Source organism: Nocardia vermiculata NBRC 100427, from assembly GCF_001613265.1.
In the GTDB taxonomy this organism is placed as follows: Bacteria; Actinomycetota; Actinomycetes; order Mycobacteriales; family Mycobacteriaceae; genus Nocardia; species Nocardia vermiculata.
The window spans coordinates 1-55,761 of record NZ_BDCA01000038.1 but is presented as its reverse complement, the minus strand read 5'-3'; the positions used below and the strand labels follow the sequence as shown (position 1 = coordinate 55,761).

Annotated in this window: 57 protein-coding genes; 32 read left to right on the top strand and 25 right to left on the bottom strand. The window is 67.0% G+C overall.

The window, feature by feature from the left end:
• Positions 1-173: 173 nt before the first annotated feature.
• The 3 genes from NV2_RS27670 to NV2_RS32495 are packed head-to-tail and all read left to right on the top strand — an operon-like array spanning position 174 to position 1,981.
• Complete coding sequence (locus NV2_RS27670) at positions 174-911, top strand: rhomboid-like protein (protein ID WP_067880851.1); 738 nt, start codon at positions 174-176, stop codon at positions 909-911.
• Positions 912-957: 46 nt separating this feature from the next.
• Positions 958-1,671 (top strand): endonuclease NucS, encoded by a 714-nt coding sequence (gene nucS / locus NV2_RS27665; RefSeq protein WP_067880816.1) that lies wholly within the window; start codon positions 958-960, stop codon positions 1,669-1,671.
• A 7-nt stretch (positions 1,672-1,678) separates the two neighbouring features.
• The gene (locus NV2_RS32495; protein WP_067880813.1) at positions 1,679-1,981 is read left to right on the top strand and encodes an Rv1322 family protein; all 303 of its coding nucleotides are present in this window, start codon (positions 1,679-1,681) and stop codon (positions 1,979-1,981) included.
• Between the two features lie 8 nt (positions 1,982-1,989).
• Here NV2_RS32495 and NV2_RS27655 read toward each other — a convergent pair whose 3' ends face one another.
• Positions 1,990-2,790: a helix-turn-helix domain-containing protein gene (locus NV2_RS27655; protein ID WP_067880810.1), complete on the bottom strand. Its 801-nt coding sequence runs from the start codon at positions 2,788-2,790 to the stop codon at positions 1,990-1,992.
• Positions 2,791-2,921: 131 nt separating this feature from the next.
• Here NV2_RS27655 and NV2_RS27650 point away from each other — a divergent pair, with 131 nt between their 5' ends.
• Positions 2,922-3,347 carry a hypothetical protein gene (locus NV2_RS27650; protein WP_067880807.1) on the top strand — a complete coding sequence of 142 codons (426 nt, stop codon included), beginning with the start codon at positions 2,922-2,924 and terminating at the stop codon, positions 3,345-3,347.
• A gap of 108 nt (positions 3,348-3,455) precedes the next feature.
• On the opposite strand, the gene NV2_RS27645 is transcribed toward NV2_RS27650, so the two are convergent.
• Positions 3,456-4,448, bottom strand: a complete 993-nt coding sequence (locus NV2_RS27645) for a hypothetical protein (protein WP_067880804.1) — start codon at positions 4,446-4,448, stop codon at positions 3,456-3,458.
• 86 nt (positions 4,449-4,534) lie between these two features.
• Entirely contained in the window at positions 4,535-5,005 is a 471-nt protein-coding gene (gene mce / locus NV2_RS27640; protein ID WP_067880801.1) for a methylmalonyl-CoA epimerase, read from the bottom strand.
• Between the two features lie 111 nt (positions 5,006-5,116).
• Between mce and NV2_RS27635 the strand changes: the two genes are divergently transcribed.
• The 4 genes from NV2_RS27635 to NV2_RS27620 all read left to right on the top strand — a co-directional run bounded on the left by NV2_RS27635 (position 5,117) and on the right by NV2_RS27620 (position 8,054).
• The gene (locus NV2_RS27635) at positions 5,117-6,298 is read left to right on the top strand and encodes an acetyl-CoA C-acetyltransferase (RefSeq protein ID WP_067880798.1); all 1,182 of its coding nucleotides are present in this window, start codon (positions 5,117-5,119) and stop codon (positions 6,296-6,298) included.
• A gap of 69 nt (positions 6,299-6,367) precedes the next feature.
• Positions 6,368-6,721 (top strand): DUF3817 domain-containing protein, encoded by a 354-nt coding sequence (locus NV2_RS27630; RefSeq protein WP_067880796.1) that lies wholly within the window; start codon positions 6,368-6,370, stop codon positions 6,719-6,721.
• A gap of 61 nt (positions 6,722-6,782) precedes the next feature.
• Positions 6,783-7,631 (top strand): tetratricopeptide repeat protein, encoded by an 849-nt coding sequence (locus tag NV2_RS27625; protein ID WP_067880793.1) that lies wholly within the window; start codon positions 6,783-6,785, stop codon positions 7,629-7,631.
• A gap of 6 nt (positions 7,632-7,637) precedes the next feature.
• Positions 7,638-8,054 (top strand): SSI family serine proteinase inhibitor, encoded by a 417-nt coding sequence (locus NV2_RS27620; protein ID WP_067880790.1) that lies wholly within the window; start codon positions 7,638-7,640, stop codon positions 8,052-8,054.
• On the opposite strand, the gene glgB is transcribed toward NV2_RS27620, so the two are convergent.
• Both glgB and NV2_RS27610 read right to left on the bottom strand, forming a co-directional pair.
• Positions 8,009-10,207, bottom strand: a complete 2,199-nt coding sequence (gene glgB, locus NV2_RS27615) for a 1,4-alpha-glucan branching protein GlgB (RefSeq protein WP_067880787.1) — start codon at positions 10,205-10,207, stop codon at positions 8,009-8,011. The two genes, NV2_RS27620 and glgB, sit on opposite strands and share 46 nt — an antisense overlap.
• Positions 10,208-10,232: 25 nt before the next feature.
• A complete protein-coding gene (locus tag NV2_RS27610; protein ID WP_067880784.1) occupies positions 10,233-12,236 on the bottom strand; it encodes an alpha-1,4-glucan--maltose-1-phosphate maltosyltransferase in 2,004 nt (667 codons plus the stop codon).
• Positions 12,237-12,491: 255 nt separating this feature from the next.
• On the opposite strand from NV2_RS27610, the gene NV2_RS27605 reads away from it, so the two are divergent.
• From NV2_RS27605 to NV2_RS27595, 3 genes are all read left to right on the top strand, one after another.
• Complete coding sequence (locus tag NV2_RS27605; RefSeq protein WP_067880782.1) at positions 12,492-13,253, top strand: dienelactone hydrolase family protein; 762 nt, start codon at positions 12,492-12,494, stop codon at positions 13,251-13,253.
• Between the two features lie 79 nt (positions 13,254-13,332).
• Positions 13,333-15,903 carry an alpha-glucan family phosphorylase gene (gene glgP, locus NV2_RS27600; RefSeq protein WP_067880779.1) on the top strand — a complete coding sequence of 857 codons (2,571 nt, stop codon included), beginning with the start codon at positions 13,333-13,335 and terminating at the stop codon, positions 15,901-15,903.
• Between the two features lie 127 nt (positions 15,904-16,030).
• Positions 16,031-17,392, top strand: a complete 1,362-nt coding sequence (locus NV2_RS27595) for an NCS2 family permease (protein WP_067880848.1) — start codon at positions 16,031-16,033, stop codon at positions 17,390-17,392.
• A 9-nt stretch (positions 17,393-17,401) separates the two neighbouring features.
• Here the strand turns inward: NV2_RS27595 and NV2_RS27590 are convergent, their stop codons facing one another.
• From NV2_RS27590 to NV2_RS27580, 3 genes are read right to left on the bottom strand one after another with little or no spacing between them, the layout of a single operon-like run.
• Positions 17,402-19,495, bottom strand: coding sequence for an ATP-dependent DNA helicase (locus NV2_RS27590; protein ID WP_067880776.1), 2,094 nt, complete (start codon positions 19,493-19,495; stop codon positions 17,402-17,404).
• 55 nt (positions 19,496-19,550) lie between these two features.
• A complete protein-coding gene (locus NV2_RS27585) occupies positions 19,551-20,129 on the bottom strand; it encodes an isochorismatase family protein (protein WP_067880774.1) in 579 nt (192 codons plus the stop codon).
• A 33-nt stretch (positions 20,130-20,162) separates the two neighbouring features.
• The gene (locus NV2_RS27580; protein WP_281198567.1) at positions 20,163-21,476 is read right to left on the bottom strand and encodes a nicotinate phosphoribosyltransferase; all 1,314 of its coding nucleotides are present in this window, start codon (positions 21,474-21,476) and stop codon (positions 20,163-20,165) included.
• Between the two features lie 259 nt (positions 21,477-21,735).
• Between NV2_RS27580 and clpS the strand changes: the two genes are divergently transcribed.
• From clpS to NV2_RS27535, 9 genes are all read left to right on the top strand, one after another.
• On the top strand, positions 21,736-22,029 hold the full coding sequence (gene clpS, locus NV2_RS27575; RefSeq protein WP_245662805.1) for an ATP-dependent Clp protease adapter ClpS: 294 nt from the start codon (positions 21,736-21,738) through the stop codon (positions 22,027-22,029).
• 22 nt (positions 22,030-22,051) lie between these two features.
• Positions 22,052-22,621 carry an oxidative stress transcriptional regulator AosR gene (gene aosR / locus NV2_RS27570; RefSeq protein WP_067880771.1) on the top strand — a complete coding sequence of 190 codons (570 nt, stop codon included), beginning with the start codon at positions 22,052-22,054 and terminating at the stop codon, positions 22,619-22,621.
• A 288-nt stretch (positions 22,622-22,909) separates the two neighbouring features.
• On the top strand, positions 22,910-23,323 hold the full coding sequence (locus NV2_RS27565) for a M67 family metallopeptidase (RefSeq protein WP_067880767.1): 414 nt from the start codon (positions 22,910-22,912) through the stop codon (positions 23,321-23,323).
• Positions 23,324-23,355: 32 nt separating this feature from the next.
• Positions 23,356-23,652: a MoaD/ThiS family protein gene (locus NV2_RS27560; protein ID WP_067880764.1), complete on the top strand. Its 297-nt coding sequence runs from the start codon at positions 23,356-23,358 to the stop codon at positions 23,650-23,652.
• A 7-nt stretch (positions 23,653-23,659) separates the two neighbouring features.
• Positions 23,660-24,622: a PLP-dependent cysteine synthase family protein gene (locus tag NV2_RS27555; protein WP_067880840.1), complete on the top strand. Its 963-nt coding sequence runs from the start codon at positions 23,660-23,662 to the stop codon at positions 24,620-24,622.
• 244 nt (positions 24,623-24,866) lie between these two features.
• Positions 24,867-25,466 carry a rhomboid family intramembrane serine protease gene (locus NV2_RS27550; RefSeq protein WP_067880837.1) on the top strand — a complete coding sequence of 200 codons (600 nt, stop codon included), beginning with the start codon at positions 24,867-24,869 and terminating at the stop codon, positions 25,464-25,466.
• Positions 25,467-25,535: 69 nt separating this feature from the next.
• Entirely contained in the window at positions 25,536-26,300 is a 765-nt protein-coding gene (locus NV2_RS27545; RefSeq protein ID WP_067880761.1) for a cyclic nucleotide-degrading phosphodiesterase, read from the top strand.
• A 53-nt stretch (positions 26,301-26,353) separates the two neighbouring features.
• Positions 26,354-27,121 (top strand): ribonuclease PH, encoded by a 768-nt coding sequence (rph, locus tag NV2_RS27540; protein WP_067880834.1) that lies wholly within the window; start codon positions 26,354-26,356, stop codon positions 27,119-27,121.
• Entirely contained in the window at positions 27,121-27,729 is a 609-nt protein-coding gene (locus NV2_RS27535) for a non-canonical purine NTP pyrophosphatase (RefSeq protein ID WP_067880758.1), read from the top strand. The genes rph and NV2_RS27535 overlap by 1 nt, the downstream gene beginning before the upstream one ends.
• Before the next feature lie 61 nt (positions 27,730-27,790).
• On the opposite strand, the gene NV2_RS27530 is transcribed toward NV2_RS27535, so the two are convergent.
• The 5 genes from NV2_RS27530 to NV2_RS27510 all read right to left on the bottom strand — a co-directional run bounded on the left by NV2_RS27530 (position 27,791) and on the right by NV2_RS27510 (position 31,884).
• Complete coding sequence (locus NV2_RS27530; RefSeq protein ID WP_067880755.1) at positions 27,791-28,195, bottom strand: DUF3817 domain-containing protein; 405 nt, start codon at positions 28,193-28,195, stop codon at positions 27,791-27,793.
• The gene (locus NV2_RS27525) at positions 28,192-28,635 is read right to left on the bottom strand and encodes a transcriptional regulator (RefSeq protein ID WP_067880752.1); all 444 of its coding nucleotides are present in this window, start codon (positions 28,633-28,635) and stop codon (positions 28,192-28,194) included. The genes NV2_RS27530 and NV2_RS27525 overlap by 4 nt, the downstream gene beginning before the upstream one ends.
• Positions 28,636-28,764: 129 nt before the next feature.
• Entirely contained in the window at positions 28,765-29,640 is an 876-nt protein-coding gene (locus NV2_RS27520) for an oxidoreductase (RefSeq protein ID WP_067880749.1), read from the bottom strand.
• A gap of 200 nt (positions 29,641-29,840) precedes the next feature.
• The gene (locus tag NV2_RS27515) at positions 29,841-31,049 is read right to left on the bottom strand and encodes an FAD-dependent oxidoreductase (protein WP_067880746.1); all 1,209 of its coding nucleotides are present in this window, start codon (positions 31,047-31,049) and stop codon (positions 29,841-29,843) included.
• 175 nt (positions 31,050-31,224) lie between these two features.
• Positions 31,225-31,884, bottom strand: coding sequence for a PadR family transcriptional regulator (locus NV2_RS27510; protein ID WP_067880831.1), 660 nt, complete (start codon positions 31,882-31,884; stop codon positions 31,225-31,227).
• A gap of 135 nt (positions 31,885-32,019) precedes the next feature.
• Here NV2_RS27510 and NV2_RS27505 point away from each other — a divergent pair, with 135 nt between their 5' ends.
• Positions 32,020-32,634: an SDR family oxidoreductase gene (locus NV2_RS27505; RefSeq protein ID WP_067880828.1), complete on the top strand. Its 615-nt coding sequence runs from the start codon at positions 32,020-32,022 to the stop codon at positions 32,632-32,634.
• A gap of 92 nt (positions 32,635-32,726) precedes the next feature.
• Positions 32,727-33,374, top strand: a complete 648-nt coding sequence (locus tag NV2_RS27500) for a pentapeptide repeat-containing protein (protein ID WP_067880743.1) — start codon at positions 32,727-32,729, stop codon at positions 33,372-33,374.
• A 13-nt stretch (positions 33,375-33,387) separates the two neighbouring features.
• Here NV2_RS27500 and yczE read toward each other — a convergent pair whose 3' ends face one another.
• Positions 33,388-34,011, bottom strand: coding sequence for a membrane protein YczE (gene yczE, locus NV2_RS27495; RefSeq protein WP_067880740.1), 624 nt, complete (start codon positions 34,009-34,011; stop codon positions 33,388-33,390).
• 62 nt (positions 34,012-34,073) lie between these two features.
• Positions 34,074-34,811 (bottom strand): VIT1/CCC1 transporter family protein, encoded by a 738-nt coding sequence (locus tag NV2_RS27490; RefSeq protein WP_067880737.1) that lies wholly within the window; start codon positions 34,809-34,811, stop codon positions 34,074-34,076.
• A 66-nt stretch (positions 34,812-34,877) separates the two neighbouring features.
• Here NV2_RS27490 and NV2_RS27485 point away from each other — a divergent pair, with 66 nt between their 5' ends.
• Positions 34,878-35,528: a class I SAM-dependent methyltransferase gene (locus tag NV2_RS27485; RefSeq protein WP_067880734.1), complete on the top strand. Its 651-nt coding sequence runs from the start codon at positions 34,878-34,880 to the stop codon at positions 35,526-35,528.
• Here the strand turns inward: NV2_RS27485 and NV2_RS27480 are convergent.
• Together NV2_RS27480 and NV2_RS31815 are read right to left on the bottom strand one after the other, a co-directional pair.
• Positions 35,525-36,475 (bottom strand): MBL fold metallo-hydrolase, encoded by a 951-nt coding sequence (locus NV2_RS27480; RefSeq protein ID WP_084475583.1) that lies wholly within the window; start codon positions 36,473-36,475, stop codon positions 35,525-35,527. The two genes, NV2_RS27485 and NV2_RS27480, sit on opposite strands and share 4 nt — an antisense overlap.
• 4 nt (positions 36,476-36,479) lie before the next feature.
• Entirely contained in the window at positions 36,480-36,986 is a 507-nt protein-coding gene (locus NV2_RS31815; protein ID WP_067880731.1) for a MarR family winged helix-turn-helix transcriptional regulator, read from the bottom strand.
• 181 nt (positions 36,987-37,167) lie between these two features.
• On the opposite strand from NV2_RS31815, the gene NV2_RS27470 reads away from it, so the two are divergent.
• Entirely contained in the window at positions 37,168-37,743 is a 576-nt protein-coding gene (locus tag NV2_RS27470; protein ID WP_067880728.1) for a methyltransferase family protein, read from the top strand.
• Positions 37,744-37,746: 3 nt separating this feature from the next.
• Here NV2_RS27470 and NV2_RS27465 read toward each other — a convergent pair whose 3' ends face one another.
• The 3 genes from NV2_RS27465 to ctaD all read right to left on the bottom strand — a co-directional run bounded on the left by NV2_RS27465 (position 37,747) and on the right by ctaD (position 41,144).
• Positions 37,747-38,226 (bottom strand): carboxymuconolactone decarboxylase family protein, encoded by a 480-nt coding sequence (locus NV2_RS27465; RefSeq protein WP_067880725.1) that lies wholly within the window; start codon positions 38,224-38,226, stop codon positions 37,747-37,749.
• Between the two features lie 10 nt (positions 38,227-38,236).
• Positions 38,237-39,331, bottom strand: coding sequence for an NAD(P)H-dependent amine dehydrogenase family protein (locus tag NV2_RS27460; protein WP_067880722.1), 1,095 nt, complete (start codon positions 39,329-39,331; stop codon positions 38,237-38,239).
• 73 nt (positions 39,332-39,404) lie between these two features.
• Positions 39,405-41,144: an aa3-type cytochrome oxidase subunit I gene (ctaD, locus tag NV2_RS27455; protein ID WP_067880719.1), complete on the bottom strand. Its 1,740-nt coding sequence runs from the start codon at positions 41,142-41,144 to the stop codon at positions 39,405-39,407.
• A 273-nt stretch (positions 41,145-41,417) separates the two neighbouring features.
• Between ctaD and NV2_RS27450 the strand changes: the two genes are divergently transcribed.
• Both NV2_RS27450 and NV2_RS27445 read left to right on the top strand, forming a co-directional pair.
• Positions 41,418-42,188, top strand: coding sequence for an SDR family NAD(P)-dependent oxidoreductase (locus NV2_RS27450; RefSeq protein WP_067880716.1), 771 nt, complete (start codon positions 41,418-41,420; stop codon positions 42,186-42,188).
• 98 nt (positions 42,189-42,286) lie between these two features.
• Positions 42,287-42,769 carry a nuclear transport factor 2 family protein gene (locus tag NV2_RS27445; RefSeq protein ID WP_067880713.1) on the top strand — a complete coding sequence of 161 codons (483 nt, stop codon included), beginning with the start codon at positions 42,287-42,289 and terminating at the stop codon, positions 42,767-42,769.
• Between the two features lie 17 nt (positions 42,770-42,786).
• Here the strand turns inward: NV2_RS27445 and NV2_RS27440 are convergent, their stop codons facing one another.
• Entirely contained in the window at positions 42,787-43,797 is a 1,011-nt protein-coding gene (locus tag NV2_RS27440; RefSeq protein WP_067880822.1) for an AraC family transcriptional regulator, read from the bottom strand.
• 69 nt (positions 43,798-43,866) lie between these two features.
• Between NV2_RS27440 and NV2_RS27435 the strand changes: the two genes are divergently transcribed.
• Entirely contained in the window at positions 43,867-45,339 is a 1,473-nt protein-coding gene (locus tag NV2_RS27435) for a flavin-containing monooxygenase (protein ID WP_067880710.1), read from the top strand.
• 137 nt (positions 45,340-45,476) lie between these two features.
• Positions 45,477-46,049 carry a methylated-DNA--[protein]-cysteine S-methyltransferase gene (locus NV2_RS27430; protein ID WP_084475579.1) on the top strand — a complete coding sequence of 191 codons (573 nt, stop codon included), beginning with the start codon at positions 45,477-45,479 and terminating at the stop codon, positions 46,047-46,049.
• Here NV2_RS27430 and NV2_RS27425 read toward each other — a convergent pair.
• The 3 genes from NV2_RS27425 to NV2_RS27420 form a co-directional block, all read right to left on the bottom strand.
• Complete coding sequence (locus NV2_RS27425) at positions 45,981-46,358, bottom strand: hypothetical protein (protein WP_067880707.1); 378 nt, start codon at positions 46,356-46,358, stop codon at positions 45,981-45,983. The genes NV2_RS27430 and NV2_RS27425 overlap by 69 nt on opposite strands.
• A 274-nt stretch (positions 46,359-46,632) precedes the next feature.
• On the bottom strand, positions 46,633-46,800 hold the full coding sequence (locus NV2_RS31595; protein WP_157103122.1) for a hypothetical protein: 168 nt from the start codon (positions 46,798-46,800) through the stop codon (positions 46,633-46,635).
• 118 nt (positions 46,801-46,918) lie between these two features.
• A complete protein-coding gene (locus tag NV2_RS27420; RefSeq protein ID WP_067880704.1) occupies positions 46,919-47,917 on the bottom strand; it encodes an acyl-ACP desaturase in 999 nt (332 codons plus the stop codon).
• Positions 47,918-48,131: 214 nt separating this feature from the next.
• On the opposite strand from NV2_RS27420, the gene NV2_RS27415 reads away from it, so the two are divergent.
• Positions 48,132-49,376, top strand: a complete 1,245-nt coding sequence (locus NV2_RS27415) for a KasA/KasB family beta-ketoacyl-ACP synthase (protein WP_067880701.1) — start codon at positions 48,132-48,134, stop codon at positions 49,374-49,376.
• 96 nt (positions 49,377-49,472) lie between these two features.
• Complete coding sequence (fadD32, locus tag NV2_RS27410) at positions 49,473-51,341, top strand: long-chain-fatty-acid--AMP ligase FadD32 (RefSeq protein ID WP_067880698.1); 1,869 nt, start codon at positions 49,473-49,475, stop codon at positions 51,339-51,341.
• Positions 51,342-51,750: 409 nt separating this feature from the next.
• Here fadD32 and NV2_RS27405 read toward each other — a convergent pair whose 3' ends face one another.
• A complete protein-coding gene (locus tag NV2_RS27405) occupies positions 51,751-52,920 on the bottom strand; it encodes a thiolase family protein (RefSeq protein ID WP_067880695.1) in 1,170 nt (389 codons plus the stop codon).
• A gap of 139 nt (positions 52,921-53,059) precedes the next feature.
• On the opposite strand from NV2_RS27405, the gene NV2_RS27400 reads away from it, so the two are divergent.
• On the top strand, positions 53,060-54,661 hold the full coding sequence (locus NV2_RS27400) for a hypothetical protein (RefSeq protein WP_245662802.1): 1,602 nt from the start codon (positions 53,060-53,062) through the stop codon (positions 54,659-54,661).
• Between the two features lie 40 nt (positions 54,662-54,701).
• A complete protein-coding gene (locus NV2_RS27395; RefSeq protein ID WP_067880692.1) occupies positions 54,702-55,541 on the top strand; it encodes a DUF72 domain-containing protein in 840 nt (279 codons plus the stop codon).
• Positions 55,542-55,761 lie beyond the last annotated feature (220 nt).

Genomic DNA, 55,761 nt, shown 5'->3' with positions numbered 1-55,761 from the left:
CCTCATTTCTGCACCCGGTGTCAATTCGGGTGTTCGGTACATACCTCTCACCTCGTCCGGCTTTCACAGGAGTTTCCTAACTAACTCCGAAGTTATTCGGGTAGTCCACCTGGATCATGGAGTTGTGGATCGACGCGCTCGGCGGCGGTCCCGGGTGACGGAAGGTGATCCGAATGGTCCTGCTCCAGGAGCCGGCGATGCGGGCAGCACTGGAACCCGGTCCACCCGCCCGTACCCTGACTTTGCGGGAGCGATTCAAGCTTCCGATGACCTACACCTACGGCGCGATCCTGATCGCGGTCACCGTGCTGGTCTCGGTACTCAGCGATTCCGAGCAGACTCGGGTGATCCAGCATGCCAGCACCAATCTGAACAATCTCGTGGCCGGGAGGTTCGGCACCCTGCTCTCCAGCGCCGTCGTGATCGGGGACGGGACGGCGGGCGCGCTCCTGATACCGCTGTTGGTATGCCTGCTCGTGCTCGCCGAATGGCGGTTCGGCGCATTGTCGTTACTGCGTATCTTTCTGGTCGGCCATATCGGCGCGACCCTGCTCGTCGCGTCCGGCCTGTGGGTTGCGGTGAGCGTCGACTGGATGCCCACGAGTATTTCCCTCGCCGAGGACGTCGGTGTCAGCTACGGCGCGCTGGCTGTGATCGGATCGCTGATCGTGGTGCTACCGAGCAAGTGGCGACCGACCTGGGCGATATCGCTGGGAGCGGTCGCGGTCGCGGCGCTGGTGATGGGACGAACCTTCACCAACGCCGGACATCTGATCGCTCTGTCGATCGGATTGCTCACCGGGTGGCTACTGCTTCGTAGTGGGCACGCCCGGGCGCCGCGCCTCAACCGGTACGAAACCGCGCTGCTCGTGGTTGCCGCCGTGCTCGGATATGTCTTGCTCATCGGGTGATCGCCCCGCGCCCGGGGCGGACCCGGGCAGGGCCTAGACTCGACCGGTGCGCCTTGTGATTGCTCGTTGCCAGGTCGATTACGTGGGTCGGCTCACCGCACATCTGCCGATGGCTCGTCGCTTGCTGATGATGAAGGCGGACGGGTCGGTGCTGGTGCATTCCGACGGCGGCTCGTACAAGCCGCTGAACTGGATGAGCCCGCCGTGCTGGTTGGAAGAACGCCCCGCCGATGCCGATACCGACGGTGATGCCGATGCCGATGCCGTTCCGGACAACCCCCGGCTGTGGGTGGTGACCAACAAGGCCGGCGAGGAACTCCGAATCACCGTGGAAGACATCGAACACGACTCCGCACACGAATTGGGGGTCGACCCCGGGCTGGTGAAGGATGGTGTGGAAGCGCACCTGCAGAAGCTGCTGGCCGAACATATCGGCACTCTCGGTGAGGGCTATACCCTGATCCGTCGCGAATATATGACAGCCATCGGACCCGTGGATATCCTGTGCCGCGACGCCGACGGCGCCACCGTGGCGGTGGAGATCAAACGACGCGGGGAGATCGACGGCGTCGAACAGCTCACCCGATACCTGGAACTGCTCAACCGGGACCCGTTGCTGGCGCCGGTGGCCGGCGTCTTCGCCGCCCAGCAGATCAAACCGCAAGCGCGGACACTGGCGACCGATCGTGGTATTCGCTGTGTAACACTCGATTACGAAGCGCTGCGCGGTACCGACAGTTCCGAATTCCGGCTGTTCTGAGGCGATCGTGCCCCGCCGCAAACCCACCCCGAGGTCGTCGCGATCCGCGCGGCGGCCTCGCCCGATCGGTGATGTGTTCGGCCGGACCGAGGACGGCCCGGGCGGAGCGGAAACCTATGTGGTGCGGGCGATCCCGGGTTCGCGGGCAGTGAAGACCTACCGCTGCCCGGGCTGCGACCACGAGATCAGGCCCGGAATCGCGCATATCGTGGCGTGGCCGGCCGACGGGGGCGAAGGCGACCGCAGGCATTGGCATCGAGGCTGCTGGAACAGCAGGCATACGCGCGGAATCACGCGCCGCTGGTCCTGAGTCCGGCGCTACTGCTGCGCTCGGTGCCGTGCGGCGCGAAGGTGCAGGATGCGGGCAGTCTGCTCGTCTGCGGGCAGGAACGCCTCGAGATGAAGTTCGGCGATGGTGACGTCGGTGGCCGTGGCGAACGAGGTGAGGGTGGTGATCAGGCGCAGGTCACCGTCATCGGTCCGCAGGTGCAAGGGAACCGCGAAGCCGAGATGGTCGGGGCCGGGAGCGACGGCGGGTAAGTAGCCGGACAGTTCGGTGATCAGGGCGTCGACGGCGGGGTCGGGGGTGAGGGCCGCACGGTTGCGCAAGGAGTCGATGATGTGCCTGCCCCATTCCGGCAGGTTGACAACGCGGGGTGCGACGCCGCACGGGTGCAGAGCCAACCGCAGGACGTTGATCGGTGTCCGCAGCAGATGATCGGCGACCCCCTCTGTGAACAGGTCGAAGGCGGCATTGGCTGTCACCAGTTCACCGCGGGGACGCGCGACCAGCGCCGGGTAGGGCAGGTGTCCGTCGAGGACGGCTGTGATCGCCTCGCGCATGGGCGCCAGCGCGGGCGCGGCCAGATCGCTTTCTGGGAAGACGGGGGCGAAACCGGCGGACAACAGCAGATTGTTGCGGTCGCGCAGCGTCAGCTCGAGGGATTCGGCCAGGCGGACGACCATGGTGCGGCCCGGCTGGGACCGGCCCTGTTCGAGGAAACTCACATAACGCTGACTGGTCTCGGCACGAATCGCCAGATCGAGCTGGCTGACTCGGCGCAGCGTGCGCCAGTGCCGCAAGGTGGGGCCGAATACGGTGGACTGCGCCGTCGTCATGATATGAGTCAACCGCGTATGAGGGCGGCCCGCCATTCCCGCTCGGGTATGGCAGCCGGCGCTGACGAGCAGGCTGCGTCATTCCCTACGGGGAATCGCGGGGTGCCGTTGACCTCGGCAGAGTTCTCGTCATGAACAACAACGACATCGCTGCCCGCTATGTAGCGCTCTGGAACGAAGCCGAGCCCGCCACGCGCCGAGACCGGATAGAGAATCTGTTCGCTGTCGACGGTATGCAGCTGCTGGTGGACCCGCCCGCCGAAGCCCGCGAGGCCGCGGCCGATCTGGCCGTTTCGACGGCCCCGCTCGGTGTGCACGGTTACGACGCACTCGATCGGCGCGTCACCCGGGCGTACGAAATGTTCCTCGCCGGTGGTGAATATGTCTTCGCAGCGGCCGGGCCCGCGGTCGAACTGCCCGCGAACACGGTCGGTGTCGCGTGGACGATGAACCGCCGCGACGACGGCACGCCGCAGGGCGGCGGTTTCGACCTGCTAGCGCTCGACGGTGACGGCCGAATCGTCTTCGATCACCAGTTCATCGAGGGGACGCGGTGAACGCCCTACGGGTGTGAGCTGCCGACGAACGCGAGAAAGGCCGCTCCCGCGGGTACGGGAGCGGCCTCGAAACGGGTGGTGAGTGTCGCCCTGAGGGGGTGGCGCGGATCAGCTCGAGACTTCGGCGCTTTCGCGCTCTTCGTCGGAGGTTTTCTCTTCTTCGGCCTTGACCTCGGGGATGGCTTTCTGCCGGTTCGATCCGGACTGCTTACCGGACAGTGACCGCTGTTCCGGTGCACCGTCGAGCAGTTCGCTCTCGCGGTTCACCGCGGCGAGCATCGCCGGAACGGAATCGAGCTGGCCGCGAATTCCCAACAGCTGGGCCAGGACCCGGCCACGCAGCACGCGCATTTCCTCGGCCAGTTCCTTCGCGTGCGCGATCTTGCGCTCGGCGGACTGGCTGGCGGAGGTGACCAGGCGGTTGGACTCGTCGGTCGCTTCCTTGATGCGCTGGGCGGCATCGGCGCGGCTGGAGGCCTCGAGCTCCTCCATGGCCTTGGTGAGCTTGGTGCGCTTCTCGGCCATGGTGGCCTCGAAATCCTGCTGGGCGGCCTTGCGCTTGGCCTCGGCTTCCTTGGTGATGCGGGTGGCATCGGCCTGGGCGGCCTCGACGATCTTGGTCGACTCCGTGCGCGCGTTCGACAGCGTCTGCTCGAATTCGACCTCCAGCGCTTCGCGCTTTTCCTTGGTCTCCGACAGCAGCGACTCGTACTTGCCGCGCATTTCGGTGGCCTGCTGCTCGGCGATGGAGATCATCTCGGCGGCCTCGGCCTGGGCCTGGGCACGGACTTCGGACGCCTCGTCGGATGCCAGGCGCAGCATGCGCGAGATACGGTCGCTCATGCCTTCCGCCGTGGTGGGTGGCACCGACAGACGATCGACTTCCTTGCGCAGCTCGTCGATTTCGTCGCGGGCGTCCTCCAGCTGGGCGGCCAGGTTCCGCGCCTGAGCGGCCGCTGCATCGCGATCTGTTGCGGTGACCCGCAGCTCGGCGTCGAAGCGGTCGAAGTAATTGCGAACTTCGTCGCGGTCATAGCCCTTGCGGACTACTGTAAAAGGCAACGCGACGAAGCGATTGCGATCGGGCTCAGTGGACGACATGCCCCACAAACTACAGCCTGACGTACCACCATGGTGAGTCGACTGCGAATGTCGTTATGAACCTTTTTCGCGCCCGGAAGCCGGTACTAGTGAGTAGGATTCGCCGCCGGCTCGACGAGTTCGACGAGCACACCGCCAGCATCCTTAGGGTGTACGAAGTTGATCCGGGAATTGGCGGTGCCGGCGCGGGGTGCGTCGTACAGCAAACGCACACCTCGGCCCTGCAGGAAGGTAGCTACCGCGTCGATATCGGTCACCCGGTAGGCCAGTTGCTGCAAACCGGGACCGTTGCGGTCGATGAACTTGGCGATGGTCGATTCCGCGTTGATCGGCGCCAGCAACTGCAGAGCAGTCGCATCGTCGCCGGACCCGGGCAGTGACAGCATCGCCTCGTGGACGCCCTGGGCGTCGTTGACCTCCCGATGAGTCTCGACCATGCCGAGATTGTCGGAGTACCAGGCGACGGCGGTGTCGAGATCCGGCACGGCGACGCCGACATGGTCGACGGCGATGACGTAGTCGGCAGGGATAAAAGCGGACGTATCGGTATTGCTCACTCCTCGACGGTAGCGCGCACCTAATCTGTGCCGCCGCGACGGCACAGGTTACCGTTGGGTACGAGCGCGGCTTGTTCCGGTCGCCCCCGAATTCGAGAAGCGAGGTTCATCGTGGCCACCACCTCTGTCATCGTCTCCGGCGCCCGCACGCCCGTCGGCCGGTTGCTCGGTGGGCTCTCCGGATTCAGCGGTTCGGACCTCGGCGGCTTCGCGATCAAGGCGGCTCTGGAGAAGAGCGGCGTCACCGGTGATCAGGTCGATTACGTGATCATGGGGCAAGTGCTGACCGCTGGTGCCGGGCAGATTCCGGCGCGCCAGGCCGCCGTCGCCGGTGGTATTCCGATGACTGTGCCGGCGTTGACGCTGAACAAGGTCTGCCTGTCCGGTATCAATGCGATCGCCCTGGCCGACCAGCTCATTCGGGCCGGTGAGCACGAGATCGTGGTGGCCGGTGGCCAGGAGTCGATGAGCCGGGCGCCGCATATGCTCGAGAAGAGTCGCGAGGGTTTCAAGTACGGCGATGTGACCCTGCGTGACCACATGGCCTACGACGGGCTGCACGACATCTTCACCGATCAGGCGATGGGCGCGCTGACCGAGTCCCGCAACGCCGGCGACGGTATCGGCCGCGCGGAACAGGACGCGTTCGCCGCCGCCTCGCACCAGAAGGCCGCGGCTGCGTGGAAGAACGGTGTCTTCGCCGACGAAGTGGTGCCGGTGCCGGTGCCGCAGCGCAAGGGCGATCCGATCGTGGTGAGCGAGGACGAGGGTATTCGCGCGGATACCACCGTGGAGTCGCTGGGCAAGCTGCGGCCGGCCTTCGCCTCCGGCGGCACCATCACCGCGGGTACCGCGTCGCAGATCTCCGACGGTGCGGCCGCGGTCGTGGTGATGAGCAAGGAGAAGGCGCAGCAGTTGGGGCTGGATTGGATCGCCGAGATCGGTGCCGCCGGTGTGGTCGCGGGCCCGGATTCCACGCTGCAGCAGCAGCCGGCCAACGCGATCGCGAAGGCGTGTGCGCGTGAGGGCATCGCACCGGCGGATCTGGACCTGGTGGAGATCAACGAGGCGTTCGCCGCGGTCGGTATCGCTTCGGCCCGCGAACTGGGCATCGACCAGGAGAAGGTGAATGTCAACGGTGGCGCGATCGCGATCGGGCACCCGCTGGGTATGTCGGGTGCGCGCATTCTGCTGCACCTCGCCCTCGAGTTGAAGCGGCGTGGTGGCGGCGTCGGCGCAGCGGCACTGTGTGGCGGTGGCGGGCAGGGCGACGCACTGATCGTGCGGGTCTGACCGGCCGGTCCCTGTGGCGTGACCCACACCGGCTACGACACTGCGTAGTCGTTGGGCACAATGGAGCCCATGGGCGAATTCTTCGACGTGAGCACCGTGGCCAAACGAGTGCGATTGTTCGGTCTGCTGGAGGCGCCGTCCTGGGCGCTGTTGCTGCTCGGCTCGGTGCTCAAGCGACTGCCCGAGCCCATTACCTGGCCGGTGATGGTATTCGGGATGTTGCACGGTCTGATTTTCGTGCTCTATGCGATCAGCCTGCTGCTGGCGTGGCGTGAGTTCGGGTGGTCGCTGAAGACGGCGCTGCTCGGCCTGGTGTCCTCGGTGGTGCCGTTCACCTCGCTGTGGTTCGAGCGTTGGGCCATTCGTTCCGGCCATTTGGGTGAGTTGAGCCCGACCACGGTGCCGGTTCCCGCTACGTCGTGACAGACTGGATGTCGTGACTCGACCTGCTGCACGTCGTCCCTCGCCCGCCGCGGCCGCCGCAATGTCCGGCGCGGTGGATCTGTCCGCACTCAAACAACCGGCCGCCACGGATGTTCCGGGCGATCATGCCGTGACCGAGGCCGATTTCGAGACCAAGGTACTGCGGCGTTCGCTCGAGGTGCCGGTGGTCGTGGTGCTGTATTCGCAGCGCAGCCCGGGCAGTGTCGATCTGGTCAAGCTGTTCGAACGGCTGGTCGGCGAGGCCGGGGACACCTGGGAACTGGCCACCGTGGAGGCCGAGCCGAATATGCGCATCGCGCAGGCCTTCGGCGTGCAAGGCATTCCCACCGTCATCGCGGTGGCCGGTGGGCAGCCACTGGCCGACTTCCAGGGCGCGCAGCCCGAAGAGCAGGTCACCCAGTGGCTGGCCGCGGTTGTCGACGCCGTCAAAGGCAAATTGTCCGGTGCCGCGGACGCGGAGGGGGAGGCCCCCGCGCCCGAGGATCCCCGGTTCACCGCGGCGGAGGAGGCTCTGGACCGCGGTGATATCGCCGGGGCCGAAGCAGCCTACGAGGCGATCCTGTCCCAGGAGCCGGCGAACGAGGAGGCCAAGGCGGCGTTGCGACAGGTACGGTTCTTCGGGCGGGCCCGGGAACTGCCGGCCGATGCCGTGGCCGTGGCCGACGCCGATCCGGGCAATATCGACGCCGCGTTCACCGCTGCCGATGCCGAACTGTTCAATCAGGCACCCGAGGCGGCGTTCGATCGGTTGATCGCGCTGATCAAGCGCACTGCCGGTGACGACCGCAATCGGGTCCGGACGCGACTGGTGGAACTGTTCGAGCTGTTCGACAACACCGACCCGCTCGTGGTCGCGGCTCGTCGGAAACTGGCGACAGCGCTGTACTGACCCGGGGTGACAGGCGCGGGTGTCGAACCGGCGCGGGGATGGGAGAACAACACTGTGATGGCGGTGGCGCGTTGCCTGGCCGGTGCGGTGGGTGCGGCCGTGGTGCTCGTACCGGCCGGGGCCGCGGTGGCACATGATGGCGCCACCCGTCTGGTCTTCACCCGCACCGAGCCGGGAAGCCCGACCCGCACCGTAACCCTGACCTGTGATCCGGTCGGCGGTTCACATCCGGATGCGGCGGGCGCCTGCGCATATCTGGCCGGCGCCGAGCTCATCTTGCCCGAGTCGGACTCGGGCGTGCGCTGCCTGCGCCACGACCCGGTGGAACTGCGCGCGCACGGCACGGTGGCCGGCGAACCGGTGTCGGTGGATCACACCTACAGCTGTGTGGTTCCGGAACTGCCGGCGCCCTGGAAATTCTGAGCCCGCGGCGCCAGCCAGATCGCGCTGTTCGGGGCCAGGGTGACCGGTGCCGAACAGGGTCGCCCGTGCCAGGGCTGGTCCGCCGCGTGCACCCTGCCCAGATTGCCGATGCCGCTGCCGCCGTAGCAGGCCGCGTCGGAGTTGAGAATTTCGCACCAGTCGCCCGGGCTCGGCAGACCGATCCGGTAGTCGCGCTGTTCGACGCCGGAGAAATTGAAGACGCAGGCAACCACCGAACCGTCGCTGCCGTAGCGCAGAAAGGCCACGATATTGGCGAGATGGTCGTCGGCCTCGATCCAGGCGTACCCGCCCGGCGAAGTGTCGCGCGTCCACAGTGCGGGATGGGCGCGGTAGGTGGCATTGAGATCGGTGACCAGTGCGCGGATACCGCTGTGCAGCGGGTTCTGCGATTCCTCCCAGTCCAGTCCGCGATCGTGTGACCATTCCCGGAATTGCCCGAATTCCTGACCCATGAACAACAGTTGTTTGCCGGGATGCGCCCACATGTAGGTGAGCAACGCGCGGACCCCGCACGCCTTCGCGTAGTCGTCGCCCGGCATTCGCGTCCACAGGGTGCCTTTACCGTGGACGACCTCGTCGTGGCTGATCGGCAGCAGGTAGTTCTCGCTCCACGCGTACACCGCGGAGAAGGTGATCTCGTTGTGGTGCCAGCTGCGGTGCACCTGGTCACGGCCGAGATAGCCGAGGGTGTCGTGCATCCACCCCATATTCCATTTCAAGGTGAACCCGAGGCCGCCTACCTCGGTGGAGCGGGTGACGCCGGGCCAGGTGGTGGACTCCTCGGCGATCGTGACCACGCCCGGGTGATCGGCGCGAACCGCGGCGTTCATCTCCTGCAGGAAGGCGACCGCCTCCAGGTTCTCCCGACCCCCAGCCACATTGGGTTCCCAGCCACCCGGTGCACGCGCATAGTCGAGGTAGAGCATGGACGCGACCGCGTCGACGCGCAGCCCGTCGATGTGGAACTCCTCGAGCCAGAACCGTGCATTGGCGACCAGGAAGTTGCGTACCTCGTTGCGCCCGAAGTCGAACACATAGGTGCCCCACTCCAATTGTTCGCCACGGCGGGGGTCGGGGTGTTCGTAGACCGGGGTGCCGTCCAGTCGTGCCAGTGCCCACTCGTCGCGCGGGAAATGACCAGGAACCCAATCCAGGATCACGCCGATGCCGTGACCGTGCAGATGGTCGACGAAGGCGCGGAAGTCGTCGGGGGAGCCGAACCGTGCGGTCGGGGCGTAGTAGGAGGTGACCTGATAACCCCACGAACCGCCGAAGGGATGTTCGGCGACGGGCAGTAGTTCGACATGGGTGAACCCCAGCGCCAGGACGTATCGGGCGAGTTGTTCGGCGGCCGTGCGGTAATCGGTGCCCGGGCGCCAGGAGCCCAGGTGCAGCTCGTAGATGCTCATCGGCTCGTGGACGGGGTCGCGCCGAGCGCGGTGCCGACACCAGTCTCGATCGCTCCACTCGTAGTTGCTCGTGGTGATCACCGAGGCGGTGGCGGGCGGGACCTCGGTGGCGAAGGCCAGCGGGTCGGCGTGATCGACGGTGCGCCCGTCGGCACCGTGGATGCGGAATTTGTACCGGGTCCCGGGGGCGACGCCCGGGACGAAGACTTCCCACACGCCGGATGCGCCGAGGCGGCGCATCGGAGTGCTCGCGCCGTGCCAGCTGTCGAAATCGCCGAATACCGCGACACCGCGCGCATTCGGTGCCCACACGGCGAACGAGGTGCCCGTCACCTCTCCATCGAGTGTGGTGTAGCTGCGCGGGTGGGCGCCCAGTACTTCCCAGAGGCGTTGGTGGCGGCCCTCGCCGAGCAGGTGCAGGTCGAGTTCGCCGACGGTCGGCAGGAAGCGGTATCCGTCCGCGGTCAGTACGGTGCGGCTGCCCGGATAGGACACGACCAGGCGGTAGTCCCACAGATCCGCGAATTCCACCACGCCCTCGAAGATTCCGTGCCCGAGGTGTTCCAGCCGATGATCGACCCCGCCGATGCGTGCGGAGACCGCGTCGGCATGCGGCCGCAACGTGGCGATGACCGTGCCGTCCGGATGTGGGTGGGCGCCCAGCACGGTGTGCGGGTCGGTGTGGGTGCCGGCGGCGAGGAGCATCACATCGCGCCGGTTCATCGGCGCGGGTTCCCGGGCAGGGTGCTCACCGGAAGGTCCGGCGATAGGCGAGTTCGGTGCGTTCGCGCGCGGCCACGGTGGGCAGCACCAGGATGTGAGCGGCGGCGCGAACCGGATCCAGGCGTACGTAATTCGTTTGGGCCCAGTGGTATTCCTCGCCGCCGAGTTCGTCGCGCACTCTCGGGTGATCGTGCCATTCGCGTCCCACGGCCGGCAGGTCGAGGGAGAGCATGCCGTCCTCGGGGCCGAACGGGTTGAGGTTCACCACCACCAGCACGGCGTCCCCGGAGGCGGGGTCGACCTTCGAATAGGCCAGCAGCGCGGGATTGTCGACGTGGTGGAAGGTCAGGCAGCGGAGCTGTTGCAAGGCCGGATGGGCTCGGCGGATCTCGTTGAGGCGTGTGATCAGTGGGGCCAGCGATTCGCCCTCGGCTTCTGCCTCGACGAAATTGCGCGGCCGCAACTGGTACTTCTCCGAGTCGAGGTACTCTTCGCTGCCCGGCCGCACGGCCTGATGCTCGAACAGTTCGAATCCGGAGTACACACCCCAGCTCGGTCCGAGTGTCGCGGCCAGCACCGCCCGCACCGCGAACATACCCGGCCCCCCGTGCTGCAGGCTCTCGTGCAGGATGTCGGGGGTGTTGACGAACAGGTTGGGCCGGGCTTCGTCGGCCTTGGCGGCGAGCTCGCGCCCGAACTCGGTCAGTGCGTAGGCGTCGGTACGCCAGGTGAAATACGTGTAGGACTGCGAGAATCCGCGTCGGGCCAGGCCGTAGAGTCGGGCCGGGTAGGTGAACGCCTCGGACAGGAAGATCACCTCGGGATCGGTCCGGCGCACCTGCGCGATCAGCCACTCCCAGAAGTCCACCGGTTTGGTGTGCGGGTTGTCGACCCGGAAGATCCTGACTCCCAGCCGGATCCAGTGCCGCACCACGCCCAGTACCGCGGCGTAGAGGCCGTCGGGGTCGTTGTCGAAGTCCAGGGGGTAGATGTCCTGATATTTCTTGGGCGGGTTCTCCGCGTAGGCGATGTTGCCGTCGGGCAGCGTGGTGAACCATTCCGGATTGCTCTGCACCCAGGGGTGATCGGGTGCGCACTGTAGCGCCAGATCCAAGGCCACTTCGAGGCCGAGTTCGGTTGCGGCATCGACGAATGCGGTGAAGTCGTGTTCGGTGCCCAGTTGCGGGTGGATGGCATCGTGGCCGCCTGCGGCCGAACCGATCGCCCACGGTGATCCCACATCGCCGGGCGCACTGGTCAGGGAGTTGTTGGGGCCCTTGCGATGGACGGTGCCGATCGGATGGATCGGCGGGAGGTAGACCACGTCGAAACCCATCGCGGCGATGCGGGGCAGTTCACCGATCGCCGTCCGGAAGGTGCCGTGCACCGGATTACCCGCCGTGTCGAACCCGCCGGTGCTGCGCGGGAAGAATTCGTACCACGACCCGACCAGGGCCCGGCGGCGCTCGGCGAATACGGTGTGGGCGGGGCCGCGCGTCACCAGCTCCCGCAGCGGAGTTTCACGCAGGATCTCGGCGACCTCGGTGCTGAAGGCGGGTGCCACGCGAGCCGGTAGCTGGGCGTCCCCACGCAAGGCGGTCGCCGCGGCGCGCAATATCTCCCATTGGCGTTTGGGGACCGTTTGGGCGGCGCGGTCGAACAGCCGGGCGCCGAGTTCGAGATCGTTGGCCAGATCGGTGGCGCTCTGGCCGACGGCCAGCTTCGCCTCCATGGCGGCACGCCAGCCGGTGATCGGATCACTCCAGCCTTCGATGCGAAAGGTCCAGTGACCGGGTGCGTTCGGTGTGAACACGGCGTTGAAGATGTCGGGCTCGAATTCCGGTGACATCGGTATACGTCGAGTGCGTCCGCCGCCCGGACCGCGGACGGCCAGCGTGGCCGCGACCGCGCCGTGTCCTTCGCGCCACACCACGGCCCGCACCGGGATCACCTCGCCGACCACCGCCTTGGCCGGATATCCGCCCGGGACGGCCGGGGCGGTGTCATCGATGGCGATGCGACCGGTCACGTACCAACCGTACCGGTACCCCGAGTACCGCCACGAACGCGCGACGGGGCGAGTGCCACGTGATTGCGGGCGGGGGTGGTATCGGCCCGGACCCGGTGGCCTGCGCTACCGGGTCCGTGACCGTGCGGAATAATCCGGGGCGTTAGTTCCGTTTGCACTCGGGGTAATTTCGGAAGGCGGCAGCCGACGACGCCGTCCGTGCACGGAGATGGTTGCGTGCAGAGTCGGACAGCATTCGCTCAGGAAAGGAATCGCATGACCGCAGTACAAGGCCGGGCAGTGGAGATCACGACACCGGACGGCGTGGCCGACGCGTATGTCACCCATCCCGCCGACGGCGGCACCTATCCCGGTCTGCTGCTGTACATGGATGCTTTCGGGCTTCGCCCGAGCCTGCGTGCGCTCGCCGACGATCTCGCCGCGCACGGCTATGTGGTGCTGGTTCCCAACGTGTTCTACCGGCACGGGCCCGCCCCGGTGGTCGACCTGCCCGAATTCATCGATCCGCAGCAGCGGCCGGATCTGATGGCCGTCATCGTTCCGATGCTCCGTGAAATCACCCGTGAGACCGCCGTGCGCGACGCCGGAGCGTATCTGCAGTGGCTGACGGAGTACGAACACACCGCGTCCGGTCCGGTCGCTACGGCCGGATACTGCATGGGCGGGCGGCTGGCGGTGTACACCGCCGGAGCATTCGGTGGCCGGATCGCGGCCGCCGCCGGATTCCACACCGGCGGATTGCTGGTGGACGGTCCCGACAGTCCACATCACAGCCTCGAAACCGCCTCGGCCGAAATGTATTTCGGGCATGCGGACCAGGATCACTCGCTCCCGCCGGAACAGATCGAGGCCTTCGACGCCGCGTTGACCGCGGCCGGCCTGCGCCATCGCACCGAGGTTTATCCCGGCGCCCAGCACGGCTACACCCAGGCCGACACCGATGCCTACGACCGCGAGGCCGATCAGCGGCATCGCCGCGAACTGCTGGGCCTGTTGGACCGCACGCTGCGTCGGTAGCCACTCCGGTCCAGGTCAGCGCGCTGCGGCCGGCTCGTAGGCGGCCGAGCCGAGCGGGCCGCCGTGTAGGGTCTACCGGGTGAAGGCACTGCGTCGGTTCACGGTTCGTGCCCATCTGCCGCAGCGGCTGTCCGCTCTGGCCGAGTTGGCGGCGAATTTGCGGTGGTCGTGGCACGGGCCCACACAGGATGTGTTCGAGCGGCTGGATCCGCGGCTGTGGGAGCAGGTGGGCCGCGACCCGGTGCGGATGCTCGGCGAAGTTCCCGCGGCTCGCCTCGACGAGTGGGCGGCGGATCCGGACTATCAGCGTGCGGTGGATACCGCCGCCGCCGAGCTGCGGGACTACCTGACCCGCCCGAACTGGTTCGGGACCGAGATCGCCGACGCGGAGGTGCCCGCGCCACGTGCGATCGCGTATTTCTCGATGGAGTTCGGTGTCACCGAGGTGCTGCCCAACTATTCCGGCGGGCTCGGCATTCTGGCGGGTGACCATCTCAAAGCGGCCTCCGACCTGGGCTTGCCGCTGATCGGCGTCGGGTTGCTGTACCGGTCGGGGTACTTCCGTCAGTCACTGACCGCCGACGGCTGGCAGGCCGAGCGCTATCCGGATCTCGATCCGCAAGGCTTGCCGGTGCGCCTGCTCACCGAGGCGGGCGCACCGGTGCTGATCCATGTGCCGATGCCGGAGGGACGCGTGTTGCGCGCCCAGGTGTGGATCGCGCAGGTCGGCCGAATTCCCTTACTGCTCTTGGACTCCGATATCGCCGGTAATGATCGGGAGCTGCGGTCGGTGACGGATCGGCTCTACGGCGGTGATCAGGACCACCGCATCAAACAGGAAATTCTGGCCGGAATCGGCGGCGTGCGGGCGGTACGGGCCTACACCCATGCGGTCGGGCTGCCGGACCCCGATGTCTGGCACATGAACGAGGGACACGCCGGATTCCTGGGCATCGAACGGATCCGCGAATACATGTCGGGCGGTATGGATTTCGATTCCGCGCTTACCACGGTGCGGGCGGCGACGGTGTTCACCACTCACACTCCGGTGCCGGCCGGGATCGATCGCTTCGCCTCCGGACTGGTGCGCCGCTACTTCGGTGGTATCCACGGAGACCGCGAATCTCCGCTGCTGCCCGGCGTTTCGGTGGACCGGATCCTGGCGCTGGGACGCGAAGCGGATCCGTCGGTGTTCAATATGGCGCACCTCGGGTTGCGACTCGCGCAGCGCGCCAACGGCGTCTCGGCCCTGCACGGCGAGGTCAGCCGGGAAATGTTCGCACCGCTGTGGCCGGGGTTCGATCCCGCGGAGGTGCCGATCGGCTCGGTGACCAACGGGGTACACGCCCCGACCTGGACCGCCCGCGAATGGAGCGGGTCACCACCAGCGACGGCCTCGGAGACAGCCGCCCTCGGCGCGGAGGAGGCCGAAGACGGCATTGCGCAGCTGTGGGCGACGCGCAACCGGCTGCGCGCGGTGCTGGTCGACGAGGTGCGGCGCCGGGTGCGTGAATCCTGGCTCGAACGGGGCGCCGCCCCGGCCGAACTGGGCTGGGTGGACCGGGTTTTCGATCCGTCGGTGCTGACCATCGGATTCGCGCGCCGGGTCCCCACCTACAAGCGCCTGACCCTGATGCTGCGCGACCCCGAACGGCTACGGGCGCTGCTGCTGGACCCGCAGCGACCACTGCAGTTGGTGGTCGCCGGTAAGAGTCACCCGGCCGACGACGACGGCAAACGGCTGATCCAGCAGGTGGTGCAATTCGCCGACGACCCTGCTGTGCGGCACCGCATCGTATTCCTGCCCGACTACGACATGTCGATGGCCCGGTATCTGTACTGGGGCTGCGATGTGTGGCTGAACAATCCGCTGCGCCCGCTGGAGGCATGTGGCACCTCGGGGATGAAGTCCGCGCTCAACGGTGGACTCAACCTCTCCATCCGCGACGGCTGGTGGGACGAGATGTACGACGGCGACAACGGATGGGCCATCCCGACCGCGGACGGTGTGCGCGACGAGCGCCGCCGCGACGATCTGGAGGCCGGTGCGCTCTACGAGATGCTGCACCGTTCGGTGCTGCCGCGGTTCTACGAACGCGACGCGAACGACGTGCCGGCGCGCTGGATGCAGATGGTCACGCATACCCTGCGCACGCTCGGGCCGAAGGTGCTTGCCGCGCGCATGGTTCGCGACTACACCACCGGCTACTACATCCCCGCCGCGCGCTCGCATGCCGCGGTGGCGGGTGAGGACTACTCCGGTGCACGGGAGCTGGCGGAATTCCGGCGGCGGGTGGAAACCGCGTGGCCGCAGGTGCAGGTGGTTCAGGTCGACAGTTCCGGACTGCCCGATATTCCGGTCATCGGTGCGGAGTTGTCGTTGCGGGCGCGGATCGATCTCGCGGGGCTGGCCGCAGCGGAGGTGACGGTGCAGGCCGTCATCGGCCGGGTGTCGCCCGACGACGAGTTGGTCGACACCGTCGTCGTCGAGATGGAGCGGTCGGAGCCCGATGCGGGTGTCGAGGTGTACACGCTGAGCACACCACTGCCGCGGTCGGGCGCGGTCGGATATACGGTGCGGATCCTGCCGCGGCACCGATTGCTGTCCGGCCCGGCCGAACTGGGATTGGTGGCCGCGGCGAGTCCGTGAGGCGCGTGGCCGGTGAGCGTGATTTGCCACATGTTCGCCATGGTCGACTACGTGCGTGGCAGCGGGGACCGATACGGTTTTTCACGACAGATCTGGAGTGGTCCGGGACGAGGGTGGAGAACAACTGATGAGCATCGACGTCCTGTCGCGGTCCAAGGGGCGCGTGGACTCCTACTTCGGAGTCACCCGGCTCGGTTCGACGATGAAGCGCGAACTGATGGCCGGGACCATCACCTTCCTCGCGATGTCCTATGTCCTGGCGGTCAACCCGTCGGTGCTCGGTGACCACGGTCAACTCGGTGCGCAGGGCATCCCGACCCAGGCGGTATTCACCGCGACCGCGGTGGCGGCGGTGGTCGGCACGCTGGTGATGGGGGTTTGGGCGAGGTATCCGATCGCGCTGGCACCGGGGATGGGGCTCAACGCGTTCTTCGCCTATTCGGTGGTGCTCGGGATGGGGATCGAATGGCAGGACGCGCTGTCGGGCACCTTGTTGTCGGGCATCATATTCTTCGTCCTCGCCGTCACCAAGGTGCGGGAGAAGATCATCGATGCGATCCCACTGCAGTTGAAACTCGCCGTCGGCGCGGGCATCGGCATGTTCGTCGCATTCCTGGGGCTCAAGAACGGCGGTATCGTCGTCGCGGATTCGGCGACCTTCGTGCATCTGGGCAATTTCACCCAGGGCACCACCCTGTTGGCACTGTTCGGCTTGCTGGTGACCGTGATCTTCCTGGTACTCGGCTGGCACGGTGCGGTGCTGTACGGGATCGTGCTCACCACGGTCGTCGGCATCGTGAGTGGACTGGTCCAACTGCCGGGGCAGGCGGTGGCGATGCCGCACGGGCTGGAGGACACCTTCGGGCAGGCCATCGTCAATCTGCCGGACGCCTTCACCGGGCAGATGGCGATCGTCGTGCTGACCATGCTTTTCGTCGACTTCTTCGACGCCTCGGGCACGCTGATCGGCATCGCCAACCAGGCCGGGCTGCTCGGGCCGGACGGTAAGCTGCCGCGTGCTGCTCAGGCCTTCGCCTCCGATTCCATCGGCACTGCGGCCGGTGCGGTGATCGGCACCTCGACGACCACTGCCTACGTGGAATCCACGGCCGGAGTCAGTGCCGGGGGCCGGACCGGACTGACCGCGGTATCGACAGCCGGATGGTTCCTGGCCGCGATGTTCTTCTTCCCGGTGTTCGCCGTGGTGGCCGATGTGCCGTCGGTGACCGCTCCGGCTCTGATCGTGGTGGGCGTGCTGATGTCCCGGGCGCTGGGCGACATCGATTGGAGCAAGCTCGAATACGCGATCCCGGCGTTCATCACCGTGATCATGATGCCGCTGACCTATTCGATCGCCAACGGCATCGCGCTGGGGCTGACCTTCTATCCGGTGGTGATGGTGGCGCGCGGCCGATGGCGCGAGGTGCATCCGGTGATGTGGGCGCTGGTGGCGATATTCCTGGCCTACTTCTTCTTCCTCGCGGAATGAGGACGCGGATCAGTTCTCGGCGGCGGCGGTCAGCCGGCGCAGCGCCTTGGTGACGACCTGCGGATCCGATGTCTCCCAATAGGGCGGCAACGACGCCCGCAGGTAGCCGCCGTAGCGGGCGGTGACCAGGCGGGGGTCCAGGATCGCCACCACGCCGCGGTCGTTCACGCTGCGCAGCAGCCGGCCGGTGCCCTGCGCCAGCAGCAGCGCGGCATGATTGGCCGCGATCGTGAGGAATCCGTTGCCGCCGCGCGACTGGACGGCCTGCTGGCGTGCCACCAGTAGCGGGTCGTCGGGACGCGGGAACGGGATGCGGTCGAGGATCACCAGGCTCAGTGACGGGCCGGGCACGTCTACGCCCTGCCACAGCGACAACGTGCCGAACAGTGAGGTCGCCGGATCCTCGGCGAAGCGTCGTACGAGGGCCCCGGTGGAGTCCTCGCCCTGGCACAGGACCGGGGTGTCGAGGCGCTCGCGCAGGATCTCGGCCGCGGCCTTGGCAGCGCGCATCGAGGAGAACAGGCCCAGGGTCCGCCCGCCCGCCGACTCGATCAGCCGCTCGATCTCGTCCAGATAGGCGGGGGCGAGGCCGTCGCGGCCGGGCGCGGGCAGATGTCTTGCGACATAGAGGATGCCGGATTTGGCGTGGTCGAAGGGGGAACCGACGTCCAGCGAATTCCATCGCATCACGGAGTTGTCCGCCGGTGCTTCGGCGCCGTTGGCGAGCGCGGGGTCCACACGGCGGGCGGACGGCTCCGGTCGATCGATATCGGAGGTGCCGTCGCGGCCCGGGAGCTGCGGCGGCAGTCCCCAGGTCGCGGCCAACCCGTCGAACGAGCCGCCGACCTGAAGTGTCGCGGAGGTGAGAATCACCGTGGCCGCGCCGAACAGCCGGCTGCGCAACAGACCACCCACCGACAGCGGAGCCATGTGCAGGGTGCGGCGCGCGATACCCCGGACCTCGTCGACGGCCAGCCACAGCACGTCGTGCCGGGCGGCCGGATCGGGTTCCTCGAAGGCGGTCAGCGCGCGGACCGCAGTATCGTGGACCTCCTCGACCGCCGCGACCGCCATATTGCGGGCGGCGGCTTCCTCCGGTTCCCCCTGCGGTGCGCTCGAGCCCGGGGGAGCGAGGGCGGTGCGGACGGTCCAGGCGGCATCGCGCAGCAGCGCCAGAACCTGGGCGCCGCCGTCGGGCAGTTCGTCCCACCTGCCCGCGGGTAGTTCTTCGAGTAGTTGGTGCCATGCCTCGGCGGCATTCTCGAGCCGATCGAGTTCGCGCTCGTCCACCAGTTTGGTGCAGCGCTTCGCGGCCGCGGTGATGGTGCCGGTGGACAGCTCCGCGGTGGCGACCCCGGTGACCCGGTCCACCAATTCGTGCGCCTCGTCGATGACGACCACATCGTGTTCGGGCAGCACCTGGATGCCGCTGATCGCATCGATGGCGAGCAGCGCATGATTGGTGACCACCAGGTCGGCCTGCCCGGACTCGGCGCGGGCCCGTTCGGCGAAGCAGTCGGTGCCGAACGGGCACCGCGACTTGCCCAGGCATTCCCGCGCCGACACGCTGACCTGCCGCCATGCCCGGTCGGTGACGCCGGGGACCACTTCGTCGCGGTCACCGGTCTCGGTATCGGAGACCCACTCGTTGAGCCGCTGTACCTCGCGCCCGAGCCGGGAAATGGCGAACGCGTCGAACAGTTCGTTCTCCGGCGGTTCGTCCGGGATCGCGCTGTTGATCTTGTGCAGGCACACATAGTTGTTGCGGCCCTTGAGAATCGCGAACCGGGCGCGCCGACCCAGCGGCTTCTCCAGGGCCTGTGCCAGCCGTGGCAGATCGCGATCGACCAGCTGCCGCTGCAATGCGATGGTCGCCGTGGACACCACGACCGTGCGTCCGGATTCCACCGCGTGCCGCAAGCTGGGGACCAGGTAGGCCAGCGACTTGCCGGTGCCGGTCCCCGCCTGGACAGCGAGATGTTCGCGAGTGTCGATCGAATGCGCTACCGCGGCAGACATCGTCTGCTGCCCGGTACGCGCCGTACCACCGAGCGCTTCCACAGCGGTCGCCAACAGGGTCGGTACGGGTGGGAGTTCGGGCACCCAGGCAGACTAGCGCCCCACCCCGACAATCGGCCCGGCTGCCCGCGGACCGGTCTCAGCCGGCGGTGGGCAACCGGCCGGACAACTCGACGCCCGCCGCCCGCAACCCGTCGAGAGCCGTCGCGGTGGTGGCCGGTGCGACGGCAGTGGTCAGATCGAGCAGCACCCGAGTACGCAGACCGGCGGCGCGGGCGTCGGCGGCGGTGGCACGGACACAGTGATCGGTGGCGATACCGCAGATGTCGACGGCATCGACGCCCCTGTCGGACAACCATTGCGCTAATCCGACCGCATCGTCGGTGGCGCCCTCGAAGCCGGAGTAGGCGGCGGAGTGCGCGCCCTTGGAGAAGACCGCATCGAACCCGGTGGTGTCGAGCTCGGAATGGAATTCGGCGCCGGGAGTACCCACGCGGCAGTGCGGTGGCCAGCTGTCGACGAAATCGGGACTGTCGGAGAAATGGGCACCGGGGTCGATGTGGAAGTCCCGGGTGGCGACGACCGCCCGGTAGTCGCCGCGGTGTGCGGCCAGGTATTCGCTGATCTCGCGGGCGACGGCGGCGCCCCCGGAGACCCCGAGTGCGCCACCCTCACAGAAATCGTTCTGCACGTCGACGACGATGAGTGCTCTACTCATCTCCCACCTCGTTTCGCGCCGGTCGGTACTCCTTCATTGTAGGAACGTGGTGGTGATCGCCGGTTCGCCCGCCGACAGTTTCAGGCCCTCCCACGGCAGGCTCACCAAGCCGCCCGCCACCAGCTCCCGGCTCTGTTCGAGCGTGCGCGCATCGGTCACCGGTTCCCCGTCGCGCACCAGGGGCACCAGCAGGTCCCGGACCAGGTAGCCGTTGCCGTCCGGCCGGGGTGCGGTCGCGGGGTACACGATCTCCTCGATGATCGTCCCGGTCGAGCGAGCCAGGCGAACCGCCTGCTTGGTCCCGCCGCGCGTCTGTTTGTGGCTGCTGCGCTTGGCGACCGGGACGCCCTCGACGTCGACGAGTTTGTACACCATGCCGGCGGTCGGTGCCCCGGATCCGGTGACCAGTGCGGTGCCCACGCCGTAGGCGTCGACCGGTTCCGCGCGCAGGGCGGCGATCGCGTACTCGTCCAGATCACCGGACACCACGATTCGGGTGCCCGTCGCGCCGAGCGAGTCGAGCTGTTCGCGCACCTGACGGGCCAGGACGCCCAGATCGCCGGAATCGATCCGGACTCCGCCCAGTCCGGGACCGGCCACCTCGATCGCGCGCGCCACGCCGGCGGTGATGTCGAAGGTGTCCACCAGCAGTGTGGTGCCCAGGCCCAGCGTCTCGATCTGGCTGCGGAATGCGGCGGCCTCGTGCTGGCCGTCGGGACCGCTGTGCAGCAGGGTGAAGGCGTGTGCGCTGGTGCCGGCGCCCGGAATTCCGTAGCGGCGCACGGCCTCCAGATTCGAGGTGGCGTCGAACCCGGCGAGGTAGGCGGCACGCGAGCAGGCCGGCGCCGCATGTTCGTGGGTACGCCGCGAACCCATCTCGATCATGCGGCGGCCGGCGGCAGCGCTGACCATGCGTGCCGCGGCCGAGGCGATCGCGGTGTCGTGGTTGAGAATCGACAGGATCAAGGTTTCCAGGACGACACATTCGGCGAAGGTGCCGCGCACCGAGAGAACGGGTGAGCCGGGGAAGTAGAGATCGCCTTCGAGATAGCCGTCGATCGAGCCGCCGAACCGGAAATCGCGTAACCAACCCACGGTGCGTTCGTCGAGAAAACGTTCGACCACAGCCAGTTCCGCCGCGCCGAACCGGAAATCCCGCAGTGCGGTGAGCAGCCGTGCGGTGCCGGCGACGACACCGTAGCGTCGGCCGTGTGGCAACCGGCGGGCGAATACTTCGAAGGTGCACCGGCGCTGTGCCGAGCCGTCGGCCAGGGCGGCCGAGAGCATGGTGAGTTCGTACTGGTCGGTCAGCAGGGCAGAGCTCGCGGCGGCGGCCGATGTATCCACCAGGACACAATATCGTCGATCCGTGAGTCCCCGCGGCGCGGTGGCGCGACGCGTTGTCGCAGGTCGAATCGCCCTCGGTCCGGGTGTTGTCTTACCACCGTGGCGTCGTACTCTGAGAGTTATGGGTCTGTGCATGAACGACGCTGTCCGGATCGCCGCCGGTCCGGCCGGTGCGAACCGGATCGCGGCGGACATGGTGGACCCGTGGGATCCGGCGCGAACAGGCGTAGCCGAGGGCGTGCTCGCGATGGCGGGCGGAATGTCGGCTCCGCAGGCCACGCCCGAGGCGGTCGAATCCACCGAGATTCTGGAGGCCGAGGACCGGCCGTGGGTGACCGTGGTGTGGGACGACCCGGTGAACCTGATGCATTACGTCACCTACATCTTCCAAAAGCTGTTCGGCTACAGCAAAGCCAGGGCAACCGAATTGATGTTGCAGGTGCACAACGAGGGCAAGGCGGTGGTGTCGTCGGGGTCCCGGGACAGGATGGAGCACGACGTTCAGCGTCTGCACGCCGCCGGACTCTGGGCGACCATGCAGCGTGACGAGTGAGAGCGGCGGCTACGGTAGCTCAGTGCGCAAGTGGAGCAGGAAGAACTCGCTGAGCGGGCTCAAGCTGCGGTCGGAGATGGACCACAGGGAAGCGGACGTGCTGCGTTCGCTGGTCGGCGCGGTCACCGGACTTCTCACCGACCGAGCCCGATCCACCCCCGAGGACGATCTCGCGGCGTTGACCGGACTTCGCACCGGTAACAGCGCCCCGCCCGACGATCCGCGGCTGGCCCGGCTGCTACCGGAGTTCCACCGCAAGGAACCCAATTCCCCCGATGCCGATCGCGCCGACTTGAACAGTGCGCTGCGCAGCCTGCACGAGCCCGACATCATCGATGCGAAGGTCGCGGCCGGAGCGGTGGTGCTGGACACCCTCCCCGAACGCGGCGGCAAGATCGTGCTCACCCCCGAACAGGCCGACGCCTGGCTCAACGCACTCAACGACGTGCGCCTGGCGCTGGGCACCGCCCTCGGGATCGACGCCGACACCCCCGACCAACTCGATCCCAGCGACCCCCGAGCCCCCCACCTGGACGTATACCACTGGCTCACCTGGATGCAGGACTCCCTCCTACACGCCCTCGCCCCGTAATAACCGAGGCCCCGAACGCCCGGAGCACGCCCCACAGTCGGACGCGCCCCCGGAGCAAACCTCCCCCAGCATGCTCCTATCAAGGGTTTCGGCCCGCCTCGATTGTGGAGCGACGGAGGAAGGGAGCGAAGCGACCGCCCGGAGGAGTGAAAAATCGAGGCCCAGAGGGCCGAAACCCCGCCGCAGCGAAGCGGAGGCCAAAGATACGGAATACCCGGGCTTCGTGGGCGGTTGTCGCGAGCGGTGGGCCGGTGGATCGGCGTGCCCCGCGACGAGAGGATTCGAACTGTGTTGGTGATCAGGGCTGATCTCGTGGATGCGATGGTCGCGCATGCCCGTGCCGATCATCCCGATGAGGCCTGCGGCGTGATCGCCGGCGCCGAGGGTGCGGATCGGCCCGAGCGATTCGTGGCGATGATCAACGCGGAGCGTTCGCCCACCTTCTATCGTTTCGATTCCGGCGAGCAGCTGCGGGTGTGGCGGGAGATGGACGATCGGGACGAGGAGCCGGTGGTGATCTATCACTCGCACACCGCGACCGAGGCGTATCCGAGCCGCACCGATATCTCCTATGCTTCCGAACCCAACGCGCACTATGTGCTGGTGTCGACTCGTGATCCGCTCGAGCACGAGTTGCGCAGTTACCGGATCCTCGATGGCGTGGTCACCGAGGAGCAGGTACAGATCGTGCCCGAGTACTGATTCGAACCATCCGAGAAGAACCAGGAGTACCCATGTCGGTAACCGTGTCCATTCCGACCATCATGCGCACCCTCACCGGTGGTGAGAAGCGGGTGCAGGCTACCGGTGCCACCCTCGCCGAGCTGATCGGTGATCTGGAGGCGAACTATCCCGGGCTCGAGCAGCGGCTGCTGTCGGACGGCAAGCTCAATCGCTACGTCAATATCTATGTCGACGACGAGGATGTGCGCTTCTCCGGCGGGCTCGCCGCGGAGGTCCCCGCGAACGGATCGGTCACCATTCTGCCTGCCGTCGCGGGTGGCAGCGTCGACCGCGTCGCCGGTCGCTGAGTCAGCCGTGGCACGTTACGAATCGCTGATCGAGACCCTCGGCAACACCCCGCTGGTGGGTCTGCGGACGCTGTCGCCGCGGTGGGACGGTGAGGACCATGTGCGGTTGTGGGCGAAGCTGGAGGATCGCAACCCGACCGGTTCGGTCAAGGACCGGCCGGCGCTGCGGATGATCGAGCAGGCCGAGGCAGAGGGCCGGTTGCGTCCCGGCTGCACCATCCTCGAACCGACCAGCGGCAATACCGGTATCTCGCTGGCGATGGCGGCCAAGCTCAAGGGCTACCGCCTGGTGTGTGTGATGCCGGAGAACACCTCGGTCGAACGACGGCAGTTGCTGACGATGTTCGGCGCGGAGATCATCGACTCCCCGGCGGCCGGCGGTTCGAATCAGGCGGTCGCCCGCGCGAAGGAGATCGCGGCGCAGCATCCGGACTGGGTGATGCTGTACCAGTACGGCAATCCTGCTAATGCGGAGGCGCACTATCGCGGCACCGGCCCGGAGATCCTGGCCGACCTGCCGGAGATCACCCATTTCGTCGCCGGCTTGGGGACCACCGGAACCTTGATGGGGACCGGCCGGTACCTGCGTGAACACGTGGCGGATGTGCAGATCGTGGCGGCCGAGCCGCGGTACGGCGAGCTGGTGTACGGCCTGCGCAACATCGATGAGGGCTTCATTCCGGAGCTCTACGACGAATCGGTGCTGACCTCGCGGTTCTCGGTCGGGCCCTACGATGCGGTGCGCCGTACTCGGGAATTGGTACTCGAGGAGGGCATCTTCGCGGGGATCTCGACCGGCGCCATCCTGCATGCGGCGCTGGGGGTGGGCAGTAAGGCGTTGCGCGCCGGGCAGCGGGCCGATATCGCTTTCGTCGTCGCCGATGGTGGGTGGAAGTATCTGTCGACCGGCGCCTACGACGGAACGTTGGAGGAGGCCGAGGAGCGGCTGGAAGGGCAGCTCTGGGCTTGATCGCCGGGGCGCGCCCGGGGACGGCGGTACGCTCGGAGGCAGAAGTGGTGCAGAGGCGGTCCAGTCCCGCCAGGAGGTGATGGCCGTGGCCGAGCAGACGGGCGCATCCTTCGACCCCGATCGGATTGCGGCGCTGCGTGCGCAATTGGACAAGTCGGCGCGGGGCCCGGCGGGATCCGCGGTGCCGCCGTCGGTTCCCGCGGGGAGTCCACCGACTCCGGCGACAGCGGGCCGTAGTGCCGCGCTGAAGTTGTTGTGGCAGCGCGCGATCGCGTTGACACTGGGTTTCGTTGTCCTGCTGTACGCCTTGGAGGGCGTGGATACGGTCATGGGTGGTGACCTGGACAACGCGGGCGTGCGACCGCGTACCGCGGCGGGGCTGGAGGGCATCGCCTTCGCTCCGGTGCTACACGGCGGCTGGCCGCATCTGATCGGGAATACGCTGCCGGTCATCGTGCTCGGGCTGCTGACCCTGCTCGGCGGAATCGGCCGGGGCCTGGCCGCGACCGCGATCATCTGGCTGGTCGGCGGTGTCGGGGTGTGGCTCACCGGCGCCTCCGGTTCGGTGCATATCGGTGCGTCGGTGCTGATCTTCGGCTGGTTGACGTATCTGGTTTCGCGTGGCCTGTTCACCCGCACGGTGTGGCAGATCGTGGTCGGGGTGGTGGTGGCCGTGTTGTACGGCTCGATTCTGTGGGGTGTTCTTCCCGGTCAGCCCGGAATCTCTTGGCAAGGCCATCTTTTCGGCGCGTTGGGTGGACTGCTCGCCGGGTGGGTACTCTCGTCGAATGAACGTCGTCATCGTCGCGGGGACAGTACCGGCCACCTCGCACAGTCGAGGTGACTGCGCAGCTCGGCCGGCGATTTGGGGGATCCTCAGTTGAGTGCTGAATCCGCGTGGCAGCATGGTGCAATGCGCCTCACCGTCCTCGGGTGTTCGGGCAGTGTGTCCGGCCCGGATTCCCCTGCGTCGGGTTATCTGCTGACCGGTCCGGACATGACGCCGATCGTGATCGATTTCGGCCCGGGTGTACTGGGTGCGCTGCAGCGTTACCAGAATCCCGGAGACGTCGACATCTTCCTGACCCATCTGCATGCGGATCACTGCCTGGATCTTCCCGGGCTGCTGGTATGGCGGCGTTATCACCCGAATCCACCGACCGGGAAGGCCGCGGTGTACGGCCCGTCGGATGCGCCGTTGCGGATCGGGAACGCGTCGGCCGAGATCGGTGGCGAATGCGACGACTGGTCGGATGTCATCGATATGCGGCCGTGGGAAGAGGGGCGCGAGATCGGTTTCGGGCCGGGCCACACCGTACTCGCTCGGCGGATGTATCACCCGCCGGAGTCCTATGGTCTGCGGATCACGGCCGCTTCCGGCCGCACTCTGGTCTATACCGGAGATACGGCCCTGTGTCCCGCGGTGTTCGAACTCGCCGAGGGCGCCGATGTGCTCCTGGCCGAGGCTTCGTGGACGCACGACCCGGACAACCGTCCGCCCGGAATCCATCTGTCGGGGACCGAGGCCGGGATGATCGCCGCGCGCGCGGGGGTGGGGGAACTGCTGCTCACCCACATTCCGCCGTGGACCTCGCGTGAGGATGTGATCGCCGAGGCCAAGGCGCAGTTCAGTGGCCCGGTGCACGCGGTAGCACCAGGTGAGGTCGTCGATATCTGATTACCGCATACCGTCCCGGCGGTACGCGCAGGTGCATCCCCTAGGCTGGCGTGGTGTCTAGACGAGCCGATGGCAGGGCGGACGACGAACTCCGCGAGGTAAGGATCACCCGGGGATTCACCACGCATCCGGCGGGTTCGGTACTGGTCGAATTCGGGCGGACCCGGGTCATGTGCACCGCGAGTGTCACCGAGGGCGTTCCCCCGTGGCGTCGTGATTCCGGATTGGGTTGGCTCACAGCCGAATACGCGATGCTGCCGGCTGCGACGCACACCCGTAGCGGGCGCGAGTCGGTGAAGGGCAAGGTCGGCGGCCGGACTCAGGAGATCAGCCGGCTGATCGGCCGGTCCCTGCGGGCCTGCATCGACCTGGCGGCGATCGGTGAGAACACCATTGCCCTCGACTGCGATGTGCTGCAGGCCGACGGTGGTACCCGTACCGCGGCGATCACCGGTGCGTACGTTGCACTGGCGGATGCGGTCACCTATCTGGCGGCGGCAGGCCGACTGGCCGATCCGCAGCCGATCTCGTGCATGATCGCCGCGGTCAGTGTGGGCGTGGTGGACGGTCGGGTCCGGCTGGATCTGCCGTACGAGGAGGATTCGCGCGCCGAGGTCGACATGAACGTGGTCGCGACCGATACCGGCACCCTGGTCGAGATTCAGGGCACCGGCGAGGGCGCTACCTTCCCGCGCTCCACCCTGGACAAATTGCTGGATTCGGCGCTGGCCGGCTGTGAGCAGTTGTTCGAGGTGCAGAAGCAGGCGCTGGCCCTGCCGTATCCGGGTGAGCTGCCCGAGCCGGCCGAGAAGAAGAAGTAATGCCACGCCGGATCCTGGTCGCCAGCCGCAACGCGAAGAAGCTCGGCGAGTTGCGTCGCATCCTCGCGGAGGCGGGGGTGGCCGGTCTGGAGGTCGTCGGGCTGGATGAGGTGCCGCCGTTTCCGGAGGCGCCGGAGACCGGGGCGACGTTCGAGGAGAATGCCCTCGCCAAGGCGCGTGACGGTGCCGCGGCGACCGGGTTGGCTTGTGTGGCAGACGATTCGGGCTTGGCGGTGGACGCACTCAACGGTATGCCCGGGGTGCTGTCCGCGCGCTGGGGCGGGCGGCACGGCGACGACGGCGCGAACAACGACCTACTTCTGGCGCAACTGGACGATGTCCCCGATGCGCGCCGCGGTGCTCGTTTCGTCTCGGCCTGCGCACTGGTCGCCGACGGTCACGAGGTGGTGACCGTCGGCGAGTGGCCCGGTGTGATCGCGCGGAAACCGGTGGGCGAGGGCGGATTCGGCTACGACCCGCTGTTCGTTCCGGAGGGCGGGTCGGTCTCGTCGGCTCAGCTCACCCCGGAGGCGAAGGACGCCGCATCGCACCGCGGCCGGGCGCTGCGGGCGCTGCTGCCGGCGTTGGCCGAGCTGGCGGAGGCCTGAGGAGGAACAGGGGCCGGACCCGGAGTCACTCCGCCGTGCCGTGTGGGGGACGGCCGTCCGGTCAGGCCGCGGTCAGGTAGTCCTGGCGAACTTGCTGGGTGCGGTAGTGCTCGCAGACGAACGACAGGAACGGAATGGTGCCGGCCAGTGCGGTGATCACCAGGGTGGCGGGCTTCCAGCGGGTCTTGATACCCAGATCGATGGTGAACACCAGGTACAGCATGTAGAAGATGCCGTGGATCTGGCCGACGTAGAACAGCCAGTGCGGCGCGGTGCTGCTGTCGTCGAGCAGCAGATACTTGTACACCATCTCTGCGCACAGCAACAGCAGCCAGACACCGGTGATGTAGGCGAGCACCCGATAGCGGGTCAGGGCGGAGCGGATACGGCCGGTGTCGCGTGCCGCGCGGGGCGTTGTCGGCTCGGCCGCTGCCGGCTCGGTGGTGGTGGGACGCTCGGCGCTCAACCGGCTCTCCTCTCGGTGTCGGAGCCGTCGAGCCCGACGGCATGCATCTGCTCGTGCACATCCTGGGCGTGCAGCTCGGCAAGGTATTTGTTGTATTCGGCCAGGACCGGATCGTCGTCGCATGTGGCGGCGGGGCGGTCGGGCAGGATGCCCGGCGGAATCTCGCGCGGTGCTTGCTTGCGGCGGGGGCTACGCGCGGGCGGTGCGTCGGGTGTCTCCTCGTCCTCGGCGGCCGTCTCTCGCTCGAGCCGGACGAACCGGAAGTAGGAGAAGATGACGAATCCGGCGAAGACCGGCCACTGCAGTGCATAGCCGAGGTTCTGCGCGGTGCCGCTCGCCGATTCGAACCGTCCCCACTGCCACCAGCCCAATCCGACGCAGACCAGCGCGGCCACGATCACCAGAATGATCAGAGCCGGGCGACGGTGTGGTGCGGACACGCCTACTACGGTACCCGGTCTACTACACCGTCCGTAGTGTGAGGTGCGCTCGATCGCAGTCGATGGCGACGATCGATGCCGCAGGTCCGGCCCGGTCGTCGCCGGAAGCCGGGGAAAGGTGCGGTGTGTTCAGAGCGGGTAGCTCACACCCGTGAGTCGTTCGGATTCCGTCCAGAGTCGACGCTGCAGCTCCTTGTCCTTCGACAACGCGCTCGACGGCGCGGGCCGCACCGGCCCGCGGGAGCCGAACAGCAGGGTGGGGCCCCAATAGATATCGGGGTCGGCATCCGGAGCGGTGGCGGCGAACAGGCTGGACTCGGCTGCCTTGCGTGGGGAGTGGGTACCGATCGCGAGGAAGGGTTTGGCGACCTTGTCCAGCGGTGTCTCGGTGCGGGTGAACAGATCGGTCGCCGCCACCCCGGGATGTACCGCGTAGGACCGTGTGGCGGACCCGGCGGCGGCCAGCCGTCGCTGCAGTTCGCGGGCGAACATCAGGTTGGACAATTTGGACTGCGCGTAGGCGAGATTGCGCTGGTAGCGACGGTTCTCGTAGTTGAGGTCGTCGATCCACAATTTCGGTGTCTGCTTGTGCGCGATGCTGGCGAGGGTGACGATCCGGTCGCCGATGCGATCCAGGAGCAGCCCGGTCAAGGCGAAGTGGCCGAGATGGTTGACACCCCACTGGGTTTCGAACCCGTCCTTGGTGCGGGAGAACGGGAGATTCATCAGCCCGGCGTTGTTGACCAGGACATCGATGTCCTCGGTGCGGGCGGCGAACTCGCGCACGGAAGCCAGGTCGGACAGATCGAGCGCGGACACCCGGACGTCTCCGTCGATGTCGTCGGCGATTCGCTGTGCCGCCGCAGTATTGCGGCAGGCCATGATGACGGTGGCACCCTTGGCTGCCAGTGCTCGGGTGGTGTGCTTGCCGATACCACCGTTCGCTCCGGTGACAACGAAGGTGCGCCCGTTCTGTGCCGGGATATCGCGGATATTCCACGCCATGGTGAGACCTCACTGTTTACCGTCGGGGAGCGTCGTCGCATCCCTCCCCCCGAACCTTACTTCGGAGTAAGTTCGAGCGGTAGGGTCGAGCACGGTGGTATCAGCGTATCGATCGGCAGCCGAAGCGCCTGCGCTGGTGACGCGAGCCGCCGGATCGGCGGGCGCGGGGCACCAGCGCAGGCGCTACCGGCGATGGACCGCTAGAACGAGGCGAGCTCGGTGCTTTCGTCGACGGGTGCCGCCCAGTCCACCGTGTAGCTCTGTTCACGTGTCATGACCTGCTCCATATTGGAGAACTTGGTCGCCAGCGGCATCATCACCGGCAGCAGCCGGCGCAGCACCGGGCCCACGGTCTTGGACTGGTTGATCCTGGCGCCGCGGGCGGCGACCTTCTCCACCCGCGGTCGGCGGATACGTTCGTAGGTGGCGAAAGCTGTTGCCGGGGAGTCGAAATCGCGGAGGCAGCGGGCGAGCTGCAGAGCGCTTTCGACGGCCAGCGACGCGCCCTGTCCGGTGCTGTTGGACGGTGCGTGCACCGCATCGCCGACCAGCACCAGCCGGTCCCGATACCAGTGCGGCACCGGCGGCATGATGTGCAGGCCGCCCGTGGTGATCAGGTCCTGCGGTCGAGTATTGCGGGCCAGTTCCGCGCCCGGGGTGTCACCGCCGTACACCTCGCGCAGGGTCGCCAGCCACTGCTCGGCGGGAGTCTCGCGTGCCTGCGTCAGCGAGAGGTACCGCTCGTGCGGGAGGTTCGCGCCCCAGCCGACCCGGCCGTCGGGCATCGACCAGTACAGGTAGTAGGCATTGCGGCCGTAGGCGAACACCATCGTGTTCGGGGCGATCGGGAAGGAGCATTCGGTGTAGGCGCCGAATCCCAGCAGGCCGGTGTAGTTCGCGCCCGGTGCGTTCGGATCGATCAGCCGGCGGACCCGTGAGGTGATGCCGTCGGCGCCGACGAGGATATCGGCGGTGGCGGTGGACCCGTCGTCGAAGCAGGCGGTGACGTAGTCGGGGTGCTCCTCGACGCCGACGAGGCGTTTGGAGTACTCGATGCGGACGCCCGTATCCACCGCGTGGTCGTGCAACACCCCGTGTAGCGCGCTGCGGTCCACCTGGTGCAACGGTTCCAGGCCGGTGGCGCCCGGGAGCGTGATCTCCTTGCTGCCGAGTGACATCACGGTGCGGGTCATCGGGTGAGCAACGGCGCGCACGCCGTCGCCGGCGCCGACGATATCGAGTGCGGCCAGGCCGTTGGGTGCGAAGCCGAGCGCGCTGCCGGTGGTGTAGGCCGGGCCCGGATATGCCTCGTATACCGTGGCCTCGATCCCGGCCATCCGCAGGGCGGTGGCGGCTACCGGGCCGGCGATACCGCCGCCGATGACGAGTGCGGAAGTGACTGCGGACATGAGAGTTCTCCTCGTGTGGATGAACCCGAACCGATCCACACCGAGCGCCCCGTTATCCTGAAGTTGCCACACTTGGGCCGGGTTCGCCTGCGCGAATACGGTTCGAGAGGTAATCGGATCGGGCTCGGCGCGGTGTTGGTAGCACCGCGGCGGGCCCGGTTCTTGCTGTCGGTGTTCAGCTGTCGGACTGCGGAGTGAAGCTGCCCCCTTCCACCATGTCCACGATGTCTGCCGGGGGGATGTCCTCGGCGTGGAATCGCCGCCAGAAGGCGATGTCGGGGAAGGTGCCCGAGGTCAGTTCGGCCCGCAGCTTCTCGGCCCATTCGGCTTCGGCTGTGAGCATCGCGACCTGGAAATCGGACTCGATCAGGAACAGGCGCGGCAGCGTCTTCGCTTCTTCGTCGATGGCGTGCTGCCGTGCGGTGATCTCGGCACCGAGGCGCCGGATGCGTTCGTCGAGTAGGGGGATCACCTCGTCCGGTGGCAGCATCGCGACGATCGACAGGCCCGCCATGAAGCGGTGGTGCTCGGGCTCGGGCGTCGAGAGCAGTTCGCGCAGCCAGTCCTCGGCCTCGGCCCGGCCCGCCTCGGTGAGCCGGTAGATGGTGCGTTCGGGCCGTGCGCCGTCGCGCTCGCTACCGGAGACCTCCACGAATCCGTGCTTCTCCAGGTTCTGCACGACGGTGTAGAGCGAACCCCACTTCACGTCCATATCGCGGTCCTTACCGCGTTCCCGCATCTGGGCGGCGATCTCGTACCGGTGCATGGGGCGTTCGATCAGTGTCGCCAGGACACCCAGGGCCAGCAGGTTGCCTACCTTGCGCTTCTTCGCCACCGTGTTCACCACCTCGTCGGACCGGGTTTTGAATTACTCGTCTACGAATATACGTCTACGAGTATGTCTGTGGCAAGAGCTGTTCACCGCGAGATCCACACGCGGCTGCCCGGTATGCCGATATCGTGGTTCGTCGTGCGAATCTTTGTTGCGGGCGCGACCGGAGTTCTGGGCGCCGGCCTGACGCCCCTGCTGATCTCGGCCGGATTCGAGGTTGCGGGGATGACCCGCTCGGCCGGAAAAGCGGCGCTGCTGCGGGAGTCGGGTGCCGAACCGATCGTGTGTGACGTCTACGACGCGGCCGCCCTCGAGCAAGCGGTGCGCCGCTGTGCTCCCGATCTGGTCGTGCATCAGCTCACCGACCTGCCCGACGATGCCGCCGAGTTGGCCGCCGGACGGGCCGCCAACGCGCGCATGCGCCGGGAGGGCACGGCCAATCTCATCGCGGCCGCACAGGCCGCGGGCGTGAAACGCTTTGTGGCACAGAGTGTTGCCTGGCAGCTGTCGGGCGACGGAAAGGCGGCCGTGGAGTATCTCGAGGAGTCGGTGCTCGGAATCGGCGGAGTGGTGCTGCGCTACGGCCAGTTCTACGGCCCCGGCACCTACTATCCCGATGCGTCGGCGCTGCCCGATCCGCCGCGTATCCATGTCGCGGAGGCCACCGCCCGCACCGTCGTCGCGCTCGAACTGGCATCCGGGGTCTACTCGGTCACCGAGGACAGCCGGATGGATTTCGAACCGGTGCAATGATTTCCGGATCCGATCCGGCGGCGGTGGACGGGCCCGGAGCCACGCGACGCCGTGGCCCGGTCGGTGTCGGTGACGGCGTCTAGGGTGCAGGAATGCCCCGCGACCTCACCGACCTGCCCTATGCCGCCGCTCTCGCCCAGCTGGACGAACCCCTCGCGCCGGACGAGGAATACCGGCACGTGCTGGTCGACGGTACCGCGGTCGACCAGATCTGGGCGGGCGGGTCGGAGTTCACCGAATCCGCGTTGACCAACGTGGTCTGCACCGGTGGTAGCGTGCAGCAGAGTCGGCTGTCCGAGGTGTGGATGCGAGGCGTGCGCTGGATCGGTCTCGACGCGTCCGAAACCAGGTGGACCGATGTCGAAATCGTCGACTCGGCGTGGTCGGGGGTGGTGGCCGTCGACGCGCGGTTGCGCAGGGTGCGGTTCGAAGGCTGCAAATTCGAATCGGTGAACTTCCGGGCGGCGAAACTGCAGGAAGTCAGCTTCGTCGACTGTGTGCTGCGCGATACCGACTTCTCCAGGGCCGGTCTGCGCCGGATCTCGTTTCCCGGGTCGCGGCTCGAGGGAGTCGCGCTGCACGGGGCCGCGTTGCAGGATCTGGATCTGCGCGAGGCGGTGACCTTGGACCTGATCGGCGACATCGGTGCGTTGAAGGGTGCGGTCATCACCACCGGACAGCTGATGGATCTGGCCCCTGCGTTCGCACGAGCAGCGGGAATCATCGTGAACGACAACTGATGTCCCGTCGGCGTCAGGGGGCTGCGACCGGCTGTGGCGTGGGGGCCGGCCGGAATCCCGGGAGCCGGCGGTCGACCAGGGGGATCAGCAGCTGGATCAGCGGGCCGATGCCGAAGGCGTAGACGAAGGTGCCCACGCCCACGCTGCCGCCCAGCAGCCAGCCGGTGCTCAGCACGGTCGCCTCGATACCGGTGCGAATTGCCCACACCGGGTATCCGGTGCGCGCCATCAGCCCGGTCATCAGACCGTCGCGCGGGCCCGGTCCCATGCCCGCTCCGATGTAGAGCACCGTGGCGACCGCGTTGAGCGCGACGGCCGCGACCATTGCCGCAATCCGCACCGGCAGGTCGTGGAGTTCGGGCAGTAGCCACAAACCCGCGTCGACCGATACTGCGATCACGACCACGTTGCTCACGGTGCCCAGGCCGGGACGTTGCCGCAGCGGAATCCAGGCCAGCAGCACCGCGAGCCCGGTAACCGCCGTGACGGTGCCGAAGCTCACCGGAACGTGCGCGGCGACACCCTGATGGAAGACATCCCAGGGGTCGAGTCCGAGCGCGGCCCGGATCATGACGGCCATCGAGAACCCGTACAACCAGAGTCCGGCATAGAGCGCACACAATCGGCGGAACAGCATTCGGCCAGTATGTCGACAACTGGACTTCAAATCTACGGCCAGTTGATCGCTAGTGGACTCTTCTACTGCGACACTCCCGGTATCTGCCCGATCGCGTAGGTCACCGCCATGGCCAGCGCCCCGCCGATCACCACCCGCGGGACGGCGCGCAGCCTGCTACTGCCACCGAGCCGGGCGCTGAGCGAGCCGGTCCCGGCCAAAGCCAGCAGTACCGCCGCGAAGGTCACCGGAATTCGCCATGTAGCCGGCGGTAGCAGAATCGCCAGCAGTGGCAGCAGTGCACCGCAGGTGAATGCGATTGCCGAGGAGATGGCCGCTTGCCACGGATTGGTCAGCTCATCAGGGTCCAGTTTCAGCTCGACCTCGGCATGGGCGGCGAAGGCATCGTGGTCGGTCAGTTCGCGGGCGACCTGTGCCGCGGTCGTGTCGGACAAGCCCTTGTTCCGGTAGAGCTGGGTCAATTCGGCGAGTTCGTAGTCGGGATCGGCGGCCAGTTCACGTTTCTCCTGTGACAGCAGGGCCCGTTCACTGTCGCGCTGAGTGCTGACCGAGACGTATTCACCGACCGCCATCGACAGCGCCCCCGCCACCAGCCCCGCCACGCCGGCGGTGAGGATCGGTGTGGTCTCGGCGGTCGCCGAGGCGACACCCACCACCAGACCGGCAGTCGAGACGATGCCGTCGTTGGCGCCGAGCACCCCGGCACGCAACCAGTTCAATCGCGAAGCCACACCTTGGCCGTGTGGTTCGTGCGGGTGCTTCCACGTCCCGGAGTCCTGCGTGCGGTCGGAGTCGTCCACACCGTGCAGAATATGTCGTCGACCGGGCAATGCGGTGGACCTGCGCGCCTGCGCGGCATCGGTAGCATGCCCAGGGTGAACTCGATCGTCACCCGTGCCATGTCCACGGTCGCCGCGCAGCTGGGCGACCCCCACGGCCTGCTGGGCAAGGGCGTGGCCCTGATGCTCAACCGCACCAATCGTTTCGCGGTCGAGGCCGCGGTCGAGGCGGCCGGGGTCCAGGCGGGTCAGGCGGTGGCCGATATCGGGTTCGGCGGCGGTGTCGGATTGTCGTTGCTGCTGCGGCGGGTCGGTGCCGCCGGCACCGTATACGGCGTGGAGATCTCACCGGATATGGCCGCGCGTGCCAGGTCCCGGTTCACCCGTGACATCGGTACCGGTGGTCTGCGCGTGGTCGAGGGTGGCCTCACCGACCTACCGCTCGCCGAGGCGAGCCTGGATGCGGCGATCACGGTGAATACGGTCTATTTCGTGGCGGACCTGGACCGGGCCTGTGCCGAACTGGCTCGGGTCGTGCGCCCGGCAGGCCGGGTCGTGATCGGCATCGGTGATCCCGAAGCCATGGCCCGGATGCCGTTCACCGCCACCGGATTCCGGCTGCGTCCGCCCGCGGAGGTAGCGGCCGCGCTCGAGCGCGCCGGGCTGGTGACCGAGCACCGACGTCTCGAGCGGCAGCCGATTCCGGTGCACCTGCTGATCGGCCGATCCGGTCGTTAGGACACGGGGCGGATCGCCGGTAGGGCGGCGAGTTCGATATCGCGGCTCACGGTGGCGATCTCCTCGGGTACCGCGGCCAATCCGATATCGAGAGTGAAGCCCTGCGGGGCGTCGAGCGGCCGCAGAAAATCGTCGTAGTGCATCGGCACCACGGTCGCCGGCCGCAACTTCGGCAGGATGCGCCGCCAGTAGTCCGGCGTCACCGATCGTCCTGCCACCCCGGCCAGAAATATGTCCACCTCGTGCCGGCGGAGTGCGTCGTCGACGAGGTCCGCACTGCCCTGGTGATAGATCTCGATCCCCGCCACCTCGATATGAATCCCCCAGGTCTGCCCACAGCCGTACGCCATCGGTGCCAGCCCGGCCAGCGATTCGCAGCAGGTGTCGCCCGGGGCGGGAACGGCGAGCCCGAACGGAATCTTCGAATGCACACTCGGCACGAAGTTCACCGTGAACGGCCCCAATTCGTAGCGCTGGTACGGCTCCACCACCACGCTGCGATCGCCGAGCCCGTGCAGTGCCATCAGATTCCGCACCGACCGCGAGCCGTAGACCGAGCACCCGGCGCGGCGCGCGATTTCCGGCGCGTCCAACGCGTGATCCCAATGACCGTGTCCCACCACGATTCCCGCGACATTGCCCGGATCGGGGAGATACCGGTCCAGGACCGTGGGATCGGGCAGGGCGGTACGGCGGCGCACGATCGTCGACAGCGGTATCCGGCTCAGAAACGGGTCGATCAGCAGGGCTACGCCCTGGAAGGTCAGCCGGTAGCCGGCGGTGCCGAGCCACTCCAGCTGCAGTCCGGCCGGCAGCGACAGTGTCCGCGATTCCAGCTCGCTCAGCACCTGCGCGTCTTCGCGGTCGCGGGCGCTCTTACGCAGCAGATATCGGGCGTAGCCGGCGGTGTGCCGGAGCGGATCGAGCGCGGTGGCAAGGGTGGACATCGATCTATTGTGCGCGCTCGTCGTGCCACGACGGCCTGCTCACTCGTGCCGGGGGCGGATCGGGGAACCCCGGCGATCCGCCGATCACCTTGTGCAGGGCCGTGGCGAGGATTTTCAACTCTCCGTCCGGCAGGCCGGCGAAATGCTGATCGATGGCCGCGCGGTGGTGCGGGGTGGCTTCGTGCAGGCGCTGCCATCCGGCGGTGGTGATGGCGACGTAGGCCGATCGGCCGTCGGCGGGATTGCTTTCGCGACGGACCAGATCGCGCCCCTCCAATTCGCCCACCAGCCGGCTGACCCGGGTCCGGCTCAGCACCATGCGCTCACCGAGATCACTCATCCGAAGATGTTGTGTGCCCGACAGTTCGACCAGCATGTCGTACCAGCTCGCGGGTAACCCGGTCACCCGGCGCAGTTCGGAGTCCAGCTCGGGTCCCAGGTCCATGTAGATCCGTTGCAAAGCCCGCCAGACCTGGACGGAGGCCGGCGCGGGGCTCGCGGACTCGGGCACGTCGCCGATCCTAGCGGTCCCGGCGAGCCGACGGTGCCATGCGAGTGGCGGGCGGTGGCGCATGCGCGACAACGCGTACCGGGGTCGAATTCCGGGACATCCCCGATGCAGCCGAGTCCCGATCCGGTGTCTAGTCGTATGTGCAGGGGTCGTTCGGCGTCGACGCATGAGGAGGATCGTGATGGATGCGGCAGTGGTCGTCACCTGGATATGGCTGATCTTCGAGATCGGGCTGGCCCTGCGGGATCGGGCCCGTGGCAAGGGCGCGACCGCGCGCGATCGCGGCACTCGCACCGTCATCATGATTCTCGTCGCGGTATCGATCGTGGTGGCGAATGTGGTGGCCATCGCCTTACCCGCCGGCAGCGATCTGAGATTCGACGAATCCGGTCCTGTCGTGTGGCAGGTGATCGGTGTCGCCCTGATGCTGCTCGGCCTGGCGGTACGGATCTGGGCCATCGCCGTGCTGGGCTCGGCGTTCCGCACCACGGTGGAGGTCGATCCCGATCAGGCCGTGGTCGATCGCGGCCCCTACCACTGGGTGCGCCACCCTTCCTACAGTGGAGTTCTGCAGCTCACCATCGGCTTCGGAATTGCCGCCGGGAACTGGATCTCGTTGCTGCTCGTGACCATCGTGCCCGCCCTCGCGTTCCTGCGCCGGATCGTGGTGGAGGAGAAGGCGATGGTCGAAACGCTGGGCCGGGCGTACGAGCAGTATCGCGCTCGCACCAGGCGGCTCGTGCCCGGCGTGTGGTGATGGTCAGTGGCCGGGCAGCACACATACCGTATCCAGTCCCAGCACCCGGTTGAGACGCCCGAACGCCAGCCAGGAACCGATACACATACTCAGCTCGACGATTTCGGCCTGCGTGTAGTGCGCGGTCATCCGCGTCCAGAATTCGTCGTCGAGATTGTGATGGTCGACCGCGTAGCGCTCGGCGTATTCGGCGGCCAGCCGGGTCCGCTCGTCGAAGGCTGCGGTGGTGCGCCAGTCGGTGACGGCCTGATCGAAGTCGGCCTCGACTTTCCTGCCGTCGCGTTCGGTGCGGTAGTCCTGGCAGAACAGACAGCCGTTGATCTGGGCGATCCGTAGCCGTGCGGCCTCGAATTCGCGTAGGCCGAGTGTGGTGTCGGAGTACACCGCCAGGGAGAACTTCGAGGCCGCGACTCCGATACCGGGGACCATCTCGCCCCATACATAGGAGATCGGGTCCTTACCCTCCGGAACGTCGATGATCATGCTGTGTCCTTTACTCGTGCGGTGCTTTTCGCGGTTCGATGCCGAACAGTCCGGGCGCCGGGCGCAGCGGGACATCGAGTGCGTCGTAGAGACCGGGCTCGGCGGCGGCCAGCCATTCGATGGCGTTGACGAGCCGGGCCACGGCCGTGGCGTTTCCGCCGGCGGCGCGGTTTCCGCCCTCGGTCTCGGCGGCCACGGTCACCTCGATCCGCGGGTCGCCCTCGAGTACGACCCGATGCGCGCCGGCCCCGTCCGGTGGCAGGGGCCAATCCGTCGCGCAGTCCGGATGGATACGGGTGATGTGCTCGATGATCAGACGCGGCTGCCCGCCGACGATGCCCTGGACCTCGAAACGCACCGCCCCCTGAGTGCCCGCCTCGAATTCCCCCATCGCCGCGGTGTGCACCGTGGTGTCGAGGGCCCGGCGGTCCAGCGTCTCCCGGATCTCGTCCAGTTCGACACCGAGCCCCCGGGCCAGCAGCCGGAGCTGTCCGCCCCACACCATGGTCGGCACGCCGGGGGCGGTCATCGGGGGGACATAGTCCATCGGCTGCCCCATGCCGACCAGGTAGCGCACCGAATCGGGCTGGTCGTAGGTGGTGTAGTCGAAGATCTCCTGGCAGCGGATCGTGTCGATGCGGCGGCCCAGCCCGCTGAGCAGCAGCGGCAGCACATCGTTACCCCATCCCGGGTCCACGCCGGAGACGAACAGTGAGCCACCACCGGAGTCGATCGCTGCGGTCACCGGGTCGCGGAGTTCCGCGGGTGCGTGGCGCGGGTCGTAGAGCGCGTACAGCGCAGGGGTGACGACGACGACACCGGCCCGCAGCAGGGAGACGATATCGCGCAGGGCGTCATCGGGTCGGATATCACCAGAGGCGGCGTAGACGACGGCGCGTGGTGGGCGGCGCAGTATGTCGTCGATATCGGCGGTGGCTACGACACCGAGGGTGCGATCGAGTCCGGCGAGGTGGCCGGCATCGCGGCCGACCTTGTCCGGATTATGAACCAGCACTCCGGAGAGCGTCAGCGCCGGATGTGCGTCCACGGCGCGAATGGCGGCCCGGCCGACATTGCCGGTGCCCCAGACGAGCGTCGAAATCATCTGTCACAGGCTAGCGAGTGGTTCGATCCACGGTGGGTGTTTTGCGTGTTGTGCACTGATGAGCCGAACGAGTTCAGGACGTCGTGGTCGCCTTGTCCTTCGCCGGATCGGGTTTCGGTGTGCCCCAGCCGACGTGCGATTCGGCTCGCATCCGATCCGACATGTGCGGATAGTGCAGTTCGAAAGCCGGTCGCTCCGAACGGATCCGGGGCAGTTCGTAGAAGTTGTGCCGCGGGGGCGGGCAGCTCGTCGCCCACTCGAGCGAGTTGCCGTAGCCCCACGGATCGTCCACGGCCACGACCTCGCCGTAGCGGTAACTGCGGAAGACGTTCCAGACGAAGGTCACCATCGACAGTCCGAGGATGAACGAACCGATCGTGGATACCGTGTTGAGCGTGGTGAAGCCGTCGCTCGGCAGATAGTCGGCATAACGCCGCGGCATACCTTCCGCGCCCAGCCAGTGCTGGACCAGGAAAGTGGTGTGGAATCCCAGGAAGGTCGTCCAGAAGTGGATCTTTCCGAGCCGCTCGTTCAACAGCCGGCCGGTGAGCTTCGGGAACCAGAAGTAGATCCCGGCGAAGGTGGCGAACACGATGGTGCCGAACAGGACGTAGTGGAAATGGGCGACGACGAAATAGGTGTCGGTGACGTGGAAGTCCAGGGGCGGGCTGGCGAGGATCACGCCCGACAGGCCACCGAACAGGAAGGTGACGACGAAACCGAGCGACCACAGCATGGGCGTTTCGAAGGTCAGCTGGCCCTTCCACATGGTGCCGATCCAGTTGAAGAACTTCACTCCGGTGGGGACGGCGATCATGAAGGTCATGAACGAGAAGAACGGCAGCAGCACCGCGCCGGTGGCATACATGTGGTGCGCCCAGACCGCCGCCGACAGTGCCGCGATCGAGATGGTCGCGAAGACCAATGTGGTGTAGCCGAACACCGGTTTCCGGCTGAACACCGGGATGATCTCGGTGATGATCCCGAAGAAGGGCAGCGCCACGATATAGACCTCGGGATGGCCGAAGTACCAGAACAGATGCTGGTACAGCAGCATGCCGCCGTTGCCCGCGTCGAAGATGTGACCGCCCATATGGCGGTCCACCAGCAAGCCCATCAGTGCGGCGGTCAGCAACGGGAAGGCCAGCAGGACCAGAATGCTGGTGACCAGGATGTTCCAGGTGAAGATCGGCATACGGAACGGCGTCATGCCGGGGCAGCGCAGGCAGACGACCGTGGTGATCATGTTGACCGCGCCCAGAATGGTGCCGACGCCGGACAATGCGACGCCCATGATCCAGAAATCGCCGCCGACACCGGGGGAGTGCACGATGTCCGACAGCGGCGTGTACGCCGTCCAGCCGAAGTCGGCGGCGCCGCCGGGAGTGATGAATCCGGCGGTGGCGAGGGCGGCGCCGAACAGGTAGAGCCAGTAGCTGAGTGCGTTCAGGCGAGGGAAGGCCACGTCGGGCGCCCCGATCTGCAACGGCAGGATGCAGTTGGCGAATCCGAACACGATCGGCGTGGCGTAGAACAACAGCATGATCGTGCCGTGCATGGTGAACAGCTGATTGAACTGCTCCGGGGAGAGGAACTGCAGTCCCGGTCTGGCCAGCTCGCCGCGCATCAGCAACGCCATCAGGCCGCCGATCAGGAAAAACGTCATCGAGGTCACGATGTACATGACGCCGAGAAGTTTCGGATCGGTGGTGTTGACGATCGTCCAGATCTGCGAACCCTTCGGCGCTACCCGCCTGGGATAGGGCCGCTCGGCCTCGATCTCGGCGGCGCGGCGAGACGGTGCTCTTGTCACAGTTCCTCCTCGAGCCCAACCATGTTCGAGTGTGGCACCGCGACAAGATCAAATGGTCCGAATGCCGCCGTGCGCCCGGTTTGTCCGATCGGTTGTGATCTGCGGAAACAGACCTATGCTCCCACGGAATTCCGGGTTCGGCAGTAGCACCGCGCGATCAATCCGGCATGCGCAACCGGGCGTCGCGGTGGGCTGCTGCAGTGTGCTGCCGAACAAGCGCTTGGCCGGTTAGTATGGCGGCAGTTTCAGCCACCCATTCGAGGAGATTTCGCCATGGAGCGTTTCGCCGATCGCCGTGTCTTGATCACCGGCGCCGGATCCGGCATCGGCCGGGCCACCGTGCATCGTATTCTGTCCGAGGGCGGCACCGTGGTCGGCGCCGATGTCAACGATGCGGGACTGGCCGAGACGATGCAGCAGGCCGCCGAACAAGGTCGTGCGGACCGGTTGAGCACCGTGGTCATCGATATCTCCGACGAGGATTCGGTGCGGGCCGGCGTGGGCACGGCGCTGGAAACGCTGGGTGGACTGGACGCGCTGGTCAATGCCGCCGGCATCCTGCGCTCCGCGCACACCCACGAGATGCCGCTCGCGGACTGGAACCGGATCATCACCACCAATCTCACCGGCACCTTCCTGATGATCCGGGAATCGCTGCCGGCGCTGTTGGAATCCGGCCGCGGCGTGATCGTGAACTTCGCCTCCACCTCCACCTATTTCGCGCATCCGTACATGGCCGCCTATGCCGCGTCCAAGGGCGGCATCATGTCGATGACGCATGCGCTGGCCGTCGAATACGGCAAGCAGGGCCTGCGTGCCGTGGCGGTGGCGCCCGGCTCGATCTCCAGCGATATGACCGACGGCCGGGGGCCGGGGCTGCCCGAGGACGCCGATTTCGGGCTGTTCACCAAACTCATGCCGATACTCGGCCAGGGATTCGCCGCGCCCGACACCGTCGCCGGTGTCGTCGCGATGCTGGCCTCCGACGACGGTGCGTTCATCACCGGCACCGAGGTGCGCATCGACGGCGGTACGCACGCCTGACCGGCGTGCAGTCCCGGTGACCGGTCGACCCCGGTTGCCGGGGCGGAACGTGTTCTATTCTGCTGGCGGAGCCGGGTCGACATCAGGAGGTGGCAGCGGTGGATCTCGTTGCGTTGGAAGAGATTCGTTCATTGAAATACCGCTATCTGCGGACGCTGGATTTGCGTAAATGGGACGAATTCGCCGATACCCTCGCCGTGGACATCGTCGCGGACTACGGATCCCCGTCGGGTGGGCGGCCGCTGCAGTTCACCGGTCGTGACGCCGTCGTCGAATACTTGAGCGGCGCGATGTCGGGCACGATGATCACCTCGCATATCGCGAACCATCCCGAAATAGCGATCGACGGTGACACCGCGTCCGGCAGTTGGGCGATGGAAGATACGGTCATCGTCCCCGATTACAAGGTGTGGATCCGCGGTGCGGCCTACTACCGCGATACCTACCGCCGCGAGGCCGACGGTCGTTGGCGCATCACGAGCACCGGCTATCAGCGCACCTACGAGGCGATCGTGCCGCTGAGCTCCATCGAGGGGTTCTCCCTCGTCGCGAGCATGTGGGATCCGAGCATCAAGCACTGATCTGGGCCCGGCCGTGATCACGGTCGCGCTCGGCCCCGCCGCACCGCGGTGGGCGTGGTACTCCACCAGCGCCGCGCGCACCGGGTCAGTGTGGCCTGCTCGGCCAGACCGAGCAGTGAGGCGATCTGGCTCATCGGCAGGTCCGTGGTGGTCAGATAGCGCCGCGCCTCGCTGCGGCGCACCTCGTCGACGATCGCGGCGAAGCTGGTCTGCTCGGTTGCCAGGCGGCGCTGCAAGGTGCGTGGATGGACGGCCAGCAGCCGTGCCACCGAACCTATCCCGGGCGCCGTGGTGCCCAGCAACTGCTGCACGGCCGCCCGCACCCGCGGCACCGTCTGCGCGCCGGCGTCGCCGGCCTGTTCGGCCAGGAACGCCATTGCCAGCCGGCGCAGATTCTCGTCGCCGCCGGCGATCGCTCGATGTGTGAGGCTGCTCGGAATCCGCAGTACGGCAGCGGGCCGCTCGAAACGGACCGGGGCGCCGAAGAAATCCTCGTATGCCGCACGTGGCGCCGGGGGACGGTAGGGCAATTCCACCGAGCGCAAGCCGTACGGGCCGTCGACCAAACGGATCAGCGTGCGATGCAGAAAGCCCAGGCCCACGTCGGTGCCTTGGACCAGGGTCGGCAGCCCGGGGTGTACGCCGTAGTGCAGGGCCGTGATTCCGCGTTCGCCGTACGGGTCCGGCTCGATGGCCAGCCGCAGCGAACGCGCATGGACGAACAGATAGCGTGAGGTGCATTCCAACGCGTCGGCAAGGGTGGGGGAACTGCGAATCGCCAAGGCCAGCGGGCCCAGCATCCCCAGATCCTGCCGGGCCGCGATACGCAGGCCAAGGTCGGGGCAGTCCAGTCGGTCGGCGGCCACCTCGAAGGCGATCGCCATCGCCTGATCCGATACCAGCAGATCGTCGGCGTCCAGCGCCGCGACCGGCAGGCCGGAGGCCGTGGCGTATTCCTCCGCGTTACCGCCCAATTCGGCCACGGTCGCTCGGAATCCGCGCAAACCGGCGGATCTGATCACCGACATGTCATCCAGAGTCAAATACTTGTCGTGCAAAGTCAAGAAACCGGCCGCAGTTGGCAGCACACTGGAACCATGACCGCTGCTGGTGAATATGTCGATGTCGTGATCGTGGGTGCCGGGCTGTCCGGAATCGGGGCCGGCTACCGCGTCCAGACCGAACTGCCGGGGAAGTCGTATGCGATCCTCGAGGCACGCGAATCGCTGGGCGGCACCTGGGATCTGTTCCGGTACCCGGGGGTTCGCTCGGATTCGGATATGTTCACCCTCGGTTACCCGTTCGAGCCGTGGCGCGATGCGAAATCCATTGCCGACGGGCCCTCGATCCTGCGCTACATCACCGAGACGGCCCGGCGGCACGGCATCGACGAGAAGATTCGTTTCGGTACGAAAGTGGTTGCGGCGCAGTGGTCGAGTGCGGCCTCGAGGTGGACTCTCACTGTGCGGCAGGGTGCCGAGACTCGCACCCTGAGCTGCCGTTTCCTGTACTCGTGCGCCGGTTACTACGACTACGACCAGGGGCACGCGCCCGACTTCCCGGGGGTCGAAGACTTTTCCGGAACCATGGTTCATCCGCAGTTCTGGCCGGCGGACTTCGACTACACCGGCCGGAAGGTCGTCGTGATCGGGAGTGGGGCCACGGCCGTGACCCTGGTTCCGGCCATGGCCGAGCAGGCGGAGCAGGTGACCATGTTGCAGCGCTCGCCGACCTGGATTTCCGCGGTGCCCGGTCGCGACAAGCGGGCCGACCGGATTCGCGAACTGCTGCCGCCGAAGCTCGCGCACCGGGTGATTCGAATCAAGAACATTCTGTTCAACGTCGGCTTCTACCAGTACTGCCGACGTCGCCCGCAGGCCGCGCGCGCCCTGCTCACCGGATTGACCACCCGAATCCTGAAGGACGAGAAGCTGGTCGCCGAGCATTTCACCCCGGAATACAACCCGTGGGATCAGCGCCTGTGTGCGGTGCCCGACGCCGATTTCTTCAAGGCCATGCGCAAGGGCAAGGCCGAGGTTGTCACCGATCACATCGATACGTTCGTCCCCGAAGGGATCCGGTTGAAGTCCGGCCGGGTGCTGCAGGCCGATGCCGTGGTCTCGGCCACCGGGCTGAAACTTCTCGCCTTCGGCGGTATCTCGCTGGAGGTCGACGGCGTGCCGGTGGAGCTGTCGGATCGTTTCGTCTGGCAGGGGACGATGCTTACCGGCGTCCCCAATTTCGCGGTCTGCATCGGCTACACCAATGCGTCGTGGACGCTGCGCGCCGACCTCACCTCGCGGCTGGTGTGTAAGGTGATCGCCCATATGGACCGGCGTGGTTATCCGGCGGTCGCGCCGGAACCGGAGACCGGACTCGACGAACGGCCGCTACTCGATCTCGCCGCGGGCTACATTCAGCGCTCCATCGGGGACTTCCCGCGCCAGGGCGATCGGCATCCGTGGAAGGTTCGGCAGAACTACCTGCTGGATTCGGCCACCACGCTGCGGACGAATCTGGACAAGACGCTGAAACCGGTTCGGCGGACGCCGGTACTGCAGAACGTGTGAGCTGTCGACGCCGGCAGTGGCGCGAGCGAGGGTAGGGCCAGGCGAGGCCGTCGGGTCTGATGTCTGATTTCCGCCGGTATTCGCTGCCGCACTCCGGAAGATTGGGGTATGGGAATCGAATACCGGAAGGATCAGCGATGACGGTCTACACGACCATGTCGAGTCCGCTCGGCGAACTTGTGCTCGCGGGTGAAAGAGCCCCGGCCGGAACGGTGTTGTCGGCGTTGTCCGTCGCGGGATCCGGGTCGGCGGTGGTCGTCGGTACGCAATGGGCCCGCGACGATGCCGCGTTCGCCTCGGTCCGCGATCAGCTGGATGCCTACTTCGCCGGGGAACGGACCCGATTCGAGGTGGACTACGCCGTCGGGGGCAGTGAATTCCGGCGCCGCGTCTGGCAGGCGCTGGACGAAATACCGTACGGCCGAACCACTACCTACGGGAGGATCGCCGAGCGGATCGGTGCCCCGAGGGCCGCGGTCCGGGCGGTCGGTGCTGCAATCGGCGCGAATCCGGTTCTGATCGTGCGGCCCTGCCACCGCGTGATCGGTGCGAACGGGAGCCTCACCGGTTATGCCGGCGGCCTCGCCGGCAAGCGAAGGTTGCTGGAACTCGAGCACGGTACCGTCGCGCGTCAGCCGTCGTCAGTGGCTGCGCTGCCGCCGTGCGATGGGCGTCCGGTACGGACCGATGTGCCGATGTACCAGCTGTAATGCAGCCAGCAGAATCAGTGAGAAGCCGGTCGCCAGATAGTCACCGGTGAACACCCCCAGGATCGCCAGACCGCCGAATACCGGTAGTTCCAGCCAGGAGCACCACCCCAACAGCCGGAATCGGGTGGCATGGGAGTCGAGCCAGGCCAGCCCGTCGTCCACGATATCGGCGGCGGTGTCGAACTCGACCATCCCGTCACCGACCTGAACGAACCGGTGCACTGCCTGTTCACGGCTGATCCGCCCCAGCCACGCCTCGTCGATGAGCCGCTTACCTTCGACCGCAACTTCCGTGATCACCGCGTCCATGCTGCGGATCCCTTTCCAATTGGATCCGCAGAGTGTACGCGCCCGTCCCGGTGTTCTCACGCACCGAAACTCGCGTAAGTCGTCCGTCGGTTCCGCAGTGGTGCACGATCCGCGCGCCCCGTGAATCGCACTGTGCAGGTGTCCGTCTCGCGACGACCCGCGCACATCGGGTATCGCGAGGGTGCTGGTGGACTACGCTGCGGGGCCCGTTGGCCGAGCCGAACGAACCGCCCCACGCGACAACGATTTCGCGGGGGACGGCGGTATCCGGTGGTCAGCAATGGTCGAGTCGGTTACCCACCCGGGCCATCACCGCGCGCACCCGGGCCCGGCGTTCCGGGTCGCCTGCCCGGAATTCGACGTGCACGGCGGGGTGAGGTGCGTCGATCAGCGCCACGGTTTCGGTATCCGTGGGGCGTTCGGCGCGGGGTGAAGCGGTCATATCTCCCAGTGTGCACCCAGGGCTATTTTCTGGCAATGTGTTCTGGCGCTCTGCCGGGTTCGAAACCAATTCGAAATGCTCGGGGATACAGTCGCTTACACCACCGGACCACGGTGAATCAGGCGCGCGAGCTCACCAGATCGCGTTTGCGGGCCTCGCGGGCCAGGGCCCGATCGCGCTGTTCTTCGAAACGCGCACAATCGGTTCGCAACTTCTCCAGGAACTCTCCGAGCGTATTGCGGGCGCGATCGCCACGGGAGGTGAAGTCGTTGCGATCGAAGACCTTCCACTTGCGCAGCACGGGCAGCACCACCTCGTCCAGGTGCTGGCGCAGATCGTAGATACCGTGTTTGGCCATCAGCACGCCGTTGCGCCGCCAGTCCGGCATTCCCGCCCCCGGCATCTGGAAATGGCACACGATATCGGTGATCGCCTCGACGGCTTGGTCCGGGGCCAGATCCAAAGCCGCGCCGCACATGTTGCGGTAGAAGATCATGTGCAGGTTCTCGTCGGCGGAGATGCGCGCGAGCATCCGGTCGGCGATCGGGTCGTCGCAGACCTTGCCGGTGTTGCGGTGTGACACACGGGTGGCCAGTTCCTGGAAGGTCACATAGGCGACCGAGTGCAGGAAGCCGGTGTCGGCGATATCGGCGGGGCTGGCCTTGCCGCTGTCGCGGACCAGTTTCATCGCGTCGTAACCGTTGGTCATATGGATCATCCGGGCTCGTTCCAGTGCCACGGGATCGACTCCGCGGGTCACCACGAGGTAGTCGCGGATGGCGATACCGTGGCGGTTCTCCTCGGCGGTCCAGCGGCCGACCCAGGTGCCCCAGGCTCCGTCGGTGGAGAAGTTCTCGGCGATTTCGCGGTGATACGAGGGCAGATTGTCCTCGGTCAGCAGATTGGTGATCATGGCGGCGCGGGCGACCTCGCTCAGCCGTGACTGCGCGGGGTCCCAGTCGACGCCGCCGAGCGCGGCGAAGTTGTGTCCCCGGTCCCAGGGGACGTAATCGTGCGGGTGCCACTGCTTGGCCATCGACAGGTGGCGGTCGACGTTGCTCGCCGCCACGGGTTCGAGCTCCAGCAGCAGTTCGAGCTGGGTGAGATTCCTGACCACGATGATGCCTTCCTCGTTGTGGATCGCGGTGCGACGCTGCGGGAAGAAACCGGTACAGTGCAGACACGACCGGGTCGCCAGGGTGGCAGTAGGGTGCAGCCGGTCGAGTTCGCCTCGCTAATGTAGCCGCTCCACCGCCACCGTTGTCGCTTCAGCTTGTATTCGCCGCAGTGTTGCCCGTTTCGCAGTGTGCCTCGTCGAAAGTGAGCCGAGAATGACGGTTTCCAGCCGTGTTCGCTATCGCGATGTCGTCGTGACCAGTCTGGCCGCGACCACATCGATCGCAGGTGATGTCGACTCCACCTGGAAGGGTCTATTGAACGGTGAGAGCGGGATCGATGTGCTCGACGACGGGTTCATCGACCAGTTCGAACTGCCGGTGCGGATCGGTGGGCATCTGGAGGTGGCCCCCAGCAGCGCACTGTCCCGTGAGGAGAGCCGCCGGCTGTCCTACGTCGAGCAGATGGCGCTGGTCCTGGGCCGGGAGGTATGGAGCAACGCCGGTGCGCCGGAGGTTGATCCGGTCCGGCTGGGTGTCTCGGTGGGTACCGGCCTGGGCGGGGCGGAGGCGCTGATCGACGTCAAGGACAAGATGGCCAACGGTGGCTATCGGCGGGTGTCTCCACTGGCGGTGCAGATGATCATGCCCAACGGCCCGGCCGCGGTGACCGGCCTGGAACTGGGTGCCAAAGCCGGTATCGCAACGCCGGTCTCGGCGTGCTCGTCCGGTTCGGAGGCGATCGCGAACGCCTGGAAGATGATCGTCATGGGTGATGCCGACGTGGTCGTCACCGGGGGCGTGGAAGGGTCGATCCAGGCCGTGCCGATTGCCGCCTTCACCATGATGCGTGCGATGAGCACCCGCAACGACGACCCGAAGCGCGCCTCGCGCCCCTTCGACACCGATCGCGACGGTTTCGTCTTCGGTGAGGCCGGCGCGATGATGGTGCTCGAGTCCGAGGAACACGCCAAGGCGCGCGGCGCCACCATCCACGCCCGGTTGCTGGGCGCCGGGGTCACCTCCGACGGCTTCCATCTGGTCGCCCCGGACCCGGAGGGAAAGGGCGCGGCCCGGGCGATCACTCGCGCGCTGCAGACCGCCGGTCTGTCGAAGGCCGACGTGACACATGTGAACGCCCATGCCACCGCCACCCCGATCGGTGATACCTCCGAAGCCCGTGCCATCGCGGCCGCGGTCGGCAATCATGCCTCGGTATACGCGCCGAAATCGGCGCTCGGGCATTCCATCGGCGCGGTCGGGGCGCTGGAGTCGGTCCTGACCGTGCTGTCCATTCGCGACAGTGTCGTACCGCCCACCTTGAACCTGGACAACCAGGACCCGGAGGTCGATCTGGACATCGTGAAGGGCCAAGCCCGGGCGGGACGGATCGATTACGCGGTCAACAACTCCTTCGGATTCGGCGGCCACAATGTGTCGCTGAGTTTCGGACGCTACTGAGCTCCATCGTCGAGGCACCGGCCGTGGCCGGGCTCGGCGTCGATCCGGGTATTCGGTGTCATCGCACGACGCGGTCGTGTGTGAAAAGGATAGGGAATGATCGGCGAGACCTTCGATGACTATCTGGACGAAAGCGGCAATATCAGGATTCTGGGTGATGCGACCCTGATCGATTTCGTCGACAAACACAGCGCGGCCAACGGAGATGAGCTGGCCTACCGCTATATCGACTACTCGCGCGAGCGCGAGGGTGAGTATCACGAGCTCACCTGGCGGCAGTTCGGCGCCCGCCTGCGGGCGGTGGCGGCGCGCTTGCAGCAGGTCACTCGGCCGCGTGACCGGGTCGCGATCCTGGCACCACAGGGCTTGGACTATGTGGTGTCGTTGTTCGCGGCCGTGTACGCGGGCAATATCGCCGTGCCGCTGTTCGACCCGGACGAGCCGGGGCACACCGACCGGTTGCACGCGGTACTCGGCGACTGCCGCCCGACCGCGATCCTGACCGCCAGTTCCGCCGCGGCCGGGGTGCGTGAATTCTTCCGCGCCATGCCCGCCGCCCAGCGGCCGCGGGTCATCGCCGTGGACGCGATCCCGGACAGCATCGGCGCGAGCTGGACCGAACCGGATATCACCGTCGACAGTGTGGCTTATCTGCAATACACCTCGGGTTCCACGCGTACTCCGGCGGGTGTGGAGATCACCCATCGATCGGTCGGCACCAATTTGCTGCAGATGATCGATGCGCTCGGGATCGACGAGAACGCGCGGGGGGTCACCTGGCTGCCGCTGTTCCACGATATGGGGCTGCTGTGCGTGATCCTGCCCGCGATCGGCGGCAAGTTCATCACCATCATGTCGCCGAGTGCGTTCGTGCGGCGGCCCTACCGCTGGATCAAGGAACTGGCTGCGGCCTCCGACGGCGCCGGAACCTACGCCGCTGCGCCGAATTTCGCCTTCGAACATGCGGCGGTGCGAGGCCGGCCGAAGCCGGAGGACACTCTGGACCTGTCCAATGTGATCGGTCTGATCAACGGCAGCGAGCCGGTGTCGGTGGCGTCGATGGCGAAATTCAACGACGCCTTCATGCCGTACGGACTGCCCAAGACGGCGATCAAACCGTGCTACGGAATGGCCGAGGCCACCCTGTTCGTCTCCGCCACCCGGCGCGACGACGCCGCACGGGTGATCTACGCCGACCGAGCACGCCTCAACGCCGGACATCTGGTCGAGGTGGATCCGGATGCGGAAAACGCTGTGGCGCAAGTGTCGTGTGGATATGTCGCGCGCTCGCAGTGGGCGGTGATCGTCGGCACCGACGGCGCCGAACTGCCGGACGGGCAGGTCGGTGAGATCTGGCTGCACGGGGAGAACATGGGCATCGGCTACTGGGACCGGGCCGAAGAGACCGAGGCCACGTTCCACAACGTTCTCACCGCTCGACAGCTCGCCGGCAGCCATGCGGAAAATGTTGCTCCACAAGCTCGATGGATGAGCACCGGCGATTACGGCGTGTACTACGACGGGGAGCTCTACATCACCGGCCGGGTCAAGGACCTGGTGATCGTCGACGGCCGCAACCATTACCCGCAGGATCTCGAGATGTCGGCGCAGGAGAGCTCGCACGCGCTGCGCCCGGGCTTCGTCGCGGCATTCTCGGTGCGTGCCGACGAACTGCCCGCCGATGCCGGCCCGGATTCGGCCTCGAGCTCCGAACACCTGGTCATCGTGGCCGAACGCGGCTCGGGTGCAGCGAAACTCGATGCGGCACCGGTGGCGGAGGCGGTGCGGGCAGCGATTTCGGCCCGGCACGGCGTGACGGTGCGGGAATTACTGTTGGTGCCCGCCGGATCGATTCCACGGACCTCGAGCGGCAAGATCGCGCGGCGTGCGTGTAAGAACGCCTATGTGACAGGCACACTGCGCGGCGGTCACCGGCAACAGGCCTTTCCCGACGCCGAAGACTAGGCGCGGCAGCAGATCAGGCGAGCCCGCACCAGGGAATGCGTCCGAATGTCCTGGGGGCAACGGGTTGTCCGGTACTTGTCCCTCGGCACCGATCGGTTGGTGGAGTTACCGTATAGCTACACCAGCATTAAGAATCGGGACGGGGCATGTCATGGAGTTGTCGGTTGCTGAACTTATTGTGGTGATGGCACATTCGGCGCCCACTCGACCACTGACCGTGGAACGCGCACATCAGGTGATGCAGATGCATTCCGATTGCTCGACCAGCTGCTGCGATATCAAGCAGGCAGCCTTCGACGCGTTGGTAACCGCCGGGCATCTGGTGCCCGACAGTTGCCGGCGGAGGTAGCGGGCAGCCGGTCGGCGCCATTCGGGGACGTCGACCGGCTTTCGCTGTAGGGCCGCTCGGTCAGCCGAGCCGTTCGAGGATCGTTGCGTTCGCCAGCCCCCCGGCCTCGCACATGGTCATCAGGCCGTACCTACTCTCGGTCTGTTCGAGGTGGTTGACCAGGGTGGCGAGGATGCGCACACCGGAGGCCCCCAGCGGGTGACCGAGGGCGATGGCCCCACCGCGTGGGTTGAGCTTGTCCGGGTCGGCGCCCAGCTCGTGTGCCCACACCAGCGGTACCGGGGCGAAGGCCTCGTTCACCTCGTAGGCGTCGAGATCGTCGATCGACAGGCCGCCCCGCTCGAGTGCCTTGCGGGTGGCGGGCACGACCGCGGTCAGCATGAGCAGCGGATCGTCACCGGTGACCGCGAAGGAATGGAAGCGTGCGCGTGGGCGCAGGCCCAGCGCTTTGGCGGTCTCCTCGCTCATGATCAACGCCGCGGAGGCGCCGTCACTCAACGGCGACGAGTTGCCCGGTGTGATCGACCAATTGATCTCCGGGAACCGGGCGAGGTATTCGTCGTCGGCGAAGGCCGGCAGTAGCCCGGCCAGGCCGTCCACCGTGGTGGTCGGGCGAATGGTCTCATCCGAGGTCAGGGTGCCGGCGGGAACGATCTCGCGGGCGAAGCCGCCCGTCGCGGCGGCATTCGCGGCCAGCCGGTGTGACCGGGCTGCGAATTCGTCGAGAGCATGCCGGTCGAACTTCCAGCGTGCCGCGATGACCTCGGCGGAGATCCCCTGCTGTACAAGGCCGTCCGGGTACCGATGGGCAATGGGCCCGCGATTGGCGTCGGCGCCTTGGCCGTTGGAGAACATCGGGACCCGCGACATCGACTCCACCCCACAGGCGATGGCGATGTCGTACGCGCCCGCCATCACGCCCTGGGCCGCGAAATGCGCGGCCTGCTGACTGGAGCCGCACTGGCGGTCCACGGTGGTCGCGGGCACCGACTCCGGGAAGCCGGCCGCGAGCACGGCGGTGCGTGCGATATTGAACGCCTGTTCGCCACTCTGGGTGACGCAGCCGGCGATGACATCGTCGACCAGCGCGGGGTCGAGATCGTTGCGCGCGACGAGGTCGGACAGCACTCCGGCCAGCAGTGTGGCCGGATGAACCTCCGACAGACCGCCACCGGTTTTTCCCTTACCGGACGGGGTCCGGACGACGTCGACGACGACTGCGGTGGTCATAGCCACTCCGATCGTTGAAAGTTACTCGCTGTTCTCGTATAAGTTAACACCGATTCGCATATTCGCCGTAGCGGGCCGGGGGATGGGGTGGTGCCGGGTCCGGCCTCCGCATCGCCGGCATGCTGGGCGGCGGCACGATATGGCAGACTCGGCACGCACGATGCGGCCGGTCGACGACCGTGTGGACGGTGATGCGGGAGTTGCGATGGACAGTGCGTTGAGCACGATCGAACAGCAAGTGGCCGACCACCGCCGAGAGGCTGCGCAGCAGCGCACGGCCGAGGCCGAGCTCCGTTTGGCGGCCTCACTGTGTGAACTGGCCCGGGCCTGCCTGAGCACCAAGGGTGAGCCGTCCGGGGAGACGTCCGGATCCGATCGTGACCGTGCACCTGCTGCACTCGAGCCGGCCCAGGAAGCGGCATTGATCCGGCTGCGCTGGCTCACCGCCGGCCACGTGACCGCACAGTTCGCGGGCCAGGTCACCGAGGCGCTGCGCCTGTTCGAACAGGCGGCGCGCACCATCGGGCATCGGGAGCTCGCGACAGCCACGATTCGCCAGGCCTGCGATGCGTATCACCAAGTGGCGCAGAATTACCCGATGGCGGCGGGGGTGTGTGCCGACGGGCTGTCGAAGTGCGGCGTATGGCTGTGTCGTTTGGATCCGGAATCGGCGATCGCGGCCAGCGCGGAGGCGGTGCGCATCCGTGCCGGCCTGTTCGCCGGAAATCCGGATCAGGCCGGTCGCTATCTGGCCAGCCTCAATATGCTGCTGCGCACCTTGATGATCGGCCGCTCACGTAAGCCCGCGCTGGCGATGTACCGCGAGCGCTATTCGGCGTGGACCACACCGGAGATGACCACCCGGTTGCGGGAGACGCCGATCGAGGAGCTCGAGTTCACCAGCAAGACTATGGCAGCACTGGTGAAATTGGACTGCCCGACGCTGGAGCGGGCGGGATATCTCACCCAGCAGCAGATCCTGTACCAGACCTCCGGTGATCTGACCACCATCGAGGAGATCAACTGGAAGCTCGGACTGGTCGGGCTCAAACCGCTGGCCGCCGGGGCGCTGGCGGATCCGCCCTCCAAGCCGGTGGAGATCGCCACCTCCTACGGTGCGCTCGCGGTGCGGTGTGCCTCGGCCGACGGCGTGGCCCGGGTGCGCGCGGCGGTGCTGGAGGCCTATGCCGCCGCCGGCGCCACCCCGGTGGACAGCTCCGGGTTCGCCGGAGTGGGTGAAGCCCACTGGCATATGCCCGATCCCGTCGTCAACACCGATCCGGAACTCGGCGACGACGTGGTGCTGGTGCACCGTTCGGGTGGTAGCTGGGTGTCGGTGACGAGCCTGTTCTGGGAGCTGACTCCGACCGGTAGGAATCCGCTGGCGCTGGCGTTGTCCCGGCAATGGCCGGTGGTAGCGGTGAACACCATCGAGAACCTGTCCTACGAATTGTGCTGGTACGCCGACGGAGCGGCGCGCCAGTATGCGGCGCTGGGCCGGCCGGCCGGTCAGGAACCGCTGGAAACACCCCTGGCGCCACTGGATTTCGCGACCCTTGCCGACTATGGCGCGGACTATGCCTCCGAAACACAGGTGCGCGCGGCCTTCGGGAATTCCGCGATGTTCGCGAAACTGACCGATCTGCCCGGGAGCGGAATCCGCCAGGCCGCACAGGCGCGGGCGCTGGCCGATTACGGCGATCAGGTCGTGTTCTTCCGCAAGGAGGCCGGGAACAGCTGAGGCGTAACGGCTGTCGGCTGCACCGGTTACCGTCGAGATCATGAAGCTGTCCGTGGGATGTGCGCAGTGGACGCACGACGCGTGGCGCGCGTACCAGCCGGACGCGCGTCGCCGGCTGGCCGGATACGCCGAGTACTGCACCGCCGTCGAGGGCAACACCACGTTCTATGCGACGCCCGGCCCGGGCACGGTCGCCTCGTGGGCGCGTCAGACTCCGGAGGATTTCCGCTTCGTGCTCAAGCTGCCGAAAACCGTGACTCACGAACGCCGGATGCGGGGTGCGGAGGCAGAGCTCGAGGCGTTTCTGACCGCGATCGAACCGCTGGGGCCGCGCGTGCACGCACTGTGGGTCCAGTTGCCGGCCTCGTTCGGTCCGGGTGATCTCGGTGTGCTCGCCGGGTTGCTGAACCGGCTGCCGCGGCGCTATCGGTGTGCGGTCGAAGTGCGCCACCGGGCGTTCTTCGTCGATCCCGAGGCCGCCGACCGGTTGGAATACGTTCTCGCGCGGACCGATACGGAGTGGATTCCTTTCGACACCACCACGCTGTTCGCGGCACCTGCGGGAAGTCCGGGGGAGCATGAGGCATGGGCGAAGAAGCCGCGGCTGCCCCGCCGGGTGCGGGCGCTGAGCGAGTATCCGATCGTCCGGTACCACGGCCGTGACGATACGGCCGCGACCGTCGCCGGATGGGAGCCGTGGGTTCGGACGGTGGTCGACTGGTTGCGCGAGGGGCGGTCGCCGACCGTATTCGTCCACACCCCGGACAATGCGAATTCATTGCTGTTGGCCCGCCGCTTCTACGAGGACGTGCGATCCGCGGGTGCGGCGGTGCCGGCGCTGCCCGAACCGGCGCCGACCGAGCCGATGACCTTGTTCTGAGGGGGCGGAGTGCACCTGTCGGGCGTATGTATAGTTGGCGCCGGCAACTATTCGTTCGACTGAACAAGTCGGCGAATCGGTGCACCGGATCTTCTCTGCTCGACTGCGGTATCGAATCAACACTGTGACGTCCGAACCGAATCAGGGCTTGATATGACCACTTCGACCACCCGTGAGCCGGCGTCGTCCGCCCCGGGGGATGTGCCGGACACGTACCTGT

What these genes read in the sequence shown, in the direction of transcription:
- NV2_RS27630 (WP_067880796.1), top strand. Translation starts at nt 6,368, where the DNA reads ATGGGCGAATTCTTCGACGTGAGCACCGTGGCCAAACGAGTGCGATTG.
- NV2_RS27595 (WP_067880848.1), top strand. Translation starts at nt 16,031, where the DNA reads ATGAGCATCGACGTCCTGTCGCGGTCCAAGGGGCGCGTGGACTCCTAC.
- NV2_RS27485 (WP_067880734.1), top strand. Translation starts at nt 34,878, where the DNA reads ATGCCCAGGGTGAACTCGATCGTCACCCGTGCCATGTCCACGGTCGCC.
- NV2_RS27625 (WP_067880793.1), top strand. Translation starts at nt 6,783, where the DNA reads ATGTCCGGCGCGGTGGATCTGTCCGCACTCAAACAACCGGCCGCCACG.
- NV2_RS27400 (WP_245662802.1), top strand. Translation starts at nt 53,060, where the DNA reads ATGGCAGACTCGGCACGCACGATGCGGCCGGTCGACGACCGTGTGGAC.
- NV2_RS27520 (WP_067880749.1), bottom strand. Translation starts at nt 29,640, where the DNA reads ATGGCGTGGAATATCCGCGATATCCCGGCACAGAACGGGCGCACCTTC.
- NV2_RS27585 (WP_067880774.1), bottom strand. Translation starts at nt 20,129, where the DNA reads ATGAGTAGAGCACTCATCGTCGTCGACGTGCAGAACGATTTCTGTGAG.
- NV2_RS27425 (WP_067880707.1), bottom strand. Translation starts at nt 46,358, where the DNA reads ATGGACGCGGTGATCACGGAAGTTGCGGTCGAAGGTAAGCGGCTCATC.
- NV2_RS27500 (WP_067880743.1), top strand. Translation starts at nt 32,727, where the DNA reads ATGCCCCGCGACCTCACCGACCTGCCCTATGCCGCCGCTCTCGCCCAG.
- NV2_RS27450 (WP_067880716.1), top strand. Translation starts at nt 41,418, where the DNA reads ATGGAGCGTTTCGCCGATCGCCGTGTCTTGATCACCGGCGCCGGATCC.
- NV2_RS27465 (WP_067880725.1), bottom strand. Translation starts at nt 38,226, where the DNA reads ATGATCATCGACGTTCCGGAGGGTAAGGACCCGATCTCCTATGTATGG.
- NV2_RS27655 (WP_067880810.1), bottom strand. Translation starts at nt 2,790, where the DNA reads ATGACGACGGCGCAGTCCACCGTATTCGGCCCCACCTTGCGGCACTGG.
- NV2_RS27460 (WP_067880722.1), bottom strand. Translation starts at nt 39,331, where the DNA reads ATGATTTCGACGCTCGTCTGGGGCACCGGCAATGTCGGCCGGGCCGCC.
- NV2_RS27470 (WP_067880728.1), top strand. Translation starts at nt 37,168, where the DNA reads ATGGATGCGGCAGTGGTCGTCACCTGGATATGGCTGATCTTCGAGATC.
- NV2_RS27605 (WP_067880782.1), top strand. Translation starts at nt 12,492, where the DNA reads ATGACCGCAGTACAAGGCCGGGCAGTGGAGATCACGACACCGGACGGC.
- NV2_RS27535 (WP_067880758.1), top strand. Translation starts at nt 27,121, where the DNA reads ATGCCACGCCGGATCCTGGTCGCCAGCCGCAACGCGAAGAAGCTCGGC.
- NV2_RS27430 (WP_084475579.1), top strand. Translation starts at nt 45,477, where the DNA reads ATGACGGTCTACACGACCATGTCGAGTCCGCTCGGCGAACTTGTGCTC.
- NV2_RS27560 (WP_067880764.1), top strand. Translation starts at nt 23,356, where the DNA reads ATGTCGGTAACCGTGTCCATTCCGACCATCATGCGCACCCTCACCGGT.
- NV2_RS27515 (WP_067880746.1), bottom strand. Translation starts at nt 31,049, where the DNA reads ATGTCCGCAGTCACTTCCGCACTCGTCATCGGCGGCGGTATCGCCGGC.
- NV2_RS27670 (WP_067880851.1), top strand. Translation starts at nt 174, where the DNA reads ATGGTCCTGCTCCAGGAGCCGGCGATGCGGGCAGCACTGGAACCCGGT.
- NV2_RS27480 (WP_084475583.1), bottom strand. Translation starts at nt 36,475, where the DNA reads ATGTCCACCCTTGCCACCGCGCTCGATCCGCTCCGGCACACCGCCGGC.
- NV2_RS31595 (WP_157103122.1), bottom strand. Translation starts at nt 46,800, where the DNA reads ATGACCGCTTCACCCCGCGCCGAACGCCCCACGGATACCGAAACCGTG.
- yczE (WP_067880740.1), bottom strand. Translation starts at nt 34,011, where the DNA reads ATGCTGTTCCGCCGATTGTGTGCGCTCTATGCCGGACTCTGGTTGTAC.
- fadD32 (WP_067880698.1), top strand. Translation starts at nt 49,473, where the DNA reads ATGATCGGCGAGACCTTCGATGACTATCTGGACGAAAGCGGCAATATC.
- NV2_RS27435 (WP_067880710.1), top strand. Translation starts at nt 43,867, where the DNA reads ATGACCGCTGCTGGTGAATATGTCGATGTCGTGATCGTGGGTGCCGGG.
- NV2_RS27415 (WP_067880701.1), top strand. Translation starts at nt 48,132, where the DNA reads ATGACGGTTTCCAGCCGTGTTCGCTATCGCGATGTCGTCGTGACCAGT.
- NV2_RS27440 (WP_067880822.1), bottom strand. Translation starts at nt 43,797, where the DNA reads ATGTCGGTGATCAGATCCGCCGGTTTGCGCGGATTCCGAGCGACCGTG.
- glgB (WP_067880787.1), bottom strand. Translation starts at nt 10,207, where the DNA reads ATGAACCGGCGCGATGTGATGCTCCTCGCCGCCGGCACCCACACCGAC.
- NV2_RS27395 (WP_067880692.1), top strand. Translation starts at nt 54,702, where the DNA reads ATGAAGCTGTCCGTGGGATGTGCGCAGTGGACGCACGACGCGTGGCGC.
- NV2_RS27545 (WP_067880761.1), top strand. Translation starts at nt 25,536, where the DNA reads ATGCGCCTCACCGTCCTCGGGTGTTCGGGCAGTGTGTCCGGCCCGGAT.
- NV2_RS27650 (WP_067880807.1), top strand. Translation starts at nt 2,922, where the DNA reads ATGAACAACAACGACATCGCTGCCCGCTATGTAGCGCTCTGGAACGAA.
- NV2_RS27405 (WP_067880695.1), bottom strand. Translation starts at nt 52,920, where the DNA reads ATGACCACCGCAGTCGTCGTCGACGTCGTCCGGACCCCGTCCGGTAAG.
- clpS (WP_245662805.1), top strand. Translation starts at nt 21,736, where the DNA reads ATGTCGGCTCCGCAGGCCACGCCCGAGGCGGTCGAATCCACCGAGATT.
- NV2_RS27645 (WP_067880804.1), bottom strand. Translation starts at nt 4,448, where the DNA reads ATGTCGTCCACTGAGCCCGATCGCAATCGCTTCGTCGCGTTGCCTTTT.